The 56,366-nt window shown below is 62.7% G+C and carries 53 protein-coding genes, 1 tRNA gene and 1 riboswitch (1 of these 55 running past the window's edge); of the genes, 27 read left to right on the top strand and 27 right to left on the bottom strand.

Annotated elements, in window-relative coordinates; translation table 11 throughout:
• The 4 genes from A3AU_RS0120115 to A3AU_RS0120100 form a co-directional block, all read left to right on the top strand.
• Positions 1–1,963, top strand: partial view of a 3-hydroxyacyl-CoA dehydrogenase NAD-binding domain-containing protein gene (locus tag A3AU_RS0120115; RefSeq protein WP_027054472.1) — the 3' portion only. Its footprint begins 257 nt before the window's first position; the window shows 1,963 of its 2,220 coding nt (coding positions 258–2,220); its start codon lies off the left edge, out of view; it ends in the stop codon at positions 1,961–1,963.
• A 12-nt stretch (positions 1,964–1,975) separates the two neighbouring features.
• The gene (locus A3AU_RS0120110; RefSeq protein ID WP_027054471.1) at positions 1,976–2,521 is read left to right on the top strand and encodes a thioesterase family protein; all 546 of its coding nucleotides are present in this window, start codon (positions 1,976–1,978) and stop codon (positions 2,519–2,521) included.
• Between the two features lie 124 nt (positions 2,522–2,645).
• On the top strand, positions 2,646–3,284 hold the full coding sequence (locus A3AU_RS0120105) for a S24 family peptidase (RefSeq protein WP_027054470.1): 639 nt from the start codon (positions 2,646–2,648) through the stop codon (positions 3,282–3,284).
• A gap of 9 nt (positions 3,285–3,293) precedes the next feature.
• Positions 3,294–4,175, top strand: coding sequence for a thermonuclease family protein (locus A3AU_RS0120100; protein WP_027054469.1), 882 nt, complete (start codon positions 3,294–3,296; stop codon positions 4,173–4,175).
• Here the strand turns inward: A3AU_RS0120100 and A3AU_RS0120095 are convergent.
• Complete coding sequence (locus A3AU_RS0120095) at positions 4,141–5,787, bottom strand: lysine--tRNA ligase (RefSeq protein ID WP_027054468.1); 1,647 nt, start codon at positions 5,785–5,787, stop codon at positions 4,141–4,143. The genes A3AU_RS0120100 and A3AU_RS0120095 overlap by 35 nt on opposite strands.
• 174 nt (positions 5,788–5,961) lie before the next feature.
• Between A3AU_RS0120095 and A3AU_RS0120090 the strand changes: the two genes are divergently transcribed.
• Complete coding sequence (locus A3AU_RS0120090; RefSeq protein WP_027054467.1) at positions 5,962–6,375, top strand: tellurite resistance TerB family protein; 414 nt, start codon at positions 5,962–5,964, stop codon at positions 6,373–6,375.
• Between the two features lie 13 nt (positions 6,376–6,388).
• Here the strand turns inward: A3AU_RS0120090 and A3AU_RS0120085 are convergent, their stop codons facing one another.
• Complete coding sequence (locus tag A3AU_RS0120085) at positions 6,389–7,240, bottom strand: transporter substrate-binding domain-containing protein (protein WP_027054466.1); 852 nt, start codon at positions 7,238–7,240, stop codon at positions 6,389–6,391.
• Positions 7,241–7,501: 261 nt separating this feature from the next.
• On the opposite strand from A3AU_RS0120085, the gene A3AU_RS0120080 reads away from it, so the two are divergent.
• The 3 genes from A3AU_RS0120080 to A3AU_RS0120070 all read left to right on the top strand — a co-directional run bounded on the left by A3AU_RS0120080 (position 7,502) and on the right by A3AU_RS0120070 (position 9,725).
• Positions 7,502–8,233: a helix-turn-helix transcriptional regulator gene (locus A3AU_RS0120080; protein ID WP_027054465.1), complete on the top strand. Its 732-nt coding sequence runs from the start codon at positions 7,502–7,504 to the stop codon at positions 8,231–8,233.
• 98 nt (positions 8,234–8,331) lie between these two features.
• Positions 8,332–8,970, top strand: a complete 639-nt coding sequence (locus tag A3AU_RS0120075) for an acyl-homoserine-lactone synthase (RefSeq protein WP_013897277.1) — start codon at positions 8,332–8,334, stop codon at positions 8,968–8,970.
• Positions 8,971–8,978: 8 nt separating this feature from the next.
• A complete protein-coding gene (locus A3AU_RS0120070) occupies positions 8,979–9,725 on the top strand; it encodes an enoyl-CoA hydratase-related protein (RefSeq protein WP_081294198.1) in 747 nt (248 codons plus the stop codon).
• Between the two features lie 179 nt (positions 9,726–9,904).
• Here A3AU_RS0120070 and ppk2 read toward each other — a convergent pair whose 3' ends face one another.
• The gene (gene ppk2 / locus A3AU_RS0120065; RefSeq protein ID WP_027054463.1) at positions 9,905–10,813 is read right to left on the bottom strand and encodes a polyphosphate kinase 2; all 909 of its coding nucleotides are present in this window, start codon (positions 10,811–10,813) and stop codon (positions 9,905–9,907) included.
• Between the two features lie 217 nt (positions 10,814–11,030).
• On the opposite strand from ppk2, the gene A3AU_RS0120060 reads away from it, so the two are divergent.
• From A3AU_RS0120060 to A3AU_RS0120050, 3 genes are all read left to right on the top strand, one after another.
• Positions 11,031–12,296: an ATP-binding protein gene (locus A3AU_RS0120060; RefSeq protein ID WP_027054462.1), complete on the top strand. Its 1,266-nt coding sequence runs from the start codon at positions 11,031–11,033 to the stop codon at positions 12,294–12,296.
• A 115-nt stretch (positions 12,297–12,411) separates the two neighbouring features.
• Positions 12,412–13,137 carry a phosphate signaling complex protein PhoU gene (gene phoU / locus A3AU_RS0120055; protein ID WP_027054461.1) on the top strand — a complete coding sequence of 242 codons (726 nt, stop codon included), beginning with the start codon at positions 12,412–12,414 and terminating at the stop codon, positions 13,135–13,137.
• 96 nt (positions 13,138–13,233) lie between these two features.
• Entirely contained in the window at positions 13,234–14,241 is a 1,008-nt protein-coding gene (locus A3AU_RS0120050; protein WP_027054460.1) for a magnesium and cobalt transport protein CorA, read from the top strand.
• A gap of 89 nt (positions 14,242–14,330) precedes the next feature.
• On the opposite strand, the gene A3AU_RS0120045 is transcribed toward A3AU_RS0120050, so the two are convergent.
• Positions 14,331–14,849 (bottom strand): GcrA family cell cycle regulator, encoded by a 519-nt coding sequence (locus tag A3AU_RS0120045; protein WP_027054459.1) that lies wholly within the window; start codon positions 14,847–14,849, stop codon positions 14,331–14,333.
• A 358-nt stretch (positions 14,850–15,207) separates the two neighbouring features.
• Between A3AU_RS0120045 and A3AU_RS0120040 the strand changes: the two genes are divergently transcribed.
• From A3AU_RS0120040 to A3AU_RS0120030, 3 genes are all read left to right on the top strand, one after another.
• Positions 15,208–16,407 (top strand): aspartate aminotransferase family protein, encoded by a 1,200-nt coding sequence (locus A3AU_RS0120040; protein ID WP_027054458.1) that lies wholly within the window; start codon positions 15,208–15,210, stop codon positions 16,405–16,407.
• A 16-nt stretch (positions 16,408–16,423) separates the two neighbouring features.
• Positions 16,424–17,335, top strand: a complete 912-nt coding sequence (argF, locus tag A3AU_RS0120035; protein WP_027054457.1) for an ornithine carbamoyltransferase — start codon at positions 16,424–16,426, stop codon at positions 17,333–17,335.
• Between the two features lie 113 nt (positions 17,336–17,448).
• Positions 17,449–18,480: an Hsp33 family molecular chaperone gene (locus A3AU_RS0120030; protein ID WP_027054456.1), complete on the top strand. Its 1,032-nt coding sequence runs from the start codon at positions 17,449–17,451 to the stop codon at positions 18,478–18,480.
• A 234-nt stretch (positions 18,481–18,714) separates the two neighbouring features.
• On the opposite strand, the gene apaG is transcribed toward A3AU_RS0120030, so the two are convergent.
• Positions 18,715–19,107 (bottom strand): Co2+/Mg2+ efflux protein ApaG, encoded by a 393-nt coding sequence (gene apaG / locus A3AU_RS0120025; protein WP_013897267.1) that lies wholly within the window; start codon positions 19,105–19,107, stop codon positions 18,715–18,717.
• 217 nt (positions 19,108–19,324) lie between these two features.
• Between apaG and A3AU_RS0120020 the strand changes: the two genes are divergently transcribed.
• Positions 19,325–20,476 (top strand): ceramide glucosyltransferase, encoded by a 1,152-nt coding sequence (locus A3AU_RS0120020; protein WP_027054455.1) that lies wholly within the window; start codon positions 19,325–19,327, stop codon positions 20,474–20,476.
• Between the two features lie 27 nt (positions 20,477–20,503).
• Here the strand turns inward: A3AU_RS0120020 and A3AU_RS0120015 are convergent, their stop codons facing one another.
• Positions 20,504–21,694 carry an O-succinylhomoserine sulfhydrylase gene (locus A3AU_RS0120015; RefSeq protein ID WP_027054454.1) on the bottom strand — a complete coding sequence of 397 codons (1,191 nt, stop codon included), beginning with the start codon at positions 21,692–21,694 and terminating at the stop codon, positions 20,504–20,506.
• A gap of 56 nt (positions 21,695–21,750) precedes the next feature.
• A riboswitch (SAM riboswitch) is annotated at positions 21,751–21,828 on the bottom strand.
• A gap of 139 nt (positions 21,829–21,967) precedes the next feature.
• Here A3AU_RS0120015 and A3AU_RS0120010 point away from each other — a divergent pair.
• Positions 21,968–23,062, top strand: a complete 1,095-nt coding sequence (locus A3AU_RS0120010; protein WP_027054453.1) for a 2'-deoxycytidine 5'-triphosphate deaminase — start codon at positions 21,968–21,970, stop codon at positions 23,060–23,062.
• Between the two features lie 66 nt (positions 23,063–23,128).
• On the opposite strand, the gene A3AU_RS0120005 is transcribed toward A3AU_RS0120010, so the two are convergent.
• From A3AU_RS0120005 to chvE, 5 genes are all read right to left on the bottom strand, one after another.
• Positions 23,129–23,581 carry a hypothetical protein gene (locus tag A3AU_RS0120005; RefSeq protein WP_154674620.1) on the bottom strand — a complete coding sequence of 151 codons (453 nt, stop codon included), beginning with the start codon at positions 23,579–23,581 and terminating at the stop codon, positions 23,129–23,131.
• A 53-nt stretch (positions 23,582–23,634) separates the two neighbouring features.
• Positions 23,635–24,627 carry an AraD1 family protein gene (gene araD1, locus A3AU_RS0120000; protein WP_027054451.1) on the bottom strand — a complete coding sequence of 331 codons (993 nt, stop codon included), beginning with the start codon at positions 24,625–24,627 and terminating at the stop codon, positions 23,635–23,637.
• A gap of 288 nt (positions 24,628–24,915) precedes the next feature.
• Complete coding sequence (gene mmsB, locus A3AU_RS0119995; protein WP_027054450.1) at positions 24,916–26,202, bottom strand: multiple monosaccharide ABC transporter permease; 1,287 nt, start codon at positions 26,200–26,202, stop codon at positions 24,916–24,918.
• A complete protein-coding gene (gene mmsA / locus A3AU_RS0119990; protein WP_027054449.1) occupies positions 26,199–27,731 on the bottom strand; it encodes a multiple monosaccharide ABC transporter ATP-binding protein in 1,533 nt (510 codons plus the stop codon). Before mmsA ends, mmsB begins: the two co-directional genes overlap by 4 nt.
• 203 nt (positions 27,732–27,934) lie before the next feature.
• Positions 27,935–29,005 (bottom strand): multiple monosaccharide ABC transporter substrate-binding protein, encoded by a 1,071-nt coding sequence (gene chvE, locus A3AU_RS0119985; protein WP_027054448.1) that lies wholly within the window; start codon positions 29,003–29,005, stop codon positions 27,935–27,937.
• Positions 29,006–29,318: 313 nt separating this feature from the next.
• On the opposite strand from chvE, the gene A3AU_RS0119980 reads away from it, so the two are divergent.
• Positions 29,319–30,308, top strand: coding sequence for a LysR family transcriptional regulator (locus A3AU_RS0119980; protein ID WP_027054447.1), 990 nt, complete (start codon positions 29,319–29,321; stop codon positions 30,306–30,308).
• 87 nt (positions 30,309–30,395) lie between these two features.
• Here A3AU_RS0119980 and A3AU_RS1000000139005 read toward each other — a convergent pair whose 3' ends face one another.
• A complete protein-coding gene (locus tag A3AU_RS1000000139005) occupies positions 30,396–30,806 on the bottom strand; it encodes a hypothetical protein (protein WP_027054446.1) in 411 nt (136 codons plus the stop codon).
• Between the two features lie 221 nt (positions 30,807–31,027).
• Here A3AU_RS1000000139005 and A3AU_RS0119970 point away from each other — a divergent pair, with 221 nt between their 5' ends.
• On the top strand, positions 31,028–31,771 hold the full coding sequence (locus A3AU_RS0119970; protein ID WP_245235527.1) for a Stf0 family sulfotransferase: 744 nt from the start codon (positions 31,028–31,030) through the stop codon (positions 31,769–31,771).
• Here the strand turns inward: A3AU_RS0119970 and A3AU_RS1000000139000 are convergent.
• Positions 31,768–31,986: a hypothetical protein gene (locus A3AU_RS1000000139000; RefSeq protein WP_154674619.1), complete on the bottom strand. Its 219-nt coding sequence runs from the start codon at positions 31,984–31,986 to the stop codon at positions 31,768–31,770. The genes A3AU_RS0119970 and A3AU_RS1000000139000 overlap by 4 nt on opposite strands.
• 127 nt (positions 31,987–32,113) lie before the next feature.
• Here A3AU_RS1000000139000 and A3AU_RS0119965 point away from each other — a divergent pair, with 127 nt between their 5' ends.
• Complete coding sequence (locus A3AU_RS0119965) at positions 32,114–32,653, top strand: inorganic diphosphatase (RefSeq protein WP_027054444.1); 540 nt, start codon at positions 32,114–32,116, stop codon at positions 32,651–32,653.
• A gap of 138 nt (positions 32,654–32,791) precedes the next feature.
• Here A3AU_RS0119965 and A3AU_RS0119960 read toward each other — a convergent pair.
• The 9 genes from A3AU_RS0119960 to A3AU_RS0119915 form a co-directional block, all read right to left on the bottom strand.
• Positions 32,792–32,865: transfer RNA gene (locus tag A3AU_RS0119960), tRNA-Gly, on the bottom strand.
• A gap of 97 nt (positions 32,866–32,962) precedes the next feature.
• The gene (locus A3AU_RS0119955) at positions 32,963–34,849 is read right to left on the bottom strand and encodes an acyltransferase family protein (protein ID WP_027054443.1); all 1,887 of its coding nucleotides are present in this window, start codon (positions 34,847–34,849) and stop codon (positions 32,963–32,965) included.
• A 209-nt stretch (positions 34,850–35,058) separates the two neighbouring features.
• A complete protein-coding gene (locus A3AU_RS0119950) occupies positions 35,059–36,549 on the bottom strand; it encodes a hypothetical protein (protein WP_027054442.1) in 1,491 nt (496 codons plus the stop codon).
• Positions 36,546–36,998: a GtrA family protein gene (locus A3AU_RS0119945; RefSeq protein WP_027054441.1), complete on the bottom strand. Its 453-nt coding sequence runs from the start codon at positions 36,996–36,998 to the stop codon at positions 36,546–36,548. The genes A3AU_RS0119950 and A3AU_RS0119945 overlap by 4 nt, the downstream gene beginning before the upstream one ends.
• Positions 36,999–37,033: 35 nt before the next feature.
• Complete coding sequence (locus tag A3AU_RS0119940; RefSeq protein WP_027054440.1) at positions 37,034–38,059, bottom strand: glycosyltransferase family 2 protein; 1,026 nt, start codon at positions 38,057–38,059, stop codon at positions 37,034–37,036.
• Positions 38,060–38,171: 112 nt separating this feature from the next.
• Positions 38,172–39,602, bottom strand: a complete 1,431-nt coding sequence (locus A3AU_RS0119935) for a sensor histidine kinase (RefSeq protein WP_027054439.1) — start codon at positions 39,600–39,602, stop codon at positions 38,172–38,174.
• Positions 39,599–40,273 (bottom strand): response regulator transcription factor, encoded by a 675-nt coding sequence (locus tag A3AU_RS0119930; protein ID WP_027054438.1) that lies wholly within the window; start codon positions 40,271–40,273, stop codon positions 39,599–39,601. The genes A3AU_RS0119935 and A3AU_RS0119930 overlap by 4 nt, the downstream gene beginning before the upstream one ends.
• A gap of 49 nt (positions 40,274–40,322) precedes the next feature.
• Positions 40,323–40,715, bottom strand: a complete 393-nt coding sequence (locus A3AU_RS0119925; RefSeq protein ID WP_027054437.1) for a hypothetical protein — start codon at positions 40,713–40,715, stop codon at positions 40,323–40,325.
• Positions 40,716–40,897: 182 nt separating this feature from the next.
• Complete coding sequence (locus A3AU_RS0119915) at positions 40,898–41,515, bottom strand: outer membrane protein (protein WP_027054436.1); 618 nt, start codon at positions 41,513–41,515, stop codon at positions 40,898–40,900.
• Positions 41,516–41,967: 452 nt separating this feature from the next.
• Here A3AU_RS0119915 and A3AU_RS0119910 point away from each other — a divergent pair, with 452 nt between their 5' ends.
• The 3 genes from A3AU_RS0119910 to A3AU_RS0119900 all read left to right on the top strand — a co-directional run bounded on the left by A3AU_RS0119910 (position 41,968) and on the right by A3AU_RS0119900 (position 44,132).
• Positions 41,968–42,906, top strand: coding sequence for a hypothetical protein (locus A3AU_RS0119910; RefSeq protein ID WP_027054435.1), 939 nt, complete (start codon positions 41,968–41,970; stop codon positions 42,904–42,906).
• Positions 42,903–43,745 (top strand): glycosyltransferase family 32 protein, encoded by an 843-nt coding sequence (locus A3AU_RS01000000135705; RefSeq protein WP_154674618.1) that lies wholly within the window; start codon positions 42,903–42,905, stop codon positions 43,743–43,745. Before A3AU_RS0119910 ends, A3AU_RS01000000135705 begins: the two co-directional genes overlap by 4 nt.
• A 123-nt stretch (positions 43,746–43,868) precedes the next feature.
• Entirely contained in the window at positions 43,869–44,132 is a 264-nt protein-coding gene (locus A3AU_RS0119900; RefSeq protein ID WP_027054434.1) for a DUF6460 domain-containing protein, read from the top strand.
• Positions 44,133–44,214: 82 nt separating this feature from the next.
• On the opposite strand, the gene A3AU_RS0119895 is transcribed toward A3AU_RS0119900, so the two are convergent.
• Positions 44,215–45,117, bottom strand: coding sequence for a histone deacetylase family protein (locus A3AU_RS0119895; RefSeq protein ID WP_027054433.1), 903 nt, complete (start codon positions 45,115–45,117; stop codon positions 44,215–44,217).
• Between the two features lie 132 nt (positions 45,118–45,249).
• Here A3AU_RS0119895 and A3AU_RS0119890 point away from each other — a divergent pair, with 132 nt between their 5' ends.
• On the top strand, positions 45,250–46,590 hold the full coding sequence (locus A3AU_RS0119890) for an MATE family efflux transporter (protein WP_027054432.1): 1,341 nt from the start codon (positions 45,250–45,252) through the stop codon (positions 46,588–46,590).
• Here the strand turns inward: A3AU_RS0119890 and A3AU_RS0119885 are convergent.
• Positions 46,583–47,662 (bottom strand): quinone-dependent dihydroorotate dehydrogenase, encoded by a 1,080-nt coding sequence (locus A3AU_RS0119885; protein WP_027054431.1) that lies wholly within the window; start codon positions 47,660–47,662, stop codon positions 46,583–46,585. The genes A3AU_RS0119890 and A3AU_RS0119885 overlap by 8 nt on opposite strands.
• A complete protein-coding gene (locus A3AU_RS0119880; protein ID WP_027054430.1) occupies positions 47,659–48,009 on the bottom strand; it encodes a DUF952 domain-containing protein in 351 nt (116 codons plus the stop codon). Before A3AU_RS0119880 ends, A3AU_RS0119885 begins: the two co-directional genes overlap by 4 nt.
• 163 nt (positions 48,010–48,172) lie before the next feature.
• On the opposite strand from A3AU_RS0119880, the gene A3AU_RS0119875 reads away from it, so the two are divergent.
• Both A3AU_RS0119875 and A3AU_RS0119870 read left to right on the top strand, forming a co-directional pair.
• The gene (locus tag A3AU_RS0119875) at positions 48,173–48,607 is read left to right on the top strand and encodes a hypothetical protein (protein ID WP_027054429.1); all 435 of its coding nucleotides are present in this window, start codon (positions 48,173–48,175) and stop codon (positions 48,605–48,607) included.
• Between the two features lie 121 nt (positions 48,608–48,728).
• Positions 48,729–49,388, top strand: coding sequence for a response regulator transcription factor (locus tag A3AU_RS0119870; protein ID WP_027054428.1), 660 nt, complete (start codon positions 48,729–48,731; stop codon positions 49,386–49,388).
• Between the two features lie 23 nt (positions 49,389–49,411).
• Here the strand turns inward: A3AU_RS0119870 and A3AU_RS0119865 are convergent, their stop codons facing one another.
• On the bottom strand, positions 49,412–52,900 hold the full coding sequence (locus tag A3AU_RS0119865) for a PAS domain-containing hybrid sensor histidine kinase/response regulator (RefSeq protein WP_027054427.1): 3,489 nt from the start codon (positions 52,898–52,900) through the stop codon (positions 49,412–49,414).
• 287 nt (positions 52,901–53,187) lie between these two features.
• On the opposite strand from A3AU_RS0119865, the gene mscL reads away from it, so the two are divergent.
• Positions 53,188–53,610, top strand: a complete 423-nt coding sequence (gene mscL, locus A3AU_RS0119860; protein ID WP_027054426.1) for a large conductance mechanosensitive channel protein MscL — start codon at positions 53,188–53,190, stop codon at positions 53,608–53,610.
• 119 nt (positions 53,611–53,729) lie between these two features.
• Positions 53,730–54,896 carry a pyridoxal phosphate-dependent aminotransferase gene (locus A3AU_RS0119855; protein WP_027054425.1) on the top strand — a complete coding sequence of 389 codons (1,167 nt, stop codon included), beginning with the start codon at positions 53,730–53,732 and terminating at the stop codon, positions 54,894–54,896.
• 190 nt (positions 54,897–55,086) lie between these two features.
• Here the strand turns inward: A3AU_RS0119855 and hemA are convergent, their stop codons facing one another.
• Entirely contained in the window at positions 55,087–56,364 is a 1,278-nt protein-coding gene (gene hemA / locus A3AU_RS0119850; protein ID WP_027054424.1) for a 5-aminolevulinate synthase, read from the bottom strand.
• Between the last annotated feature and the right edge of the window lie 2 nt (positions 56,365–56,366).

Below are 56,366 nucleotides of genomic sequence, written 5' to 3'. Positions count from 1 at the left end.
CGCGGACAAGGCGATCAAGGCGCTGTTCGCCAATGCCGGCACCATGACCGGCCTCTTCCGCAAGCTGGAAACCTGCGGAAAGCCGTGGGTCTCGGCAATCAACGGCACCTGCATGGGCGGCGCTTTCGAGCTGTCACTCGCCTGCCATGGCCGGGTCGCCGCCGACAGCGACAAGGTCAAGATGGCGCTCCCCGAAGTGAAAATCGGCATTTTCCCCGGTGCCGGCGGCACGCAGCGCGTGCCGCGGCTGACCGACCAGCAGCAGGCGCTGCAGATGTTGACCTCGGGCCAGAACCTGTCGCCGCAGAAGGCCAAGTCGATGGGCCTGATCCACGAAATCGCCGAGCCGGCCAAACTGATCGAGACAGCCAAGGCGATGATCAGGAACGGCCTCAAGCCGGTGGCGCCGTGGGACGAGAAGGGTTTCAAGCTGCCTGGTGGCCAGATCTATTCGCCGGCCGGCTTCAATCTCTGGCCGCCGGCCATCGCCATCCTGCGTCGTGAAACCCATGGCAATTACCCGGCCGCCGCGGCGATCCTGAAATGTGTCTACGAGGGCCTGCTGGTGCCTTTCGACACGGCGCTCAGGATCGAACAGCGCTACTTCACCGAGATCATGCAGACCAAGGAAGCGGCGGCGATGATCCGCTCGCTGTTCGTCTCGCTGCAGGAGTTGAACAAGGGCGCGCGCCGCCCGGCTGGCGTGCCGGAAACCAAATTCAAGAAGATCGGCATTCTCGGCGCCGGCTTCATGGGCGCTGGCATCGCCTATGTCACCGCCAAGGCCGGCATCCCGGTGGTGCTGCTCGACCGCGATATCGAGTCCGCCACCAAGGGCAAGGCGCATTCGGACAGCCTGGTCGCGGATCAGGTCAAGAAGGGCCGCGCCAAGCCCGAGGAGCGCGACAGGCTCCTGTCGTTGATCACGCCGACGGCAGACTATGCCGACCTCGCCGGCTGCGACCTCGTCGTCGAGGCGGTGTTCGAGGATTCGGCCGTCAAGAAGGCCGCCACCGAACAGGCGGAAGCCGTGCTGAAGTCGTCGGCGATCTTCGCGTCCAACACCTCGACCATTCCGATCACCTCGCTGGCGAAGAATTCGGCGCGGCCGAAGAATTTCGTCGGCATCCACTTCTTCTCGCCGGTCGACAAGATGATGCTGGTCGAGATCATCTTGGGCAAGAAGACCGGCGACAAGGCGCTGGCCACCGCGATCGACTTCGTGCGCGCCATCAAGAAGACGCCGATCGTCGTCAACGATACGCGCGGTTTCTACGTCAACCGCTGCGTGCTGCGCTACATGTCGGAAGCCTACAAGATGCTGATCGAAGGCGTGCCCGCCCCGATGATCGAGAATGCGGCCAAGGCCGCCGGCATGCCTGTCGGCCCCCTGGCGCTGACCGACGAGACGGCCATCGACCTCGCCCAGAAGATCATGAAGCAGACCATCAGGGATCTCGGCGATAAGGCGGTCGACCCCAAACAGATGGCGCTGATCAACACCATGGTCGACGATCATGGCCGCTTCGGCCGCAAGAACGGCAAGGGCTTTTACGACTATCCGGCCAAGCCGGCCAAGAAGAAGCTGTGGCCGGGCTTGAAGGACCTCTATCCGCAGCTCGCGCCCGAGAAGGTCGATTACGAGGAGCTGCAGCAGCGCCTGCTGGTCACCATTGCGCTGGAAGCGGCGAGGGTGATGGAAGAGGGCATCGTCACCGATCCGCGCGAGGCCGATGTCGGCTCGATCCTGGCCTTCGGTTTCGCGCCCTACACCGGCGGTGCGCTGTCCTACATCGACGGCATCGGCGCCAAGCGCTTCGTCAAGATCGCCAAGGATCTGCAGAAGAAGTACGGCGCCGAATTCAAGGCGCCCAAGCTGCTCATCGACATGGCCGAGAAGGGCGAAACCTTCTACCAGCGCTTCGATCCTTATGCGAAAGGCGACGTGAAGCAGGCCGCCTGACGGGCGAAGGAAATGTATGTCTGGGCGCGCATGGCGCGCATGCTGGTCACGGCGCGCAGCCGTGGCCCCTATAGGATGGGCGGTGAAAGCCGGCTGGCCTTTCGCTGCCTGCCGACCGATATCGATTTCAACATTCATCTCAACAATGCCCGCTACATGATGCTGGCGGATCTCGGCCGCATCGATCTGTTCGTTCGTGCGGGCCTGATTTCGCTGGCGCGCAGGAACGGCTGGGCGCCGATGATGGGTGGCTTGCAGGCGGTCTACGCACGCGAGATCAGGCTGTGGCGCCGCTTCGAAGTGGTGTCGTCGATCGAAACCTGGGAAGGCAGCCAGGTCATCGGCAAGCATCGCTTTGTCCTCGACAATGGCGAAACGGCTGCCTTGATCCTGACGACTGCTGGTGTCTACGACCGCAAGGCGCGCCGTTTTCTCGACATCGACGAGGTTGTCATGGCGCTCGGCCGAGCTGTGAACCCGCGACCGCCGACGCAGGAGGAACGAATTTTCATGACATCGCATCAGGGTTTGCGCAGCCTCGCCAAGGCGGGCGACTGATCTCGGCAATCGGTCTTCCTCAGCCGGGAAGAATATGCGCCGCTGGCGCACCACCGGTGGACAAACCGGCGATCGCAGACTAGAAGGAAAAGGCATTTTTTCCTGTCTCGAAGGAGAGCACGTCATGCTCTCGCACGACCGCGTCTGGGCCGCCATCGATGCTCTTGCCGAGCGTTACTCGCTTTCGGCGTCAGGCCTGGCAAGGCGCGCGGGCTTGGATTCGACCGCCTTCAACAAGTCGAAACGTCTGTCCTCGGATGGCCGGCCGCGCTGGCCTTCGACCGAATCGCTGGCCAAGATCATCGAGGCGACGGGTGCCTCACTCGACGAGTTCACCGGCTTGATCGAAGGCCGCATGGCCGCCGCTCCCGCGCATAGACGATCCGTGCCTTTGCTCGGCTTTGCCCAAGCCGGCGCCGGCGGCTTCTTCGACGATGCGGGTTTTCCGGCGGGGCAGGGCTGGGATCTGGTCGAACTGCCGGCGCAATCGACCGAAAGCTCCTATGCGTTGCAGGTGCAGGGCGATTCCATGCTGCCGCTCTATCGCAATGGTGACGTCCTGATCGTCGAGCCGGGTGCCGTCACCCGCAAGGGCGACCGCGTCGTCGTCAAGACGACATCAGGCGAGGTGATGGCCAAGGTGCTCGAGCGCCAGACCGTCAAGTCGATCGCGCTGGTCTCGCTCAATCCCGATCATCCTGACCGCGACATCGCGATGCGCGACGTCGAATGGGTGGCGCGGATTGTCTGGGCAAGCCAGTAGGTAGGGCTGGTGCGGTTTCCTCATCTTGCCCTGGCGGTTGTGATGGTCCCGGTGATGGCGGCCCTGGTCGTCGCCGGCAGCCGCACGCTGAAAGGAAGCGAGAGCACCGTTGCGGTGGATCAGATCGATCCTGGCGCGGACAAGACCTCGCAAGCCGGCACCACTGATACCGGGGCTGAAGAGCCGGTCACGTCAGCCATACCAGCGCCCGCCGCTGCGGTGCCGTCAACGCCGGCGGTGCATTCGCGGGCGATCGATCCCGACGTTGTCGCGCCACCGGAGCTGCCCACCGGGGAGCTGGAACGAGTCGAGCCGCGCGAACCGCTGAGCAAGCTGGCGCTGGCCATGCCGCCCAAGCCGAAGATGCCCGACGACTGGAACGGCACGAAGCTATTCCAGCCGGTCGCGACGGCCGCCGGCCTGATCGAGGCGAAAGGCTATTCAGTTGCGGTTTCCGGCATAGATGTCGTGCCGCAGGACGAGACCTGCACCACGGACGGCAAGTCCTGGCCGTGCGGCATCCGCGCGCGCACGGCGTTCCGTGCCCTCCTGCGTGGCCGCGCCGTGGTCTGCACGGTGCCACCCGAAGGCGGCCGAGAACGGATCGCGGCGGAATGCCGGATCGGCAAGCAGAATGTTGGTCAATGGCTGGTCGAAAACGGCTGGGCCCGCGCCGCCAAGGGCGGGCCTTACGTCGAGGCCGGCGAAAAGGCACAAAGCGCCAAGAAGGGCATCTTCGGATCGGCGCCGAACCTCGCGGGCATCTCGGCGGCGCCGGCGGCAACCGCCCCGGCGCCTCAGGCCCCGAGCTCGATCCTGGAAGGGGGCTCGATCCTGGAAGAGGAGGGCGGCGCCCTCAAACCAGCTGACCAGCCAGCGCCTGCTGAATGAGCGCGCGGGTCTCGGCGACGCCGTAAAGCGCGGCGAACGAGCCGAAGCGCGGGCCGCGTTCCTGGCCGATGAGCACCTGGTAGATCATCTGGAAGAAGGCACCCGAAACGCCCGGGCCGCCTTCCGGGCTCTGCTTGGAGTGATCCTGGTAGCGCTCGATCTTGCGCGCCACGTTGAGCGAAGCGTTCTGGATCGCCTCGCCGCCGGCGTCCGCCGGCAGCGCGCCAAGGGCTGCGTCCAGGGCCCGCAGCGCTTCGCGCTCAACCTCGTCGGCCGGACGGAAGGTCTTCGTCGGTTTCACGAAGTCGTCGAAATAGCGGATCGCATAGCCCGTCAGCCTGTCGAGTTCGGGATGGGTCGCCGGCGTCACGCCCGTGGCGTGGCGCGAGATGAAGCCCCACAGCACATCCTTGTTCTGTGCATTGGATGCGCTGACCAGGTTGAGCAGCAGCGAGAACGGCACCGGCATGTCGATGGCGGGCGGGTTGCCGTCATGCATATGCCAGACCGGGTTGCCCAGCCGCTCCTTCCAGTCCTGCCTGGGGTAGGCGGCCAGGAACGTGTAATACTCGTCCACCGCCCTCGGAATGACATCGAAATACAGCTTCTTGGCCTGCCGCGGCCGCTGGTACATGTAGAGCCCGAGGCTCTCGGTCGGCGCGTAGGTCAGCCATTCGTCGATGGTCAGGCCATTGCCCTTCGACTTCGAGATCTTCTGGCCGTTTTCGTCCAGGAACAGCTCGTAGACGAAATGCTCGGGCGCGCGGCCACCCAGGATGTTGCAGATCCGGTCGTAGACCACCGCATTGGTCTGGTGGTCCTTGCCGAACATCTCGAAGTCGACGCCAAGCGCTGCCCAGCGCATGCCGAAATCCGGCTTCCACTGCAGCTTCACCTTGCCGCCGGTGATCGACAGCGTGGTCTCGGTGCCTTCGTCGTCGAACGTGATGGTGCCGGCCTTGGCGTCGACATGCTTCATCGGCACGTAGAGCACGCGGCCGCTCTTCGGCGAAATCGGCAGGAACGGGCTGTAGGTTGCCTGCCGCTCCGGCCCAAGCGTCGGCAGCATCACCGCCATGATCTTCTCATAGCGTTCGGCGGCGCGCATGAGCATCGCGTCGAAACGGCCCGACTTGTAATACTGCGTCGCGCTGGCGAATTCGTAGTCGAAGCCGAACGTGTCGAGGAAGCGGCAGAGCATCGCATTGTTGTGGTCGGCGAAACTCGCATAGTCGCCGCCGAACGGATTGGGAACCGAAGACAGCGGCATATGCAGATACGGTTCGAGCGCTGCCCGATCCGGCACGCTGTCGGGAATCTTGCGCATGCCGTCCATGTCATCGGAGAAACACAAGAGCTTGGTCGCGACCTTGTCCTGCGTCAGCACGCGGAACGCATGGCGCACCATCGAGGTGCGCGCCACCTCGCCGAACGTGCCGATGTGCGGCAGGCCGGACGGCCCGTAGCCGGTCTCGAACAGGATCGTTTCGGGAAAGTCGGCGCCCTTGTAGCGCTCGATGATTTTTTTGGCTTCCTCGAACGGCCACGCCTTGCTCTCGGCCGCTGCCGCCAGCAGTTCGGGGTTGAGATCGAGGATGTTTGATCCCGCCATGGCACGGTTTTCCAAATTATTGCCGGCCCAGATCATTCGAAGACGTGGCCGGAGCAGGGTTTTTTCAAACCGGTCTCTAGGCGCGCCTGCCTTGGGCGTCAACGATTGCAGCGCTTTTTCCTTGCGGGCCTGGAGCCCTGTTCCTACCTTCGAAGCCCGTTCAAGGAGCAAACAATGCCGTCGCCGACCCCGCATGAGGCCCTGATCTATCTGATGGTCATCACCTCGGCCTCCGATCGTGACATGACCGATGTCGAATTGGCCCGGATTGGCGACGTTGTCCGCTCATGGCCGGTGTTCGAGGATTTCAGGCAGGACCGGCTGGTTTCTGTCGCCCAGGCTTGTCAGAAGCACTTGCATGAGAAGGATGGTCTGGAGGGTGTCCTGGCCCAGATTGCCGAAGCTTTGCCGGAGCGCCTGCGCGACACCGCCTATGCCGCCGCCTTCGAGGTGGCCGCCGTCGATCTCGAAATGCGCATGGAGGAAGTGCGGGTGCTGCAGCTGATCCGCCGCCAGCTCGATCTCGACACGCTGACCGTCGCCGCCATCGGCCGTGCCGCCAAGGCGCGGCTGCGCACGCTGACCTGAATATCGGCAGCCCCTAGAAAAAGCTGACCGGGAAATAGCGCAGATAGAACTCGGCGAAGGTGCCTTTCATCGAAACCTCCTGCAGCGCGTAGTCGAGTGCGGCGGCCAGCGCCGGATTGTCCGCCCTGGTGGCTATGGCCATGCCCGTGCCCAGATATTCAGGCGCCAGGTAAGGACCGCCTGCAAAACGGCAGCAGCCGGCCGCATCGGAGCCGCCGAGCCAGAACGCGAAGCGCATGCCGTCGCCGAAGGCGGCGTCGATCTTGCCTGCCTTGAGATCGCGGTAGAGGGCTTCCGGCCCGTCAAAGGAGACGATCTGAACCGTGCTGAAATAGTCGCGCAGCATCCGTTCATGCGCCGAGCCGGCGAGCACGCCGACGCGCTTGCTGCGGAGCTTGTCGAAAATCGGTTCCGCGAACGCCGTGCTCTTCGGCATGATGAAGCGCGCTGGAAACTGCAGATAGGAGCGCGAGAAGGCGTATGTCTGTCGCGACTGCGGGGTTGCCGCGATGCCGGCGATGATGGCTTCGCCTTCGCCCTTCTCGAGTGCCCCTTCGAGCTCGCCCCACGGCAATGCCTGGATCTGGCACTTGTCGACAATGCCGAGTTCGGCGCAGATGGCGCGCGCCAGGTCGATATGGAAGCCGGACAACTTTCCCGCGCCATCGAGGAAATTGAAGGGCGGAAAATCCGTGGTCGTCAGGAAGCGCAGCCGTGGCAGTGCTGAAAGGTCGGGCTTCGGCAATCGTTCCTTGGCGTCCCACAACACCGGCACCTGTGGTTCGGCCGAGCGCGCCCCGGAAGCCATTGGCAGCGCCGCGATCAGCAGCGACGCCAGCACCAGGGACCTCCATTGGAACGCCACGATAGAACTCCCCTGCACTCGTCTTCGCACCGGTTTTGGTACGAAAATGGTGCAGGCACAATGGTTTTTGATTTCAACGCGCCGATTTCAGGATATGCTTTGGCGCGTTTGCAAAACAGCGGTGGCTGCCCTGGTGGGGGTACCAGGGTCGAGAACCACAACCGAAAATATGCTTATTGCAATCCGTGGTCGGTGGCCAAATGCAGACAACGCATGGACCATTGATATCAATGCACAAGGCAACATGGGGTTGATGTTGCGATGGGTCAATTCGATCGTACGCTGGAATACATAGATCAACTGCAGCACGCCGGAACGGCGGCGGTGGTCTGCGAGAAACTGTTGGGCATAACGTCGGATTTCGGTCTGACCGCGCTGATGGCCGGGACGGTTCCGCAGCCGGGCACGCCGGCCGGGCAGCAGAAGCAGCATGTGCTGCTTTGCGACTGGCCCGTCGAATGGCTGGAGCGCTACGTGGCGCGCAACTATGTCGACCACGATCCCGTGGTCAGCCACATGAAGCAGTTGCAGGCGCCGTTCCAGTGGCGCGAAGCTGCCCAGGGCGTTCGCATCGACAAGAGCAGCGGCGAAGTGATGGGCGACGCCGGCGCTTTCAAGCTGCGCGACGGGCTGGCCTTCCCGCTGATCACGCTCGATGGCCAGATCGTCATGGTGTCGCTGGGTGGCGAGGCCGTGGAGCTGTCGGCCGCCGAGTTCGGCCTGGTGTCGCTGGTCTCGACCTATGCCGTTGGCCGCGCCATGCAACTCCACACCGCGGCGACCACGACAATCGACCATATCGAGTTGACGCCGCGCGAGCGCGAATGCCTGAAATGGGCCGCCGTCGGCAAATCGGAATGGGAGATTTCGCAAATCCTCGGCATCTCCGAGCACACGTCGGAGAAACATCTTCTTAACGCCAAAAGCAAACTCGGTGCCGTCAACCGGGTCCAGGCCGTCGCCGAGGCGATAAGGCGCGGCTACATTAGTTAGGTCGGCCGTGCCGACCTAGAACTTCTTGCCTACGCGATCACGCAATTTTCTCACTGAAGCACGGCCGTATCTTCCTCTTAAACCCAGGAGACGACGGAATGCTTTTTTGTCTTACAACTCAAGAATTGATGGAACGCCCCGACCTTTGGGAGGCCGTTCATCGTCTGCGCTACCAGATATTTGTCGAGGAGATGGGGTGGGAGGACCTGAGGCGCCCGGACGGATTCGAGGTCGATCAGTTCGATCATGACGAGGCGGTGCATCAGATCGTCATCAGAGGCAACGAAGTCGCGGGCTATCAACGGATGTTGCCGACCACGCGGCCCCACCTTTTGACCGAGGTCTTGACCGACCTTTCCGAAGGGACGCCGCCGTCGGGCCCCAACATCTGGGAATTGACCCGTTATGCGGTGGCGCCCGGTTTTCGCGACGGCCGTCGCGGCGTTTCGACCGTCGGCACCGAATTGATCGCCGGCTTCGTCGAATGGGGGCTGAAGCGCGGCGTCGACAAGGTCATCATCGAATTCGAGCCGATGTGGGTGTTGCGCGCCTTGCAATTGCATTTCCTGGCGACCCCGCTGGGCTATCAGCGCACCTACGGCAACCAGCAGGTCGTGGCGACCCTGCTCTCCTTCAACGAGCACACGCTGGACGTGGTGCGTTCGCGCCGCAATCATCATGCTCCGGTTATGGCCAGGGGATACCCCGACATGTTCGGCCAAAGGAGGGCGTCATGACCTCGCCGATGGGCGCGCACCCGCAACCCGAATTGCGCAACCACACGCTGATCGTCACCGTGTCGTCGACTGACGGCCGCCCGGTGCTCGACAGAAGGGCCTATGAGAGCCTTGCCCGGACGTTCCATGAAGCCGCCGAGAATGACGAAGTGCGTGTCGTCGTGCTTCGTGGCCTGGCGGGCTGCTTCTGCCTTGGCGGAGATTTTTCCGAATTCCTCGACGCCACCAAGCATCAGAGGCTAATCGCCGCCGTCACCGACATGTTCCGCACGCTGGCAACGTTCCCCAAGCCCATCCTCGCCTGCGTTGACGGCGATGCCGTCGGCGTCGGCTGCACCATCCTGTTCCACTGCGACATGGTGATCGCCTCCAATGGAAGCACCTTCCGGGTGCCGTTCGTCGATTTCGGCCTTGTGCCGGACGCGGCGACCAGCATCCTGGCGCCGCAGAAGCTCGGCTATGCCGGCGCTTTCCGCTTCTTCTGCCTCGGCGACACGCTTCATGCCGAGGACGCCAGGGCGCTCGGCCTCGTCGCCGAGATCGTGCATGACGGCGTGGAGGAGGCGACGCTCGGCCGGGCCAGGCAGCTCGCCAAGAAGCCGGTTGCCGCCTTGCTGCAGACCCGTGGCCTGCTCAAGGGAAATACCGGCCCGCTGTGCGATCGCATCGACCAGGAGATATCGCTGTTCCAGCAGGCACTGCAGGACGACACCACGCTGCGGCGCCTGCAGCGGATCGCCAGGCTGGCGGCCTGAGCGACTGTGAAGATACCGCGCCGCGCCGCCCAACGGCCGCGCGGCGCAGTAGAGCAATTCCAGGAAAGTGTGAAACAGTTTTCCCGGGAGAAGCGCATAGCGCTTCCCCTTGGGAATTGCGTTAAGACAACGAGATAGAGCGGTTCGGCGTTTCCGTGAAACGATGAACCGCTCTAGCGTCAACCTTCCTTGCCGAGGAATGACGGCCCTTCGCCGATGATCTTGTTGTCCTCCTTGCCGACGATATCGAGATCGCGTCCCTCATAGGGCAGCGACAACAGGATGCGCCGCATCACCGCCAGCCGGGAACGTCGCTTGTCATTGGCCCGCACGATGATCCACGGCGCGAACGCCTTGTGGGTGCGTTCGAACATGGTGTCGCGCGCCTTGGTGTAGTCATCCCATTTGGTAATGCCGGCGACGTCGATCGGCGAGAACTTCCAGCTCTTCAACGGGCTGTAGCGGCGATCGTGAAAACGCTCGAGCTGTGTCTCCTGGCCGATGTTCAGCCAGAACTTGAAGAAGTAGATATCGTCGTTGACGATCATCCGTTCGAAATGCGGCGTCTCGTCGAGAAACTTCTCATGCTGCTCGGGCGTGCAGAAACCCATCACCGGCTCGACGCCGGCGCGGTTGTACCAGGAGCGGTCGAAGGTGACGAATTCGCCCGATGTCGGGAAATGGTCGACATAGCGCTGGTAGTACCATTGCCCCACTTCGGTCGGGGTCGGCTTGGTCAGCGCCACGTTGCGCGCCGTGCGCGGGTTGAGGTACTGGCGCAGCACGAAAATCGTGCCGCCCTTGCCGGCGGCATCACGGCCCTCGAACAGCGCCATCACCCGCTTGCCGCTCGCCTGCAGCCACGCCTGCGCCTTGACCAGCTCGATCTGCAATTTTTCGAGCGTCTCGTCATACTCGTCGCTCTTCATCTTCTTGTCGTAGGGGTAGCCGCCCGCCGTCAGCTTGTTCCCCTCGACCCAGTCCGGAAGCTCGGGATTCTCGATGTCGAACTCGCGTTCCTTGCCGTCAATTTTGATCTTCAATGGCCCGGACGCCGGTGTTACGGGATTTTCCTTGGCTTTTTTCATCGAGACGAACCCTTTTAAGCTTATGGACTCATGCTATTGGGAGCCACTACAGCGCCGCGCGTCCGTTTGGAGGCGCATAGGACGCTATAGCACTTTGGATTTTGCGCATGATCCCTTCCGAAAATCGATTCCCGATTTTCCGGGTCATGCGCGCACCGGTCCAGCGGAAGTCTCCGCCGTGTGACGGATCGGGCATGGGACGCGGGCGCGCAAGCGAATGACCGAGCTGGACGCAGAACAGAAAGGCATGGCGCACGCCATTGCTGTCAGGCTGTGGCAGAGCCGCTGGCTGCTTGCGGCTGGCGTCTTGGCAGTCCTGATCGCCTTTGCCTTCGCCAGTGTTTCCGCCTACGTCCTGGTGCTGGCGCTGTTTCTCTTGCTGGCAGCCGCGATGCTCCCGGCCGGCGGCCTGCGCCAGTCCGCCGAGGATGCTTCCGCGATCGAGGCAATAGGCCTGCAGCGCCTGTCGGGCGAATATCTGGCCGCGGCCGTCGCCGACCCGCTCATCATTTTCGACCATGCTGCCACCATCGTCCACGCCAATGCCGCCGCCTTTGCCGCCTTTGGCGGCATTGCGCCGGGCATATCGCTGCCGCTGAAGTTCCGGGCTCCGGAAATGCAGGCTCTGCTTGACAGCGTGCTGTCGGGAACGGTCGCCTCGGATGTCGTCGACTATACCGAGAAGCTGCCGGTCGAGCGGGCCTATCGGGTCAGCGCGTCCTCGGTCGGGCACGGGACCGACCTCTATGTGTTGGTGTTCAAGGACCAGAGCGAGGCGCGGCGTATCGACCGCATGCGCGCCGACTTCATCGCCAACGCCAGTCACGAATTGCGCACCCCGCTCGCCTCGATCGCCGGGTTCATCGAGACGCTGCGTGGACCGGCCCGCAACGATCCGGCGGCGCGCGAGCAATTCCTGCAGATCATGCAGAACCAGACCGGCCGCATGGCGCGCCTGATCGACGATCTGTTGTCGCTGTCGCGGCTCGAGATGAAGCCTTATCTCAAGCCGGGAACCGAGGTCGATCTGCGCCAGACCGTCGACAGCGTCATCGACTCATTGGCCCCGCTTGCCCGCGAAAACGGCCTTGTCATCGAGCGCGATTTCGCCAAGGGCCCTCTCGACGTGCCGGGCGATCGCGACGAGCTGTTCCAGGTCTTCGAGAATCTTCTGGAAAACGCCTGCAAATATGGCCAATCGGGAGGTCGCGTCCTGGTGACGATCGCGCACGCCGATGACGGTTCAGAACCCGGCATCGAGGTGACCATCAGGGATTTCGGCCCGGGCATTCCCGAGGAGCACATTCCGCGCATCACCGAGCGCTTCTACCGCGTCGACGTCGAGACCAGCCGGACCCAGAAAGGTACGGGCCTAGGCTTGTCGATCGTCAAGCACATCCTGACGCGTCACAACGCCAGGCTGTCGATCAAGTCAGAGGTCGGCCAGGGCGCCGCCTTCTCGGTTTATTTGCCGGCGCACTGATATTGCCCTAGTTTTCCACGGGACCGTTTCTTTTTTCTGTCATCCGGCTAGCGTATCAGCGGGGATTCGAGGAAACGACTCAAAGTTCAAGAACACGTGGGAAGGCATTTCATCCATGCAGTCCGTGCACATAATGAGCGCCTATGACGAGGAGCTGAAATACCTGTCGAAGCGCATCGCCGCGATGGGCGGCCATGCCGAGCGCATGGTCGAGCAGGCGGTCGCCGCTCTCGTCAATGCCGATCCGGGACTAGCCCAGAAGGTCATTCGTGACGACGCGGTGCTGGACGAAGGACAGCGGGAAATCGACGACAAGGCGATCATCATCATCGCCAAACGCCAGCCGATGGCGACGGACCTGCGCGAGATCGTCGGCGCCATCCGGATTTCCGCCGATCTCGAACGGGTCGGCGACCTCGGCAAGAACGTTGCCAAACGCGTGGTGGCCGTCATCGACGGCCGCCAGCCGACCAGCCTGTTCCGCGGCCTGGAGGCGCTGGCCAATCTGGCGTTGACCCAGCTCAAGGAAGTTCTCGACGTCTATGCCTCGCGCTCGGTCGAAAAGATCGGCTTCGTGCGCGACCGCGACGACCAGATCGACGCCATGTACACGTCGCTGTTTCGCGAATTGCTGACCTATATGATGGAGGATCCGCGCAACATCACGTCCTGCACACATCTGCTGTTTTGCGCCAAGAACATCGAGCGCATCGGCGATCATGCCACCAACATCGCCGAGACCATCTATTATATCGTCACCGGCGACCAGATGCCGGCCGAGCGGCCGAAGGGCGACAAGACGGACAAGATCAGCCTGTCCGCGGCGCTTCCGGCGAAATGACGTTCGTCCTCTCGAACGCTGGATCATATTGCGCTAAACTACCCCGGCGTTAAGCTTCTCAGGCCTTGATGGAGGTCCTGCGTTCAGGAGGCTGCGATGGAATATGTCCGAGAGTTCAAGCCCGCGGCGTCGACATCAGGCATCATCGCCTCCAGTGTCTATACGGCTGGGCGGCGCATTGCCGACATTCCGATCGAGGAAGCCGGCGAATGGGCCAAGAAATCGGGACATGTCGTCTGGATCGGGCTGCTCGAACCAGATCGCGAACTGCTGTTGCGCGTCAAGGCGCAGTTCCATCTGCATGAGCTGGCTATCGAGGATGCCGAGCATCCGCACCAGCGGCCGAAGATCGAGCAGTATGGCGATGCGCTGTTCATCGTCGCCCGCACCGCGCAGTTGATAGAAGGACGGGTGACTTTTGGCGAGACGCATCTGTTCGTCGGCTCGGGCTACATCGTCAGCGTCAGGCATGGCCCGTCGACCTCCTACGCAGCTGTTCGCCAGCACTGGGAAAGCTGCCCGCATTCGCTGGCCAAGGGCGAGGATTTCGTCCTCTATGCCATTCTGGATTTCATCGTCGACAATTACATGCCCGTGCTCGAGCAGATCGAGGACGAGGTCGAGGCGATCGAGGACAAGGTCCTTCTGAAGCCGATGACCGGTCCCGACATCGAACGGCTCTACATGCTGCGCCGCGATCTCCTGCGTCTGCGCAATGCGGCACTGCCGCTGGTGGAAGTCTGCCGCCGGCTGACCAGCGCCGAGCTGCCGCAGATCCATTCGGCCATGCACCCGCTGTTCCGTGACGTGACCGACCACATCCGCACCGTCCAGGAAAAGATCGACAGTTTGCGCGAGGTGCTGGCATTCGCGTTCGAAGCCAGTCTGCTGGTCGGTCAAAGCCAGGAAACGGCGATTTCGAAGAAACTCGCCTCCTGGGCGGCCATCCTGGCGGTGCCGACGGCATTAGCCGGCATCTACGGCATGAACTTCACCGACATGCCGGAACTGAAGATGGAATATGGCTACCCTATCGTGCTGACCACCATCGCGCTGATCTGCGCGTTTCTCTACTGGCGGTTCCGCAAGAATGGGTGGCTGTGAAGACAGGGCGGTAAGGCGGTAGGTTAACATAAGGCGCTCTTCAGCGCGACTCGAACATATTGCCCTACTGCCTGACTGCCCTATTCCCCTCAGCGATTGCGTCTGCGCTCCGCCGCCGGCTGGAAGGCGACGCGGGCGTGATACTTGCAGTAGGGGCCGGTTTCGGCGGCCTCGTTGCCGCAGAAGTTGAAGTCCTCCGACAGCGGATCGCCGTTCGGCCATTTGCAGGTGCGCTCGGTCAGCTCGACGAGCTGCAGATGCCGTGAGATCGGTACCACGACGTTCTCGACCGGGCGGATATAGTGCCGTGTCACCGGTTCGGCGTCGAATTGCGTCTGCAGCGCCGTCGCGCCGATCGATGTCGTCACGTGGCGTGGCGTGCTTGCGGCGCGCGCCACCGATTTCTGAACGGTCGATCCCTGTGCCGTCTTCTTCTGGCGCGCAGGCGTCGCCGTTGCGCGGCCGCGGCCCGACAGCTTAAGCCGGTGCACCTTGCCGATGACGGCATTGCGGCTCACCCCTCCAAGCTGGGCGGCAATCTGGCTTGCGCTCAGACCCTCCGACCACAATTTTCTGAGAAGTTCGACCCGCTCGTCAGTCCAGTTCATGAGACCGCGCTCCTGCTAAGCGTGCGGCAGTCAGAATCCATTCCCGACCCAGCACCACTGCTGGGGCAGACACCACATATACCTGGTGATTAGGTCCGCCGCACGAAATCTAGTTATTTCTCGACTACAATTACCTTATGCGCTGACTCGGTGACAAGAGTCCCAAGTGCAACACGAATCGGTTTTTTCGGTTTTCCCCAACTTGCCCGGTCGCTGATGAGCCGGCGTCTTGTGGGAGTGCTTGCCGCGCGCCACTACGCGACGTTTTCGTTGACTTCATGGCCGAAAAACACGATAAGCCGCACAAGGCCGCCGCTTTGGCGGCTTTTTTGATTTTCCGGTACCGGAGACGCATATAATGAGCGGTTCGGCGCTTTACGAGACCTTTGCTCGCGCACCCCTGGCTTTCGACCATGGGGAAGGCACCTGGCTGGTTACCGACAAGGGCGAGCGATATCTGGATTTTGCCGGCGGCATCGCGGTCAATTCGCTCGGCCACAGCCATCCGCATCTGGTCGCGGCTCTCACCGAACAGGCGGGAAAGCTCTGGCATGTCTCCAATCTCTATGAGATTCCCGGGCAGAGCCGGCTTGCCGAGCGCCTGGCCGATGCCACTTTCGCCGACAAGGTGTTCTTCACCAATTCCGGTGCCGAGGCGCTGGAATGCGCGATCAAGACGGCGCGGCGCTACCAGTTCGTCAAGGGCCATCCCGAGCGCTTCCGCGTCATCACCTTCGAAGGCGCCTTCCATGGCCGTACGCTAGCGACCATCGCGGCCGGCGGCCAATTCAAATACCTCGAAGGTTTCGGTCCCAAGGTTGAAGGTTTCGACCAGGTTGGCTTCGACGACATCGATGCGGCCGAAAAGGCGATCACGGCGGAAACCGCCGCGATCCTGATCGAACCGGTGCAGGGCGAGGGCGGCATCCGCCCGGTGCCGACGCAATCGTTGAAACGGCTGCGCCAGCTCTGCGATCAGCACGGCCTGCTCTTGATCTTCGACGAGGTCCAGTGCGGCATCGGCCGCACCGGAAAGCTGTTCGCGCATGAGTGGACGGGCGTGACGCCTGACATCATGGCGATCGCCAAGGGCATTGGCGGTGGCTTCCCGATGGGCGCGTGCCTGGCCACCGACGAGGCCGTGGTCGGCATGACGCCGGGCGTGCACGGCACGACGTTCGGCGGCAATCCGCTGGCCATGGCGGTCGGCAATGCCGTGCTCGATGTGGTGCTGGAAGATGGCTTCCTCGAAGACGTCCAGCGCAAGGCGCTGCTGATGAAGCAGGGCCTTGCGGCAATCGCCGACGAGTTTCCCGATGTCATCGAAGACATCAGGGGCACTGGCCTGATGCTGGGTCTCAAATGCGCCATGCCCAACGCCAAGGTGAACATGGCGCTGCGCGACCAGCATTTGCTGGCGGTTCCGGCCGGGGACAACGTCATCCGCCTGTTGCCGCCGCTCACCGTCACCGACGCCGAGATCCACGAAGCGCTCAATCGCATCCGCGCCGGTGCCAAAGGCCTGGCGGATGCCATCGCCGTGGCCGCCGCGAAGTAATTCCGGATTATTGCTGATGTCTGTTCGCCATTTCACCGATCTTTCCACCGTTTCCGAGGGTGACCTGCGCTTCATGCTGGACGACGCGGTGGTGCGAAAGGCACGCCTCAAGGCCGGTGAGCGCACCCGGCCGCTCGAAGGCAAGGTGCTGGCGATGATCTTCGACAAGCCGTCGACGCGCACGCGCGTCTCCTTCGACGTCGGCATGCGCCAGCTGGGCGGCGAAACCATCATGCTGACCGGCACCGAGATGCAGCTCGGCCGCTCCGAAACCATCGCCGATACCGCCAAGGTGCTGTCGCGCTATGTCGACGCGATCATGATCCGCACCACCTCGCACGATCGGTTGCTGGAGCTGACCGAGAATGCCACGGTTCCGGTGATCAACGGACTGACCGACGACACCCATCCATGCCAACTGATGGCCGACATCATGACCTTCGAGGAGCATCGTGGTCCGGTGGCAGGCAAGACCATCGCCTGGACCGGCGACGGCAACAATGTGCTGCACTCGCTGATCGAGGCCTCGGCGCGTTTCCGCTTCAACCTCAACGTCGCCGTGCCCGAAGGCAGCGAGCCGGCGCAGAAGCATGTCGACTGGTCCAAGTCGCATGGCGGCAAGCTGCATTTCACCCGCTCGCCCGAGGAGGCAGTCGACCAGGCCGACTGCATCGTCACCGATTGCTGGGTGTCGATGGGCCAGGAGCATCGCGCCCGCGGGCACAATGTGTTCTCGCCCTACCAGGTCAATGCCAAGCTGATGGCGCATGCCAAACCGGACGCGCTGTTCATGCACTGCCTGCCGGCGCATCGCGGCGAGGAGGTGACCGACGAGGTCATCGACGGGCCGCATTCGGTGGTCTTCGACGAAGCCGAGAACCGTCTCCACGCCCAGAAGGCGGTGCTCGCCTGGTGTCTTGGTGCTTGACGTGTCTTGGTGCTTGAAGTGCACGGGCGCTTGATCTGCGGGGGCGCGATGCCTATCTGCGCCGCATCACGCAAATCAAGCGCGTTTGTACGCATGCACCCCAGGAGGGCGGCATGGCCGCGCCCTGGAGTATTGTCATGTTGGAAACGCATCAAGTGACTGAACATCACCCCAAACTCGGCGAATTCGGCTATGCCGGCGACGATCACGTCGTGCCTTTTGAGGTCGGCCCGCTCGACGTGCGCGGCCGCACGGTCCAGCTCGGACCGATGCTCGACGCCATCCTTGGCCGCCACGACTATCCCGAGCCGGTGGCCCGCCTGCTGGCGGAAGCCTGTGTGTTGACGGTGCTGCTCGGCACCTCGCTCAAATTCGAAGGCAAGTTCATCCTGCAGACCCGCACCGACGGGCCGGTCGACATGCTGGTGGCGGATTTCACTACGCCCTCGGCCCTGCGTGCCTATGCGCGCTTCGACGCCGATCGGCTCGAGGCATTGGTTGCGGCGGGCGAGACGTCGCAGCAGACGCTACTCGGCAGCGGCGTGCTGGCGCTGACCATCGACCAGGGCGCTCACACCCAGCGCTATCAGGGCATCGTCCAGCTTGACGGCGAAACGCTGGAAGACGCGGCGCGCACCTATTTCCGCCAGTCGGAGCAGATCCCGACGGATATCAGGCTCTCGGTCGCCAAACTGTTGACGCCCGCCCACGGCGGTGCGCGTGAGCAGTGGCGTGCCGGCGGCATCCTGGCGCAGTTCCTGCCCCAGTCGCCCGAGCGCATGCGCGTTCCAGACATTTCGGGCGGCGACGGCGATCCGCGCGACGTGACGAACGATCCGGCCGACAATTCCTGGCAGGAATTGCTGGCACTTCTCGGCACCATCGAGCCGACCGAACTGATCGACCCGACGGTCGGCGCCGAACGGCTGCTTTATCGCTTGTTCCACGAGCATGGCGTGCGCGTCTTCGGCGGCGTCCCCGTCGCTGACCAATGCTCATGCTCGCGCGACAAGATCCGCGGTATCCTCGAGGGTTTTTCCGCGCAGGAGATCAAGGACTCGACCGAGGACGGCGGTATTCACGTCGCCTGCGAGTTCTGCTCGACGCAGTATGACTTCGACCCGGCGGAGTTTGCGAGGCAGTGAGCCTTTTCCTTCTCCCCGTTTCACGGGGAGAAGGTGCCCGAAGGGCGGATGACGGGCAGCACCGACTTTCGCTAGATGGCAGCAGTGTGCATCGAGCCGGAAGACGAGTCTCTCAAGTCGGCGCCGCCCCTGATTGTCCTGCCGGAGGTTCGTTACTCGAAAAGCCAAGCAATTGGCTTTTCGTCCGCTACGCGGACCGTTTCCTCAATTCCCCGTGAAACGGGGAGAAAGAGGCTAATTCACCGTGCGCCGCGTCCCCGGAAGGTCGAGCGAAAACGCCGGGATGGCGATATCGAATGTCTCGCCACGCTTGTTGCGCATCGTGTAGCGCCCGACCATGATGCCTGACGGCGTCGAGAGCGGGCAGCCGGATGTGTATTGATAGCTGTCGCCCGGATTGAGTTCGGGCTGGTCGCCGACGACGCCCGGGCCGCTTACTTCCTCGACCCGGCCGGTACCGTCGGTGATGTGCCAATAGCGCGACAGAAGTTGCACGAATTCGTCCGACTGGTTGTCGATCGTTATCTGATATCCCCAGACATAACGGTTCTCGGAAGGATCGGAACGGTCCTCAAGGTAGAACGGCCTGACCTGCACTTCGATGTTGCGCGTGACGGCGCGGTACATAAGCGGCTCCAAAACAATCCGATACCTTTCGGTGCTCCCGACGGGCAGGTCAACATGCGCGTCTTGTCGCGCCCTGTCTTGAAAGGCACGTGCCGGCAAACAATGTCATTTGAGTGACACATGACAATGGTGGTGTGCGCGGACGGGCGACTCAGGCGCCCTGTCTGTTGAAAGCGGCCACGATGCGGGCCGTCTCTTCTGGAGTGACCAAGTCTCGATGGAACTCACTCTCATAGCCGCCTCGCTTTCGACTGCTCTTGTCCTTTCAAACTCAGCCAGCATTTTGCTTGCCGCTTCGCAGCTGAAACGGCGCGCCACAATCGCGCGGCCAACCGGTAAATCGCCGCCGGTGTCGATTATCGTACCTGTGCGTGGCGTCGAGCCGTTCATGCAGGAGACGCTGGAACGCGCCTTCTCGCTCGACTGGCCGCGCTACGAGTTGATCTTCTGCGTCGCCCATGCCGACGACCCGGTGGTCAAATTGATCCGCGCCGCCATTGGCCGCTCTCCAAAAGTGCCGGCCCGGCTGTTGATCGGTGACGACCGTGTCAGCGCCAATCCCAAGCTCAACAACTGCGTCAAGGGCTGGGAAGCCGCGCGGCACAATTGGGTCGTTCTGGCCGACTCCAACGTGCTGATGCCGAGGGACTACATCCAGCATCTGATGGCGGCGTGGCGGCCAGGCACCGGCCTTGTCTGTTCGACACCGATCGGCTCGCGGCCGGATGGCTTCTGGGCCGAGGTCGAATGCGCCTTCCTCAACACGCTGCAGGCGCGATGGCAGTATGCCGGCGAGGCGCTCGGCCTCGGCTTTGCCCAGGGAAAGAGCATGCTGTGGAACAAGCCGATGCTGGATGCCAATGGCGGTATCCGCGCGCTGGCCGCCGAAATCGCCGAGGACGCGGCCGCGACCAAGCTGGTCAATGGGCTTGGCTTGCGCGTCAATCTCGTCGCCGCGCCCTTCGAGCAGCCGCTTGGCCGGCGTAGGTTTGGCGAGATCTGGTCGCGCCAGGCCCGCTGGGCGCGCCTGCGCCGGGTCACCTTCCCACTGTTCTTCGCCCCCGAAATCCTCACCGGCGCGGTTGTGCCGCTGGTGCTTGCGTTGGTTGCGGCGGCAAGCGCCGGCCTCAGCCTGCCGTTCACGGCCATCGCCGTGCTGGTGGCCTTCTACCTTCCGGAATGCGCGCTGGCCTGGTCCAAGGGCTGGTACCTGTCGCCGCGCATGGTCGCGGCGATCATGGTACGCGACCTGATCTTGCCGGCGATGTGGGCACGCGGCTGGCTCGGCGGTGCCGTCGACTGGCGCGGCAATGCGATGACCATAGGCACCAAGGCCGCCGAACTGGAAGAGACGCCATCGCGCGCTTGATTGGCGCGCGGCGCTGCCTGGCAAACCCTACTTGGCGGCCTGCAATGCCTGCGCGATGTCCTCCAGAAGGTCGTCGGTATCCTCCAGGCCGACCGACAGCCTGAGCGTCCCAGGCCCGATGCCGAGCTCGGCGCGCGCCTCGTCGCTCAAATTCTTGTGCGTCGTCGTCGCCGGATGGGTGATCAGGCTCTTGGCATCGCCGAGATTGTTGGAGATCAGCACGATGTCGAGCGCGTTCTGCACGGCGAAGGCCGCCTGCTTGCCGCCCTTGACGTCCAGGCAGATCAGCGTCGAGCCGCCGGACATCTGCTTCTTGACGATATCGGCCTGCGGATGGTCGGCGCGGCCGGGATAGATGACGCGGGCGATCTGCGGCTGCCCGGCGAGGAAGTCGGCGATCTTAGCCGCGCTCTCCGTTTGCTGGCGCACGCGCACCGGCAGCGTCTCCAAGCCCTTCAGCAGCGTCCAGGCATTGAACGGCGACAGGCTGGGGCCGGTGTGGCGGAAATAGTCGTGCAGGTTCTCGTCGATCCACTTCTTGTCCGACAAGATGACGCCACCGAGGCAACGGCCCTGGCCATCGATGTGCTTGGTCGCCGAATAGACGACGATGTGGGCGCCAAGCTGCAACGGCTTCTGCTGCAGCGGGGTGGCGAAGACATTGTCGACGACAAGCCGCGCGCCGATCGAATTGGCGAGCGATGCGACAGCGGCGATGTCGACCACTTCCAGCGTCGGGTTGGTCGGGCTTTCCAGGAAGAACAGCTTGGTGTTCGGCCTGACCGCCTTTTCCCAATTGGCGATATCGGTGCCATCGACCAAGGTCGCCTCGATGCCGTAGCGCGGCGCCAGCGTCTCCACCACCCAGCGGCAGGAGCCGAACAACGCGCGCGCCGCCACGATATGGTCGCCGGCCTTGACGCTGCACAGAAGCGCCGCAGTCACCGCCGCCATGCCCGATGCCGTGGCGCGTGCGTCCTCCGCGCCTTCCAGCGCGCACATGCGCTTCTCGAACATGTCGACGGTCGGATTGGCGTAGCGTGAATAGATGAAGCCAGGTTCCTCGCCTTTGAAACGGGCTTCGGCCGCCTGCGCCGTCTCATAGACATAGCCCTGGGTCAGATACATCGCCTCGGAGGTCTCGCCGAATTGGGAACGCAGGGTTCCGCCATGCACGAGGGCTGTTTGAGGCTTCCAGTTGCGCTTCTTGCTGCTCATCGCTTTTGTTCCAGACACAAAAAAACCGGCCGCGAAAGTCGCAACCGGTCCATACGGCCTCGCGGCCAACGGTCCTTTAGCGACTTGTTTAACGTGGCTGCAAGCCGACCGGCCAAATCACCACGGGATAACGACCCTTTAGACCCGTACCACGCTTGCGTCAATTGCCGGCTTCATTAAGAGGTTTGTACCAGGCAGGTTCCGCAAGAGTATCCAGCGGTTTTGCGGCAAGAACCTGCCACAAAGAGACCGGCCTTCGAGCGGAGCCAGACTTTGCGGCAGACAGGCATTCTTCCCGATCAGGACATTTCGGCGCTGTTCCAGTCCGGCGCGCTGAAGTCGCCTCGCGCGCTCGATGCCGACCAGATCCAGCCAGCGAGCCTGGATCTCAGGCTCGGCGACACGGCCTTCCGCGTACGCGCCTCCTTTCTGCCCGGCCCCGATCATCGGGTTGTCGACAAACTCGACCGGCTGAAGCTGCATGAGTTCAGCCTCGCCGATGGCGCCGTGCTGGAAACGGGTTGTGTCTACATCGTGCCGCTGCTGGAAAGCCTTGCGCTGCCGTCGACCGTGTCCGCTTCCGCCAATCCGAAGAGCTCGACCGGACGGCTCGATATCTTTACCCGTGTCATGACCGACCGTGGCCACGAGTTCGACAAGATCGCCGCCGGCTACAACGGTCCCCTCTACCTCGAAGTCAGCCCGCGCACGTTCCCGATCGTCGTGCGCACCGGCTCGCGCCTGTCGCAGATCCGCTTCCGCACCGGCAACGCCCTGCTCTCGGAAGCCGAACTGCATGAGTTGCATAGCGCGCAGATGCTGGTCGCGACCGAGCCGCCGAATATTTCGGGCGATGGCATCGCGCTGTCGATCGACCTCAAGGGCGACAGTGACGGGCTGGTCGGCTATCGCGGCAAGCATCACACCGGCCTTGTCGATGTCGACAAGCGCGCGGCGCAGGATGTCGTCGATTTCTGGGAGCCGATCCACAAGAGCGGCGCCGGCGAACTGGTGCTCGATCCCGACGAATTCTACATCCTCGTCAGCCAGGAAGCGGTGCATGTGCCGCCGCTCTACGCCGCCGAGATGACACCCTTCGATCCGCTGGTCGGCGAATTCCGCGTCCACTATGCCGGTTTCTTCGATCCGGGCTTCGGCCATTCGGCGTCAGGCGGCACCGGCAGCCGGGCCGTGCTCGAAGTGCGCAGCCATGAAGTGCCGTTTATCCTCGACCATGGCCAGATCGTCGGACGGCTGGTCTACGAGCATATGCTCAAGCGGCCGCAGGCGCTCTACGGCACCGATCTCGGCTCCAACTACCAGGCGCAGGGCCTGAAGCTCTCCAAGCATTTCCGCGCGGCTCGGTGACTTTCGGGCTATCCAGTCGCGGCAACCGTTCGACTTCGACATATACCGAGGGCACGGATGCACTGGTCAGCGGTGAAACATGCGCTTTTTCGCGGTCTCCAGACACGCATTAAAGCTGCCGATGAAAAGCAGTTCGCGCCGCGCCAATTGCGTCTTTCCCCACGCGGCGGATTGTCTTGTCGAGTCAAGCGATGCTTTCGAGCCTTCCAAAGGGAACAGCACTTTGTCCAAGCAGCCAAGGACATGGGCACGGGCCGAGTTTATGCCGCATTGCTTGGCCGCATTGTTGAGTTTGGCGGCGGTCAGCATGGAGATCCGCTGGTCGGCATTGTTCATCAGGAAATCGGCCTGGGAAATTGAGTAGCCGGATGTCAGAAGGCGGGCTTTCATCTGGCCGAGTGCCTCTCCATAGGATTTGGAGCTGCATTGCGCGGCGCCATGGGCTACGGACGACGGACCGGTGAGCAATAACGCAAGGCAAAGGGCTCGAAACCAGTCTGGCATATAGATGGTACGCATGTGCCGAAGCCTGTTGTCAGGGACTGCTGAGCGTACTTGAGTCGACCGGCGCCTCACAGAGCCTTCACCACCACCTTCACCGGCTTTTCGATCTCTAGCGGATTGCGCAGTGGCAGGCCGAAATCCCCGGCCTCTATCTCGAACACATCGCCGGCCTCGGTCTTGATGCCGTCGGCGAACGACAGCGTCGCCGTGCCGAACATGTGTACGTGCACGTCACCCGGCTGGCGGAAGGCCGAATACTTGAAATGATGATGTTCGAGATTGGCGATGGTGTGTGACATGTTGGCTTCGCCCGACAGGAACGGCTTTTCCCACAGCGTGTTGCCGTCACGCACGATGCGTGAGGTGCCCCTGATATCGGAAGGCAGGTCGCCAATCAGGATCTCCGGTCCGAACGAGGCGTTGCGCAGCTTGGAATGGGCAAGGAACAGATAGTTCACGCGCTCGGTCACATGGTCGGAAAATTCGTTCGACAGCGTAAATCCGACACGAAAAGGCGCGCCGTCATCGCCGATGACATAAATGCCGGCGATCTCGGGTTCTTCGCCGGCGTCCTTGGCGAAGGCCGGGGACAGGAGTGCGGCACCCGGCGCCACGGCCATGGTGCCGTTGCCCTTGTAGAACCACTCCGGCTGCACGCCGATCTGGCCCTTGGCGGGCTTGCCGCCCTCCAGTCCCATGCGGAACATCTTCATGGAATCAGTGAGCTGCTCCTCGCCATCGGTGCTGAGCTTCTTGTGCATGGAATCGCGCGTCGCCGCCGAGCCGAGATGCGTCAGTCCGGTGCCGGTGAGATGCAGGTGGGCCGGATCGGGGTGATTGATCGGCGACAACAGTCGCCCCTTTTTGTAGGCGGCATCGAGATCGATCGTCTCGCCTAGCCCCTTGCGCTCGATCAGGGTGGCAAGGCCGACGCCCGTGCGGGCGGCCTCCATCGCCAGCGAATAGACGCTGCGGGCGCCGTTGATGATCCGGGTCTTGCCGCCACTGCGGGCAACGACACGGATCGTCTCGGCGTCGTCGAGAATCTGCGAGATCAGCATGATCAATCCTCTCTCATGTGCCTTGGCATGGCTGCCGCTGCGGCAAACCTTCCCAAGCGCGGCCGGGTCGTCGCCCATGCCACGGGTGTAATTCTCCGTTCGGATTGCGATCGTGGGGCTTGGTTCCTTGAGGGAACTTCTTGGTGCCGGACGGTTGCCGGCAGCGCCGCGATGTGACCCGTATGCCTTCCTTGTTGCCTCGTCGGAGCGGTTCGGCCGCTCCAGTATTTTGTTTCTGCGCAATGCCTGCGGGAAAACCGCGATACGCTTTTCCTGGAACTGCTCCTGTCAGGCCTTGTTCTTGTTGTAGACGTCGAAGATCACGGCGCCGAGCAACACCAGGCCTTTGACCACCTGCTGCCAGTCGACATTGACGCCCATGATCGACATGCCGTTGTTCATCACGCCCATGATAAAGCCGCCGACCACGGCGCCGATGACCTGGCCGACGCCGCCCATTGCCGAGGCGCCGCCGATGAACACGGCGGCGATGACGTCGAGTTCCGAACCGAGACCCGCCGCCGGCACGGCCTGGCCGAGCCGCGCCGCGATGATCAGACCGCCTAGCGCCGACAGCACGCCCATGTTGATGAACACCAGCAGCGTGAGCCGCTCGGTATTGATGCCCGACAACTGCGCCGCCTTGGGGTTGCCGCCCATCGCGTAGATACGGCGGCCGATTGTCATGCGCTTGGTTACGAAGACGAACAACGTGATCAGCACGCCCATAACGAGCAGCACCACCGGCAACCCGCGATAGCTGGCGAACTCATAGACCAGGAACAGAGCCAGCGCGCTGGCAACCAGCGTCTTGATGACGAACAGGGCAAAGGGCTCGGCCTCATAGCCATGGCGTTCGCGCTTGCGCCGAGTGCGGAGCCCGAAATAAGCATAGGCCACCACGGCGATCAGGCCAAGCACGACCGTCGTCATGTGCAGCGTCAGGCCACTGCCCAGGATGGTCTTTCCGGCGGCGTTCACCGTCGGCGGGATCAGCGTCAGCGGGCCGATCACATCCGGAATGAAGCCGGAGCTCAGTGCCTTGAAGTCGTCCGGAAGTGGCCCGACCGAGGATCCGCCGCCCAGCAGCGCCTGGCAGATGCCGCGGAAGATCAGCATGCCGGCCAGCGTGACGATGAAGCTCGGTATGCGGTGATAGGCGATCCAATAGCCTTGCGCCGCGCCGATCAGGCCGCCGACGACCAGGCAGACGATCGAAACCACCAGCGGATTGCTGAGCGGTCCGAGCTGCCAGATGACCATCATGTTCGCCGCCAGCGCGCCGATGAAGCCAGCGACCGATCCGACGCTGAGGTCGATGTAGCCGGAAACGATGACCAGCAGCATGCCCAGCGCCATCACGATGATGAACGAGTTCTGCTGCACCAGATTGCTGAGGTTGACCGGCTTGAACAACGTTCCCGACGTGGTGAACTGGAAGAACAGCATGATGACGATCAGCGCGATGATCAGACCGTATTCGCGCAGGTTCGTCGTGAGCGCCGAGACGGCAATGCGTGGGCGCTGGTCTTCGGCGATGTTGCCCTGCGGGGCGGGGGCGCTTTCGGTGCTCATGCTGCTTTTCCTTCTCCGCGAACGATGGCGCGCATTATTTTTTCCTGGCTTGCGTCCGCCGCGGCCATTTCGCCGACGATGCGGCCTTCGTTCATGACGTAGATGCGGTCGGTGATGCCGAGCAATTCCGGCATCTCCGACGAGATGACCACGATCGCCTTACCTTCCGAGGCAAGCCGCGCGATGATCGTGTAGATTTCGTACTTGGCGCCGACGTCGATACCGCGTGTCGGCTCGTCGAGGATCAGCACGTCCGGGTCGGCGAACAGCCATTTCGACAGCACCACCTTCTGCTGGTTCCCGCCGGAAAGATTGCCGGTCAACTGATAGACGCTGGAAGCGCGGATATTGGTCTTCTTGCGATAGTCGTTGGCAACGGCCAGTTCGCGCAAATCGTCGATCACGCTGTGGCGCGACACGCCGCTGAGATTGGCGAGCGTTATATTGTGCTTGATATGGTCGATGAGGTTGAGACCATAGGTCTTGCGATCCTCGGTCACGTAGGCGATGCCGTGTTGGACCGCCTTGCTCACCGATGAGACGTCGACCGGCTTGCCCTTGAGGAGCACCTCGCCGGTGATGCGACGGCCGTAGGAACGGCCGAACAGGCTCATGGCGAATTCGGTGCGGCCGGCACCCATCAGCCCGGCTATGCCGACCACCTCGCCCTTGCGCACATTGATGTCGATGCCCTTGATCACCTGCCGCTCGGCATGCAGCGGATGATAGACCGACCAGTTCTTCACCTCGAACACAACTTCGCCGATGTTAGGCTCGCGCGGCGGATAGCGGTCGTCGAGCGAGCGGCCGACCATCGACGTGATGATGCGGTCTTCGGAGATGTCCTTCTTGGCCAGCGTCTCGATGGTGCGCCCGTCACGGATGACGGTGACTTTGTCGGCGACCCGGTTGATTTCGTTCAGCTTGTGCGAGATCAGGATCGAGGTCATGCCTTGCCGCTTGAATTCGAGCAAAAGGTCGAGCAGCGCCTGGCTGTCCTTCTCGCTGAGCGACGCGGTCGGCTCGTCGAGGATCAGGAGCTTGACGTCCTTGCTCAGTGCCTTGGCGATCTCGACCAACTGCTGCTTGCCGACGCCGATATTGGTGATCAGTGTCTTGGGGTCCTCCTTGAGGCCCACCTTCTTCAACAGGGCGGCGGTGCGCGCCTCGTTGGCATCCCAGTCGATGACGCCGTAGCGGGCGTTCTCGTTGCCGAGGAAGATGTTTTCGGTGATTGACAGCATCGGCACCAGGGCAAGCTCTTGGTGGATGATGACAATGCCCTTGTGTTCGCTGTCATGGATGCCCTTGAACTGGCATTCCTGACCCTGAAAGACGATCTGGCCGTCATAGGTGCCCGCAGGGTAGACGCCTGACAGCACCTTCATCAGCGTCGACTTGCCGGCGCCGTTCTCGCCGACCACGGCGTGGATCTCGCCTTCCTCGACGCTGAGGTTGACGTTCGACAGCGCCTTCACGCCCGGGAACGTCTTGGTGATGTCGCGCATCTCCAAAATCGTCGAAGTCATAAGGCCAGGCTCCTCCTGTCGCATGTCGCTCAAAAGTGCCAGCGGTTCGAGACAACGACATGCAGGGAAACAAATACTTAAAGCGCATCGCATGGATCGGATCGCAACCGACGCGCTTTAAGTCCGGCTGAAACAATACCGGGGTCGCTTGCGAACGGAAAGGGGCCCTGCGTTGGGCAGGACCCCTATCTTTGTAATCGAGATTACTTCAGGTCTTCGGCCTTGATGTAGCCGGAGTCGACGACCAGCTTCTGGTAGTTCGACTTGTCGACCTCATGCGGCGTCAGCAGGATCGAGGGAACGACCTTGACGTCGTTGTTGTAGGTCTTTTCGTCGAGGCCGTCAGGCTTGCCGCCCGACAGCACCTTGTCAACCAGACCGACGGTGGCCTTGGCGAGGTCGCGGGTGTCCTTGAACACGGTCGAGTACTGCTCGCCCGTGATGATCAGCTTGACCGACGCGGTCTCGGCGTCCTGGCCGGTCACGATCGGCCAGGGCTGAGCGGCCGTGCCGTAGCCGACGGCGCGCAGCGAGGCGGTGATGCCGCGCGACAGGCCATCATAGGGCGACAGAACACCATCGACGCGGCTGCCGTCCGAGTAGTTGGCCGACAGCAGGTTGTCCATGCGGGCCTGGGCGGTCGCCGCCAGCCAGCGCAGCGTACCGACCTTGTCCATACCCATCTGGCCGGACTTGATCTTGATCGAGCCGTTGTCGATCAGCGGCTGCAGGACGGAAATCGCACCATTGTAGAAGAAGAAGGCGTTGTTGTCGTCGGGCGAGCCGCCGAACAGTTCGACGTTCCACGGCTTGGTGTTCGGGAAGCGCTCTTTGAGGCCCTTGACCAGTGAATTGGCCTGGATCACGCCGACGCCGAAATTGTCGAAGGTGGTGTAGTAGTCGACATTCTTGGTCTTCTTGATCAGGCGGTCATAGGCAACGACGACGACGCCCGCATCAGCGGCCTTCTGCAGCGCATCCGAAAGGGTAGTGCCATCGATCGAGGCGATGATCAGCGCCTTCGGGCCCTTGGTGATTTCGTTTTCCAGCTGGCTGAGCTGGTTGGGGATGTCGTCCTGCGCATACTGCAGGTCGACCGTGTAGCCGAGAGCCTCGAGCTGGGACTTGACGGCGTCGCCGTCATTGATCCAGCGCTGCGAAGTCTTGGTCGGCATCAGCACGCCGACAAGACCTTTGTCGGCTGCATGCGCCGAATAGGTCATGGCAGCGATGCCAAGCGCCGCGACTGCGGCCAGTGTCTTGATGATTTTCACTTAAACTCTCCCTGGTTGATGGACGCGGCACCCCGGGGGTCGCGGGCCGCGCAATCGTGCAGAAGCGCCAAGGCGCCACTGCCGTCATATCGATCTCCGGTATCCTCCCATGGTCCCGAGCTGCCGATTTCAATCGATACGATTTTCATCGTCGGCGACCGTTGCGTCCCGGAACACGCTGACGTTGTGACCCTTTTGCCATAACTGTCAAATGCGATCTTTGATGGTTGCTATATCACAAGTGGTATATGCTATGGGGGACGACAGCTTGCCGGCACATGCCAGGGGTTGCAAGCGGAGGTAGGGAGAAACCATGGCGGCGTTACGGAATCCGGCTGCGGTCTCAAATAGTTATAATGATACCCCGGGTGATGGCGAAACCCTACTGCGCAGCGGCCTCAGCCTGCGGCACATGCGCATGATCGTCGCGCTCGACGACCACGGCCGGGTGAGCGCGGCGGCGCAGGTCATGAACATTTCGCAGCCGGCGGCGTCGCGCATGATCGGCGAGATGGAGGCGGTGCTCGAGGTCAAGCTGTGCGAGAGGCTGCCGCGCGGCATCACGCTGACGCCCTACGGCAAGGCGCTGGCAAGGCGTGCGCGTTCGATCCTGCTGGAGATGCGAGAGGTCGATCGCGAGATTTCCGAGCTCAAGGCGGGCAAGGGCGGCTCCGTGTTTCTCGGTGCCGTGACGGCGCCGGCGATCGAGCTGGCGGTGCCGGCGATCCGAGAAATCCGCCGCATCTATCCACGCATCGAGATCACCATGCAGGTCGAGACCTCCAATGTGCTGGCGCGCGAACTGATCGCTACGCGCCATGATTTCATCATCGCGCGCATCCCCGACGATCTCAATCCGCGGCTGTTCGAATCGCGTGTCATCGGCGTCGAGAAAGCCTGTCTCATCGTGCGCCGTGGTCACCCGCTCAACAGGGGCGGCGTGGTGCGGCTGGAAGACACCGCCGCCTATGACTGGGTCTTCCAGTCGGGCGGCTCGCCGCTGCGCCAGGCGATGGAGAGCAATTTCCTCAACCGCAACATCGCGCTGCCGGACCGGATCCTCAACACCAGCTCGTTGCTCTTGACGCTGGTCATGGTCGCCCAGTCCGACGCCATCGCGCCGGTTTCGGTGCAGGTGGCGAAGTTCATCCAGAACCCCGAGGGGCTCGCCGGCGCCATCGATGTCGTCCAGACCGAATTCGACATCGAGGTCAGGCCCTACAGCCTGATCACTGTCAGGAACCGCGCGCTTTCGCCGGCCGCCAAGATGCTGCACGATTTCATCCTGCGCGAAGTGGGGTGATGGAACCGGAGCCGCACTGGCGCGTTCAGGCCAATCGGCATGCTCGCTGGAGTCCGTTTTGGGCGAGAGGGAATGAGCTGCCGGTGGTCAACAACTCGGGAGGTTTTGATGGAACGTCGGTTGTTTCTCACAGGACTGCTGGGCGTTGCGGGGGCCGTGGCATTCGCGGGCGTAGCCGGACCCGGCCGCGCCGTCGCAGGTGTTCCCCAGGGCAACGGAATTCTCGATCAACTGGACAAGCCGGATCCGGCTGTCTTCGAAGGCGATGACGACGTCGAGGTGGAGCAGGTCTCCCATCGCCGCTGGCATCATGGCCACCACGGCCGGTGGCGCCGTCGTCACGGGCGCCGTCGCGGCTGGAGACGGGTTTGCCGTCGCTATTGGCGCCATGGGCGCCGTCATGTCCGTTGCTGGCGCGAGCGTGTATGGCTCGGCGTTTGGCTGTAACGGCTCGTTGGCGAGACCGGCCACGGCAGCGTGGCCGGTGTCGTCACGCACGGATGTCCGAGTTCAAGGTTTGCGTCGTGCAATCGGTCCCCGACAACCAACAGTGACGAAACGGTCCACCAGCCCAAGATTGATTTGACCGAATCACATTAGATGTTTCTAATTGAATTGCTGTCGGGCAGGGGGCCAGCAGAAGGAACAGAACCATATCCTGGACCGGCCATACATTTACAGGTCAGCGGCAACCCCCACGCATGAGAGGCGTTGCGATAGTGACCGAAGCCCGCAGTGGCTCCGAATGGCTGGGCAGCCTGGCAAACAGTACCGGAAAACTGGGCCAGTCGGCTGAATGGCTCGATACGGATAATTTGGGCTTCAGGCCGAAATCCTTCGACGAACTCCTGTCGGCCGTGATTGATCGCGGCGGGACCGCCAATGGCAGGTTCGCTGTCAAACTGTTTCCACGACACCTCGACTGGTCGCAGGCGAAGTACGGCACCGACTTCCTCGCCGAATGCGTCCGGCGTCATGCCATGGGCGTGGTCCTGCTGGAGCGGCGGGACCGTCTTCGCCAAGCGATCTCCTACTGCCGGGCGAAGGCGTCAGGTCGTTGGAGAAGCACGATGGACGGCGCGGATATGGCTCCGCAATACGACTTCGCCGGTATCTGCCAGGCCTACTTCCTGATCGGGCAGAGCTATGCCTTCTGGGAGGCCTATTTGCGCATGGCCGACCTGCCTTACGATCATCTGTTTTACGAAGATCTCTTGGAGGATCCTCGTCCCTACATCGCATCCGTGGCTCGGCAGCTATCGGTTGAAATGCCGAACGGCGAGTTCAGGACGAATTTGCGGCTGCAGCGCGACAACCGCACCGAAGAGTGGGCCGAGCGGTTCCAGAGCGACGCGAAATCCAGGGGCCTGCTGGCGCATCTGCCCAAGAAGGTGGCGCCACGGAATATCGAGAACCTTGCCCGGTTCCTTCTCAAGAAGCAGATGCGCATCGGCCAGGCTTAGATCCCGTGCCGGTTCCGCCTGCGCTTTTCGACCGCATAGGAAGCCCAGCGGCAGCACATGCCCGCTATCGACGTTGCCGCACCGCCGAGAAGGCATGAGGCAAGCATCGGATCTTGTGAGGCACTTTTCCAGCTAACCACCGCCAGCAATATGACGCTTATGGTCGAAATCACGTAGCCAACACCTTTCAGCGCATGGGGCGAAACCTTAGCCATCGAACTCTCCCTTTCGGTTACGGTGTGAACAACCGGCGTCCAAAGCAGTTCCCGCGTCGCTGGCAGAACGGGAACCTTTTGCCTCTTCGCGCGTGCTACTGCGAAAGAGAACTCGGATGGATGAGCCATGGCAAACTTCTTGAACCTTCCGACGAAGTCCGGAGGCCTGTTTCGCGTCGTTGTCGAAACGCCGAGGGGGGCAGCGGCAAAACTCGCTTACGAGCCAAAAACGGGCGTCTTCCAATATTCGCGACCACTGCCGGTCGGCAACACATACCCCTATGACTGGGGATTTGTGCCATCAACCCTGGGCGATGACGGGGATCCGCTCGACGGCATGGTGATCCATCAGGCGGCCACCGCGCCTGGCGTCGTCATTCAGTGCGACTTGCTCGGCGCACTGCGGGTGAAGCAGAAGGATTCCGATGGAAACGCAATCCGGAACGATCGCTACATTTTCTGTCCGCGCAAAGAGGATGCCCCAGACAAGCCCTTGGCCGCGGACCACGTGTCGCAAGATTTGCGCCGGGAGATCGAACAATTCTTCTTGTCCTCCGTGCTGGGCACGGGCAAGACCATCAAGCTGAAGGGTTGGCAGGATGCAGCCGATGCCGCCAAATCGCTCAGCAAGGGTGCCAAGGCTTTTCGGCGCAGACACCAGCGTTAGCCTTGCCGGTACAAGGTGGAACCGCAGGCCTTTTCGCGGGCTAGATCAGCTCAGCCCAAGCGGAAAGCAGATCATGGACCACTCGAACCACACCCGCCTCATTGGCCCGTTGCGGTTGTGCACGGCACGGGACTGGTATGGAGCGGGTAGCGGGAATCGAACCCGCGCGTTCAGCTTGGGAAGCTGACAAGCTACCATTACATCATACCCGCATCCGCCCTCGTTACCATGAGGTTCGGGCTTCGGGCAATCGCAAAGCGATCTTCAAACTGATGCTTTCGCAGTTCCCTCGGCGCTGGTCCGCGATTTCTATTTTGCCTTCGCGACTTTGTTGCTGGCGGCAAAGCTTGGCCAGTATTTCGAGACGGCGAGCGTCGCGCCGGCGGAAGAGAAATGACCGTAGTCGAAGTAGAGAAACTGCCTGGTGCCGGCGTCGGCGTAGGAACAGCCGCCCGCGTCGCACAGATAGGCCAGCGGGTCGATGAAATCTGCCCCTTTGACGAACGGCTGCACCTGTTTGTTGATGTCCGGATCCATCGCCATCGGCCAGGACGTGTTTGCGACATGCTCCCGCTTGGCGAAGAAGGCGATCTTCTGGACGTCGGCGATGAATTCCGGAGATTGGCCGATGACATAGACCTTGACGCCCATGTCGCGCAGCCGGTCGACCGTCGTCTGCAGGCCGTCGAAGCCTCTGGCCTGGTAGTCGGTCCATCGGCCGCTGAGGATCACTGCCTGGATGTTGGCCTCGCGGATGATCGACAGCGCCCGTTCGTTGAAGCGCGTGCAGGCTGGCCGGGCATAGGAGAAGTAGGTCAGGTTGGGCGGGCAGCCGGCGTAGGTGTACTGGATGACATTGGCCTGGATTTTCTCGGCATTGGCCTCCAGCCCCGATACATAGTGCGCGGCGAAGGAATCGCCCCACAGCAGTACATTGGTTGCAAAGCCATGCGTGCGGGTGCAGTCGGCGAGGTTCCAGTTCTCGATGCGGCTCGCGCCCTCGTTGAAACAGACGCCGTTGCGCCAGTCGCCCACCAGCACCCGTTCCGTGGAGAAGTCCGGGAACCTTTGTGGAAAACCCTTGCCCAGCGCACCGGCCGCGCCGGCGGCGCACAGCAAGGCGATCGCCGTCGCCGAGAAGGCGAAGATCGGCAATGGACCGGTGAAGGCGCCCTTCCGCCGGAAGGGCTGCTCGACATACTTCCACGAGAATGTCGCCAGGGCGACGCTGGCCACCGTCATCGCCATGATCGTCGGCACGCCGATGGCTTTCAGCGAGAGATAGTGGACGAACGAATTGATCGGCCAGTGAACGAGGTAGAGCGAATAGGAGATGAGGCCGACCCAGACCAGCGGGGCGAGCTGAAGCAACTGCGTGGCGACAGGCACGGGCCTGTCGGCGTGAGGGGTGCCCGCATAGATGAGCAGCGCCGTTCCGATGCATGGGAACAGGGCGTTGTAGCCGGGAAACGGGTCGCTCTCCGAAATCGTCAGGAAGCCGAAGCCGATCAGGCCAAAACCGGCCACACCGATCAGTTCCGTCAGCGGACGGCTGGCAAGCGCCGGCGGCTTTTTCAGCATCAGAATGGCGCCAAGCGCCAGTTCCCAGATGCGCGTCGGCAGCAGGTAGAAGCCGGCGGTAGGCGCCAGCGTGGTTGCCATGACCGCCAGCGCAAAGCTGCCGATGGCAATCGGCAGCAATATCGTCAGCCAGCGCTTCGAGGCGTATCGGTAGATCAGATACACGAGGATCGGCGCGAAGATGTAATACTGCTCCTCGACCGAAAGCGACCATGTGTGCAGCAGTGGCCGCAGTTCCGCGTCGATGGAGAAATAGTTGGTCGTCTTCCAGAAATAGATGTTCGACCAGAAGGTCGAGGCCGCGATCACGCTGAGGCTGTACTCGTGAAGGTCGGACGGCAATAGGATGAACCAGGCGGTGATGCTCGCAAGCACGATGACGAAGGTCAGCGCCGGCAGGATGCGCCGCGCGCGGCGCCAGTAGAAGCGGCCGATAGAGAACTGGCCGCGCTCGAGATCGTCGAGCAGACTGCCGCTGATCAGATAACCCGATATGACGAAGAAGATGTCGACGCCGGTGAAGCCGCCGGGAATGGCGGACACCCCGAAATGGAAGAGCACGACGGGCAGCACCGCCACCGCCCGCAGGCCATCGATGTCGCGCCTGTAGTTCATCTGGCCGCTCCGCATGATGTGCTCGGCGGTATTCGCATGGCGCAGCTTGGAGCACTGCTCATGCGGCGATGTGCCGATGCTGTGAAAAATGCCGGTTCATTGGTCACACAGGCCCATCCTCTGTTGCGCAACTTTGCTGCACTGCAACATAGGTGTCAAGGCAAACCGGCATTCGATTGGCGAACCCGATTTGCGCAGGCGCCGAAAAATCAGGCGCCGGGCAGGTAGATCACGGCATCGTCATCCGCATAGGCCCGCTTCCAGCCCAGCTCGGCGAAGAAGGGGATCCGGGTGTCGTCGGCTGTAAGAAGTGCCCAGCCGATCGCGTATGTCTTCAGTTGGGCCTCGAGCAGCGTTTTTCCGTCGCTGTGCCCCGTCGCCTCGTCGGTTTTCGTGAACCCGCCCAGGAACAACTGGTCCGTCCTGCCGTCGATGTAGGTCCTGATGCCGTGGAAAATCAGCGTGCCGCCGAAATTGTAGGAATTCAGCACGTTGCCGGACAAATGATGATCCCGGGCGAATGCGAGGGCGCCGCTGGCGGATGTCTTCGGGCTCGGCGCCACCTGGTAGGCACCGCCGAGGATCAGGACCGCGCCGACCAGCAAGACAGCCATGGCGCCGCAGATCGCGTAGAACCGGCTGGCGAAGAGTTTTTCCAGCCCGTCACGCTTTTCCGCCATCCAGGTCGTGGTCGAGAGTGACGGATATTGCAGTGCGACCTCGGCCGCGATCACCACGGGGATCAACAGGAAGGGCAGATACACAAATCGCAGATGGGTGAGATAGACATGCAAGGCGAAGACGATGAACAACGCCTTGGCCCAGCCGATCCGCGGCCTCGAGACCAAAAGCCCGAAAAGCGCCAGCAGAATCGCCGCTTCCTGGAAGAGTTGCTCCTGCGCATTGAACGGTCGCCATTCCAGGATAAGCGGCACCGCCTCGTTGCCATAGGCCACGGTGAACGTCGCCAGGATGGCTTTCACGCCATAGGGATGGATCAGGCTGACCAGCGGGCAGAGCAGGCCGAAGGCGACCCATTTTGCCAGGAGTCCAGGTTTCGACAGGCCGATCCGCGACAGTAGTTCCAGCCCGGCGAAGCCGGCGATGACGAAGCTCAGGGTGAACGTGGCATGCAGATTGGCCCACAGGACGACAAGTGCGAGCAGCCACAGAGGCGGGCCTCTCTCTTCACGCGCGGCCCGAAACAGCATTGCTGTCCAGACGACGATGATCGGCAAGGTGAAGACGTGGGGGCGCGCCGTATAGATCGGGGCAACCAGGAAAGCCGCGGCAAAAGCCAGCGCTATCGCCAGTATTGGCTTCAGCCAGGCGCTGAGAAACCATCCCGTCAGGAAGACGGTCAGGCCGACCGTGGCGATGATCAATGTGACGACGCCATTCCAACCGCCCGCCCGGTAGGCAAGGGCCAGAAACACCTGCCCCAGCCATTCCTTGGCGATCCAGGGTTGGCCGGCAAACGTATAGGAATAGGGATCGACGACCGGAAACGTCCGGTTTTCCAGGAAGTCCAGTCCGACCTTCACCTGCCACCAATTGTCGGGATCCTGCAGGATCGCACCGGCAAAGGCGGTGAGGACAGCAGCGACGACGTAGGCGCAGACAAGGCAGAATATCAGCCTGATGCGTTGCGCGTCCCCGAGCGACGGCGTCGCCGTCGCGATTGCAGCGGCCTGGTTCATGTTTGCGGCTCCGGCCCACTTGCGTTCGTTGCCGCCAGCGCGTCGGCGTGATCAGCGCCGCCGACGAAGACGAACCGGGCCGAGCCGAGATAGAAGATGACCGAGTAGAGGCAATTTCCTGCCAGATGCACAAACGGGTTCTCGATGAAGCCGGCGGACATGCCGGCGATCACGACGCTGAGATTGGCGCCATAGGCGACGATGAAGGTGATCGCGTATCGCGCGACCGCGCCGGAGCGAAAGCCGCCGGCACGTGCGAACGTCCACTGGCGGTTGAGGAAGAAGCCAAGGGTGAGGCCCGCGGCGTAGCCTGCCGCGTTGGAGACGATATCGCCGAGGCCCAGCGTCAGCCCGGCCAGGATCAGCGAATATCCAAGTGCCGTGTTGAGAAGCCCGACGGCGCCAAAACGCAGCATCCGCGAGACATCAGACGGAAGAGCCGACCGCATCCTGCCGTTCCCGTTGCATCCGGTCGACCTTCGCCTCAGCCACGCGCGGCTCTTTTCGCCATCTCCTGCAGGCGATGGACGGGCAGGTCGCTGTCCTTGGCCGGCCGGTCGCGCGAGACGATTTCGCTGACGAAATAGAGAGGTCGCCGCTTCGTCTCCATATACATGCGGCCGAGATACTCGCCGAAGATGCCAAGCACCAGAAGCTGGACACTGCCCAGGATCAGCATGATCGCGGCAAGGCTCGTCCAGCCGGGCACGACGTTACCCCTCGACCATTCGAGCAGCGTGTAGCCAAGCACGACCAGGCCGAGCAGGCCGAACATCATCCCCAGCAGCGAGGCAAACCGCAACGGCACGATCGAAAAGCTGGTCATCGCGTCGACCGCCAGAAGAACCATCTTCTTCAGCGGGTAGTGGGTGGTGCCGGCAAAGCGCCGATGCCTTTCATAGGGGAAGGCGACCTGCCTCAGTCCGACCCAGCTGACCATGCCACGGATGAACCTGTAGCGTTCGGGCATCGCATTCAGATGGTCGAGCGCCCGGCGGCTCATCAGCCGGAAGTCTCCGGAGTCCGGCGCGATGTCGACATCGACCATCCGGCCGAGCAAGCGGTAGAACATCGAGGCTGAAGCCAGCTTGAACCAGCTTTCGCCGTCGCGCTTCACCCTCTGGCCATAGACGACATCGAAGCCTTCATCCATCTTCGCCATCATCGCGCCGAGCAGTTCGGGCGGATCCTGGAGGTCGGCATCGAGAATGAGAATGCGCTCGCCGCGGCAGAACTCCAGCCCCGCGCTGAGCGCGATCTGGTGGCCGTAATTGCGGGCAAGGTCGATGGCGACCACATGGTCGTCCTTTTCGGCCAGTTCGAAAATGGCCTCTCGGGTGCCGTCGGTCGCCCCGTCGATGACAAGCACGATCTCGTAGGAAGGGCTGTGCTCGAGGCATACGGCACTGACGCGTCGGTGAAGCTCGGCCATGCCGTCGCGCTCGTTGTAGCATGGCACGACGACCGACAGCGTGATTGCGCGGTGCGCGCCGATTTTTCCCGATCCCACCAAAGCCTGGCTCCCGCTCTTGCAATTGCAATAGCGGCAATTGGTTAGAAAACAGATAAGCCAGGGATCGACATGGGGCTGTCGACCGGCCGGCGCCGTGGGCTCGGCACCATCACGAACGCACCGGCAACTCCATGCGGATGCGGGCGCCGGGCCATGAACCCGTCAGGATGCGGATCGTTCCGTCATGCAGCAGTGCGATCTGCCGGGCGAGGTTCAGTCCCAGCCCCGCCCCCCGCGACTGTGGCTGCAAGCGGTAGAAGGGCTCGAAGACGTTCTCGCGCTCTTCCGCGGGAATGCCCGGGCCCTCGTCACGCACTTCGATGCCGCCGCTGCCATCGATGGCGATCGTGATCGTGCCGCTGCCGCCGCCATGCTTGATGGCATTGCGCACGAGGTTGGCGAGTGCCCGCTCGATCTGCAGCACGTTGACCTCGACATGACCGTTGTCGGGCGATGGCTCGAAGGCGAGGTCGTAGCCGGCCTCGATGGCCAGCGGAGCGAAGTCGGCGGCGACCCGGCTGACGAGGTCGCGGAGGTCGACGATCTGGCGCTGGTCCGACGGGCGGTCGAGCAACTGATGGTCGAGCAGTTGCTGGGCAAGATGCGACAGGCGCTCGATATCATGCAGCAGGCGCGCGCTCTGCGGCTCCTGCTTCAACAGTTCGGCGCGCGTGCGCAGGATGGCGATCGGCGTGCGCAGTTCATGCGCCGCGTCGGTGAGGAAGCGGTTATGCCGGTCATAGCCTTGCGCGAGGCGGGCGAGCGCCTCGTTGAAGGCATGCACCAGCGGCGCGATCTCCTGCGGCACTTGCTTGACCGGCAGTTGCATGGCCCGGGTGCCGATATCGATGCGAGCCGCCTGGCGCACGGTGTCGACAAGGCCGGCGAAGGAGCGGCGCACCACGGCCGGCGTGGTCACCAGCGTCGTCGTGCCCATGACGAGGATGATGGGCAACAGCAGGATCGCGATCACGATCGCGATCGCCGGCAAGGCGCGCTCCCAGTTCCTGCTGCCGTCCGGATTGCGCACGACCTCGACGGTGGCCGAAATGTTGATCTCGAGGCCGTCGGTCTGCTGGCGCGACGACTGCGTCGCGGCGACGATCTGTACCGTTCCGGCCTTGGTCGCGGCGTTTTCGATATAGGCTTCCGGCCGCATGTCCTTGTCGGAGAATCCGATCGTGGCGTGATCGGCCTCGCCAAGCAGGTCGCCGAAATTCTTCGTATAAACGTCAGGGATGGTGCCGGAGCGCACGCTCTCGCCGCTGCGGTCGCGGACGATGTACCATACATTGGGGAACCCCTCGCGAAACGCGGCGAGTTCTTCCGTTTCGCGCACGATCAGCCTGCCCTCCTCGTCCCGGTCGACGGCATCCTTGACGGCCGCGACCGCAGCCTCATTGTCGATCAGCAGGCGCGGATTGGCGATCCACAGAGCCGCCGCGCAAAGCACGATGAAGATGAGCAACGTCGCCGCCTGCAGCAGGATCAGCCGCCGGACCAGGATCCACTGCAGCGAGCGCGTGCGCACCTTCTTCACGAGGCTGCCCGCAACAGATAGCCGAGGTTGCGGATCGCCCGGATCTCGATGCCGGCGGCGACATCGTCGAGCTTGCGGCGCAGCCGCGAAATATGCGCATCGAGCGCGTTGGAGCCGATCTCGTCGTCCAGTGCGTAGACGGCCTCCTCAAGCGCGCCGCGCATGATGGTCCGCCCCGGGCGGCGGATGAGCGTTTCGAGCACCAGCCTTTCGCGCCGCGGCAGATCGAGCGCCTGGTCTTCGACCAGCGCCTCGCGGTGGCGGAAATCATAGGTGAGGCGGCCGACTATCGTCTGGTTGGCGCGCGAGGTGAACGAGCGCCGGTGCAGGGCATGAAGCCGCGCGACGAGCTCCACCGTGGCGAAAGGCTTGACCATGTAATCGTCGGCGCCGGCGTCGAGCCCGGCGACGCGCTCGTCCAACCCGCTCATTGCCGTCAGCGCGATGACGGGCACATCCAGGTGCAAGGCACGCAAGCGCGGTATGAGGCTGAGACCGTCGCCATCCGGCAGCCGGCGGTCCAGCACCACGGCGTCATGATAGCCCAGACGCGCCACGGCCTCGGCGTCGGCCAATGTCGCGGCGTGGTCGACGATGATGTTCAGACGCTCGAGAGCGGTCTTCAGCACCGAGGCCATTTCCGGTTCGTCCTCGATCAGCAGGACGCGCATATGTATTCTCCTTTATCCGCGGCCAATGGGTGTCGGTGGCCGCGGCAATTCATTCGCATTCGAGCTTCGGCCGGCGGAAATTGGTGATGAACCAGCGGCCGCCGGAGGCGCGGGCGTAGAATGGGTAGAAGCATTCCCGACGGTCGATATAGCCGGGCGTTTCGGTCTCTTCATAGACGGTTCCGTGCTTTGTCTGGCGAACCTCGCCGCTCGATGTCCCGGAAACCGCCGACGTCGACACTTTGCGCCACTGATAGGCGCGTTCGCCCTGGCCGAGATCAACGATCGCCGTTGGCGGACCGTAATCCAGGACGACCGATTCGACCGGCTGCCCGACATAATTCTTCATGATGTCGGAGGCGCAGCCCGCGAACGTCAGCACGATTGCGATGAACGATGCCTTCGAGGCTCGAATGAGATGGTCCGCACCGTGCATGAACATGGCTGATTCCCGTCGTGAAATTCATGCGCGGGACCTAGATCGCGAAGATTACATCGACATTGCGACGACACGCTTGGACCCGGCCTGTCGCCTGAAAAGGTCGTCTGGTACATTCTGAAAACAGCGCGTCTGCGCGACGCCATTCAACAGCATCGCGCAATCGCATTTAAACAATTCCATTCCTAGAACCGGTAGTTGATGCCGGCCTTCAGCTCATGGCTGCCGATCGTCGTCTTGGACTTGCCAAGAGCCGATCTCGCCTCGACGTCGGGGGTGCGGACATAGTCGTACTCGACCTTGGCGGACAGCCCGCCGGCAAAGCCCTGTTCGATACCGGCGCCGAGGAGATAGCCGACCTTCCACCCGTCGACGCTGCCGACATTGTCGCCCTTGCCGAACTTGGTCAGGGCAACGCCGCCGGTTCCAAACAGCAGCGTCTGGTCGAAGCTCACGCCAGCCTTGGCCTTGGCGGCGCCGCGCCATTTCTCCTTGATCTTGCCGCCCCGGACGTCATGTTCGGCGCCGCCCAGATACGAACCTTCGATCTCGGCGCCCAGAACCGCCGGACCCATCTGCTGGTTGTAGCCAGCCTGGACGCCGCCACTGAGGCCATTTCGGCCTGCAAAGGGATTTGGCATCCCCGTGAATGCCGTGCCGCCATGGACGCCGACATAGGCGCCGCTCCACTGGAAGGCGGGGGGATCATTGTAGGCGGGTGAAAGGTCGGCGGCCATCGCCGGCCCGAGAAGGCCCAAAGCGAGGGTACCCGCCGTCAAGACGATCTTTGCTTGAGAGGACACGAGCATTACTCCAACACAAAACGCGCATCCGGCAATCGGTACGCAGGTTAATTCCCGGGAGCACGACCGTTGCGGCGGTCAGGCTCCGATTTGGCGTCATTCAGGGATGGCTGCGCGGTTTGGGGCCGGCTCTTTTGCCGGCTGGGGTAAGGAGGAGAGCGCCGCGCGGTCCATCACCTGAAAGACGTGGAGTGTCTCGCAGGTGAAAATTGCACGCACATTGCGCGATATTGGAGAACGACGATTTTGTTCTTTATTTTCAATAAATTAGAATTATCTTGTTTACTTCTATTTAAGAATTTTGGCCTTCGGAAGCTTGCGGTCTCGATCACTTGTTCGAGATGAACAGCCTCTCCGATTGCGCGGCTGTCTCGCGGCGACGTACAGAATCCACTAATCTCTGGCCGAACGCCAGGGTTCGCCGTGATCAGGGCAATTCGGGGGAATTTGCTTTGCGGATCGTCTATTTCCATTCGGATACGCATCCCTATGACAAGGCGATCTATCCCGGCGTGGGCCCGGCCTTCGCCAAGCCACTCTCCTGGGAGGCTCGGCCGATCAGCCAGCTAGGCCGGGGCGATTATGATTGCGCCATCGTCGACAACCGTCTCGAACCAGGCGATGTCGAGATGCTGAAAGCGCATCTGGCGGCTCCCGCGAGCCGTCGGTCGCCGCTTTTCTTCCGGGTCAGCGATCCGGACATGCCAGAGACGACCAATCCTTGTGTCAGGTTCATTTTTGATTGCGCCGACCATCCCGGCGTTCATTATGCCACGACCTATGATCCCGAGGGACCCTTCCTGGCCTTCGTGACGACGCTGAAGGTCTCCTGCGTCGTCCATCTGCCCTACCCCTACGATTCTTCGCGAGAGGTCGAGGTTCCGTTGGCCGGCCGCCGGCGCAAGATCTTCCTGTCGGGCAGCAATTCCAAAACCCTGTATCCGCTGCGCTACGCGCTTCGTCGCCGACGCTCGCGGCTGCCATGGCTGAAATTGTTCATCTTCGACCTGAAGCATCCCGGCTATCCGGAGGCCGGAAAGCCGCCGCGTCACAACATCACCCATGCGCGTTTTGTCGGCCTTGCGGCTGAGTTCACCCATTTCTTTCTCTGCGGGGCCCGTTACAATTCCGAACTGATGAAATACGCCGAATGCGCCTATGCCGGCTGTGTGCCGGTTGGCGTGCCGGCCACCTCGCTGAATGCGGCCGCAGGGCGATATTTTCGACCATACACCGCTCGCGGATTTGATCTTCTCAGGGATGTCTACCAGCCAATCCCGGCGCTCGAAGAGCGGGCGGCCGGCTACAGGGCCGCGATGCGTGACTTGAGGTCGCCTGCCAGGATCATCCGGGAGTTCACGGCCGAGGTCAGGAGCATCGAGCGCCAGTGACTGTCATGGATGCGGAATGGTCAGAGGCAGGGCCGGACGGCGCCATAGAGCCCGTCGTCAACGCCCTCTGGATCGGAGCATCGCTGGACGACCTGCATGCCGCCTGCCTGCGTTCCTTCGTGCTGGCGGGGCATCGGATGCGTCTTCATTGTTACGACGTCCCACGAAATGTTCCCCCCGGCGTCGAAACGGTCGACGCCTCGAAGCTGATGTCGAGGGACCAGGTCGTCTATTACCGGTCGAACGGAAGTCCGTCGCTCTTTTCCAACCTATACCGCTTGAAGATTCTGGAAGCCGGGTTGGGGCTCTATGTCGACTGCGATGTGTTTTGCCTCAGGCCAATCCCGAAACAGGACTATATTTTCGGTTTTCAGGCGAGTGATCAGCTCAATGGCGCGGTGCTGAAATTGCCGGTTGGCAGCCAGATACTGCTTGAGATGCTGAAGTTCGCTGACGATCCCTACTATATCGTGCCATGGCTCGTCGGCTCAAAGCGGCTCCGCTACAAGCTCCGCAAATTCATCGGCCTGCCGATCCACATCTCCAATTACGGATGGGGTAAGTTGGGGCCTGAGGCGATCACTTATTTCGCCGGCAGCACCGGCGTCATTCATCACGCGGCGCCTATCGACGTCTTCTATCCGGTCAGCCACCATCAGGTCGCGATGTTGCTCGATCCGAACCTTTCGCTTTCGCATATCGGCACGCCACGCACGCTGTGCATTCATTTGTTCGACCACACGTTGCGCCAATGGATGACGGGCCGTGCTGTCCCGGATCGTTCACCCCTCGGTCAGATGCTCGAGCGATGCGGGTTTTCAACGGCTGGCGGAAGCTAGCAGTGAATGCCGGCTTGACGCGGCAGTTTCCGCGCACGAACGGCGCTGGCTTGATGGATGGTCGCCGAGCACGTATCTCTGGGCCGTGCCCTTGAGTCTGGGCGTTTCAATCGGGAGACGGCCTTGTCCGCACTGACGCGCTTTCTCGGCGACTCGCCGCTCAGGGTGATCCTGAAACTGCTGGTGGTGTCGTTCCTCGTCGGCCTTGTCATGAATGCATTCGGCTGGTCGCCGATGGATGTGTTCTATGCCATTCAGAGGTTCTTCACCGACCTCTGGAACCTGGGCTTCCACGCTATTGACCGCTTCCTCGGCTACATCCTGCTCGGTGCCGCGATCGTCGTGCCGGCTTTCATCCTGCTCAGGATCGCCAACTACCGGAAATAGAAGCATGATCCCGAAAAGTGGGAACCGGTTTTCGCGAACAAACGGTTTCCATTTGTCCAGAGATCATGCTCAAGAAAGATCGTCAGGCATAACCCGAGGCGGCCTCGAACAGGATGGCGTGGCGCGCGGCAAGAGCGGGCACGTCAGTGGAATAGCCGCCGCCGATGACGCCGCAGACGGGAATGCCGAGCCCGCGAAAATGGCCGATGACCATCTCGTCTCGGCTGCGCAGGCCGTCATTGGAAAGTGCCAGCCTGCCGAGCCGGTCCTCGGCATGGACGTCGACGCCGGCATTGTAGAACACGAGATCCCAGTGCGCCCTGGCCGACAGCTGCGGCAGGATCGTGGCCAGCCTTTCCAGATAGGCGGTGTCGCCCGTCCCGTCGGGCAGCGCGATGTCGAGGTCGGAGGCGATCTTGCGCACGGGGTAGTTGCGGTCGCCATGCATGGAAAAGGTGAACACGCGCGGATCGCCGGTCAGGATATCGGCAGTGCCGTCGCCCTGGTGCACGTCGAGATCGACGACCAGGATGTTTTGTGCCGCGCCCTCGGCGAGCAGCACCAGCGAGGCGACGGCGACGTCGTTGAAGGTGCAGAAGCCGGCACCTTGCGCGCGCCGCGCATGATGGCTGCCGCCGGCGGTGTTGCAGGCGATGCCGTGGCGCAAGGCAAGCCGCGCCGCCAGGACCGTGCCGCCCGTGGCGAGCTGCGCGCGCAGCGAAACGCGCGGGTCGATCGGAAAGCCGATCTCTCGCTCGATTTTTTCCGGCACCGAGCAGCTGATGACTTGGTCGACATAGTCGGCCGCATGGGCAAGCTTCAGCCATGATGCCGGTGCCGGGGTCGCGGTGTTGAGCGCCTCGGGCCCGGCCATGCCGCGTGCGCGCAAGGCCTCCATAAGCAGCGGGTACTTGCTCATCGGGAAGCGATGGTTGGTGGCGAAGCCGGCGTCGTAGTCGGGATGGTGGACGATCTGCAGGGGCATGAACGGAATCCGGCGGCTTCACGCCAGACCGGGATTTCGGTCGGCCGTCGCGGCAAGAATGATTGCGCGGTGGCCGGTAAATGGGGCACATCGGCTCTTCGATCAAGCCGCAACCAGCAAGGCAGCTATCCCTTGGACAAGGGTGCAACCCCAGCCGACGCCAAATCCTTTGACGTCACCAACCGATCCGTCCTCGCCATTGCGGTGCCGATGACGCTCGCCTATCTGACCACGCCGATGCTCGGCCTGGTCGACACGGCTGTTGTCGGGCAATTCGGCGACGCGGCCCTTCTCGGCGGCCTGGCCGCGGGCGCGCTGGTCTTCGATGTCGTTTTCACCAGCTTCAATTTCCTGCGCTCCGGCACCACCGGCCTCGTTGCCCAGGCGTTCGGGCGTGGCGACCCGCTCGAGGAACAGGCGGTGTTCTGGCGCGCCGTGCTGATCGCGGTCGTTGCCGGCGTGGTGTTTGCGGCGCTTTCGCCGTTGATCGCCGCCGGCGGCCAGTGGTTCATGGATGCCGGGCCGCGAGTCAGCGAAGCGATGGGCGTCTACATCAGGATCAGGCTGCTTGCCGCACCTTTCTCGCTGATCAACTATGCCATCCTCGGCTATGTGCTGGGGCGCGGCGAGGGCGGGCTCGGTCTGCTGTTGCAGCTGGTGCTCAACGGCATCAACATCGCGCTTTGCTTCCTGCTCGGCCTGAAGCTCGGCTGGGGCGTTGCCGGCGTCGCCTGGGCGACCGTCACCGGCGAATTCGTGGCCATGCTGCTGGGTCTGGCGATCGTCGTGCGCCGGTTTCGCTCGACAGCGCCCTTGCCCCGCCATCGGCTGCTCGATCTGGCTGCATTCCTGCGCATGCTGTCGCTCAACCGCGACATCATGATCCGCTCGTTTTCGCTGCTTGCCGCCTTTGCGCTGTTTACCCGCCAGGGCGCGCAGTTCGGTACGGTGACGCTGGCCGCCAATGCGGTCTTGATGAATTTCTTCCTTGTCGCCGGCTATTTCCTCGACGGTTTCGCCACCGCCGCCGAGCAGCTCGCGGGTCGTGCGGTCGGCGCGCGCGCCGAGTTGCCCTTCCGCCGGGCGGTGCGGCTGACCCTGTTCTGGGGGTTAGGGTTGGCCGGGGCCGCGACGCTGGTTCTGCTGTCGGCCGGCGCCAATCTGGTTGCCATCGTCACCACCTCACAGGAGGTCCGCTCGGTGGCCGACATCTACCTACCGTGGGCCGCGTTTACCGCGTTGAGCGGCGTGCTGGCGTTCCAGATGGATGGCGTCTTCATCGGCGCGACCTGGTCGCGCGACATGCGCAACATGATGTTGCTGTCGTTCCTCGTCTTTGCCGTCGCGCTGCTGACGCTGGCGCCTGCTTTCGGCAATCACGGCCTGTGGGCGGCGCTGCACGTCTTCCTGCTGGCGCGTGGCTTCAGCCTGTTGACGATTTTGCGGCTGCGGGTGCGCACGGCGTTCAGCTGAGTGGCTTCGATGCCCATTGATCGAGGCGGCTATCGCGCAATTCACGAATGGATTTGAACCGCTCCCTTTCCATCAAGCCTGCCATCCCGGCGACAATACGGCCCGGCAGCGCCGGCCCGGCATAGATCATGCTGGTGTAGAGCTGGACGAGATCGGCACCCGCGCGGATCTTTTCTAGTGCCGTCTCGGTGGAATCGACGCCACCAACGCCGATGATGGCGATGTCTGGGCCGAGCAGCTTGCGCATCCTGGCCAGCACGATGGTCGAGCGTTCGAACAGCGGTTTGCCCGACAGCCCGCCAGTCTCGCGCGCGGCATCGCTGCTGCGCAAGGCCGGCCGCGAAATGGTGGTGTTGGAGACGATGACGCCGTCGATCCGTTTTTCGATAATCTCGGCGGCGATGTCCTCCAGTTCTGCCTCGACCAGATCCGGCGCGATCTTCAGGAGAACCGGCGGCTGCGCTGATGCGGCGGCGCGCGCGGCCATGACGCGTGACAGCAATTCGCCGAGCTGCTCGCGCGCCTGCATATTGCGCAGGCCGGGCGTGTTGGGCGAGGAGATGTTGACTGTCAGATAGCCGGCATGAGGCGCAAAGCGGGCGACGCCGCGCTCATAGTCGCCGATGCGGTCGGTGCTGTCCTTGTTGGCGCCGATGTTGACGCCGACGATGCCGGGGCGCCCCTTGCGCGCCGCAAGGCGCTTTTCGGCCGCGGCATGGCCTTCATTGTTGAAGCCCAGCCGGTTGATCACCGCCTCATCCGCCGTCAGCCGGAAGATGCGCGGCTTCGGGTTGCCGGCCTGCGGCAGCGGCGTCACCGTGCCGACCTCGGCAAAGCCGAAACCGAGGCCAAGCAGCGCGTCGGGCACCTCGGCGTTCTTGTCGTAGCCGGCGGCCATGCCGAGCGGATTGGGGAAATCGAGGCCGCAAAGACTGACCTTCAACCTGATGTCGCGCACCGGCCGCGCACCGACCGGCAGGCCGCAGCGCAGCGCCGCGATCGACATGCCGTGCGCGGTTTCCGGATCGAATGTGAACAGCAGTTTCTGGCCGAGCCGGTCGAGCACGCTCATTGCCCCTCCAGCTCAGGGAATTGGTGCGTGCCATCGGCGCCGAGCGGCAGCGGTCTCACCCATTTGACGGCTTTCAGTTCCAGCACGCCGTAAAGATGCGGGAACAGCGCGCCGCCGCGCGAGATCTCGTATTTCAGGGCATCGCCCAGGCTGGCGCCGTCGATGGCGACCAGCAGCAGGTCTGTCTGGCCGGAAAAATGCTTTGCCGCGGTTTCCCGGACCTGTGCTGCCGTGGAGAAGTGGATGAAGCCGTCGGCCGCATCGATCGGCGCCCCGGTGAAGCGGCCATCGGCTTCGGCCTCGCGCCAGGGCGCTTGCGGGGTTATCTTGTAGATAATCTGTGACATGGTTGCGCTATAGAGCAATTCTAGGAAAAGTGTGAAACGGTTTTCCGTCCGGAATTGCGTCAAAAAGATTCCGAACCAGTCGTGCGGGAAAGGCCATGCCAAGGGTCTTCCCCATTTCCGGCGCAAACATGCGATATTTGAGGCTTTGGCCATGGAGGACAACATGCGTCTGCAACACATCTTGATCCCCGCCGCACTCGTTTCACTGGTCGCGGTATCAGCCTATTCGGAAGAAACCGACCGTTACCGGCTGGAAAAGTCGGCCACCGGTTATATCCGCATGGACACCCAGACCGGCGCGATGTCGATCTGCGAGGAGCGCTCCGGCCAGCTCGTCTGCAAGATGGCGGCTGACGAACGCGCCGCGTTCCAGGACGAGGTCGACCGCCTGCAGACCTCGATGAAAGCGATGGACGAGCGCCTCACCAGGCTCGAGAATTCGCTCTCCGCCCGGCTCGAATCGAATTTGCCGAGCGAGGAGGATTTCAACAAGACGATGAGCTACATGGAGCGCTTCCTGAAGGGCTTCATGGGCATCGTCAAGGATATGGACAAGGACAGCGGTGGCGGCGCCCAGCTCAATTCGCAGAAGACCTGAGGGCTACAAGCAAGGGAAAACGCCGCGCGCTGGTTTTGCCGCTTGAAAACAGCGCGCCGCCCCTCATAATCGTCCAACTGATCCCGCAAAAAGCAGTAAATCAGGGTTCGGGGAGGGACATATGCCGTCAGGCTATTCTTTCGTCATCGCCGACGATCACCCGCTGTTTCGCGGTGCGCTGCGCGAGGCGCTATCCGGCATCGGCAATGTGGCCGCCATCCACGAGGCCGGCGATTTTGAAAGCGCCAAGGCATTGGTCGTGGCCAATGAGGATATCGATCTGGTGCTGCTCGACCTGTCGATGCCGGGCGCCAGCGGTCTCTCCGGCCTGATCTCGCTGCGCGGCATTCATCCCACGGTGCCGTTGATCGTGGTGTCGGCGCACGACGATCCGGCGACCATCAGGCGCGCGCTCGATCTCGGCGCTTCCGGTTTCATCTCCAAGTCGGCCAGCATGGAGGAGATCCGCGACGCCGTGCAATCGGTACTTGCCGGCGACATCGCGGCGCCTGTCGGCGTCGATCTCGGCGTCGAGCGCGATCCCGAAATATCCGACCTGATCAAGCGGCTGCAGGCGCTGACGCCGCAGCAGACCCGCGTGCTCGGCATGCTGGCGGAAGGCCTGCTCAACAAGCAGATCGCCTATGAGCTCGGTGTCTCCGAAGCGACCATCAAGGCGCATGTCTCGGCCATCCTGCAGAAGCTCGGCGTCGATAGCCGCACCCAGGCGGTCATCCTTCTATCCAAGATCGGCGGCGACCCGCTGCAACAGGCGAACTGACGCCGGAATCCGACGCCTGCGACCTATTCGGCGGCCGATGCCAGCGGCCTGACCCTGGCCATCATCGAGCGCAGCACCGCCGGTTTCAGCGGCTTGTTGATCACCGGAATGTCGAGCCCGCTTGCCGCTGCCCGGACCTCGTTGGACCGGTCGGCGGTGACCAGCACGGCCGGCAGGTCGTCGCCATGGATCGCACGCAGCCGGGCGATGATGTCGAGACCGGTTTCGCCGTCGAGATGGTAGTCGGCAAGCACGATGTCGGGGCGGTGTCGCGCGGCGTTCTCCAGGTCTCGCGAGCCGGACACCGTGTCGACATTGCATCCCCAGCCTTCGAGCAACAGCCGCATGCCTTCGAGGATGCGGGCGTCGTTGTCGACGCAGAGCACATGCAGCCCCGCCAGCGAAGCCGCGGCGCGGGCGGGAGCCTTGGTTTCGACCTCGCGCCGCGGTTGCTGCACCGCCGCCACCGGCAGGATGACGGAAAAGCGCGTGCCTTGGCCGGGATTGGAGAAGATGCGGATTTCGAGCCTGAGCACGCGGGCGATGCGGTCGACGATGGAGAGGCCGAGGCCGAGGCCTTCGGCTTCCCGCGCGCCTTCGTCCAGCCGGGTGAATTCATGGAAGACGGTGTTCAGCTTGTCGCCGGCGATGCCAATGCCGGTATCGATGACCTGGATTTCCGCCAGTTCGCCGCGCCGCCTGACGCCGACCAGGATGCGGCCCCCGCGTGTATATTTGATGGCGTTGGAAACGAGATTCTGGATCAGGCGGCGCAGCAAATTGCGGTCGGTCACCACCGTCAGGGAAGACGGCATGATCGTCAGGCCGAGCTTTTTCTCCGCCGCCATTGGCCGAAAATCATTGCCGATCTGGCGCAGCAACCCGTCGAGGTTGAAGGCGGTGTCGTCGGGCTTCATCGCGCCGGCGTCGAGGCGTGAGATGTCGAGTACGGCGCCGAGAATCGTCTCCACCGATTCCAGCGAGGATTCGATATTGATCGCCGCCTTGCCGGCGGGTCCCTTGCCGGCTTTCTCGATCAGCGAGGAGCAATAGAGCCGGGCGGCGTTCAAGGGCTGTAGAATGTCGTGGCCGGCGGCGGCGAGGAAGCGCGTCTTGCCGAGATTTGCCTCCTCGGCCAGCATCTGGGCCTGCGCCAGCTCTTCGTTGACCCGGGTCAACTCGATGGTGCGGGTCTTGACGCGTTGCTCCAGCGATTCATTGGCACGCTTCAGCGCCAGATCCTGTTCGACGCGTCCGGAGATGTCGGCATAGGTGGCGACGATGCCGCCATCGGGCATCGGGTTGGAGCGCAGTTCCAGGATGCGGCCGCTGGTCTTCAGCTCCATCTGCCAGGGGCTGACGAAGCTGGTCAGCCGGTTGAGCATCGTCACGCGCTGGTCGGCGGGGATGTCGCCGCGCTCGGCGAGATGACGCAGGATCTGGTCGAGCGAGACGCCGACCTGACCCATCTCGTCGGGCAGGTCGAACAGTGCCCGATACTGGCGGTTCCAGCAGATCAGGCGGAAATCCTTGTCGAAGACGGTGATGCCTTGTTCCATCTGGTCGAGCGCGATCTGCAGCAGGTCGCGATTGTGCTGCAGCGCTTCGGTGGCGTCGTCGAGCAGGCGGAAGGCATCCCGGGATTCGCGGTCGTGGCGCCGAAACAGCAGCGACAGGATCAGCCGCGCCGAGGAGGAGCCGACGGCGCTGGCCAGAAGCTGCTCGGAGAAGCGGATGACGTCCATGCTCGCCTGCTCCTTGCCGTGCAGCGAGGTGCCGCTGGTCTTCTCGAACGACTGGAACGAACGCTCGGTGCGCTCTACGCCGAGATAGCGTGCGATGGTGTCCTTGAGGTCATTGACGGTAATGGCGGTGCGGAAGCGGCGCAGGCTCGGCATCGGACCGGCTTCCCTGGGCACGAAGATTGACGCCTGGATCCGTTCCAGCGGCACCGATGCGCGCGACAGCGAGCCAAGCACGAAAAACAGCGTGTTGATCGACAGGCTCCACAACACGCCATGGTTCAGCGGCTCTGCCATGGTGCCGAACAGCGCCTGCGGCCGCAAGGCCTCGAAACCGAACAGCCCATGCACGAGGATATCGGTATCGGGGGCTGCAAGCGATGGAAACAGCAGCGTGTAGCCCCAGACGATGATGCCGGCGACCATGCCGAGCGCGGCACCCCTTCCGTTGGCGCCGCGCCAGATCAGCCCGCCGATCAGCGCCGGCGCGAACTGCGCGATGGCGGCGAACGACATCAGGCCGATCGACGACAGCCGTGCTGAGTTCGTGCTCTCGCGGTAATAGAGAAAGGCGATGAACAACAGGATGAAGATCGCCCCGCGCCGCACATTGAGGATCAGCGTCGACCAGTCCTCATTCTCGGAGGTGGAGGTCTTGAGCAGGCGGCGCACGAACAGCGGAATGACGAGGTCGTTGGAGATCATGATCGACAGCGCCACGCTTTCGACGATCACCATGGCGGTCGCAGCGGACAGGCCGCCGATGAAGGCCGCCATCGCCAGAACGTCATGGCCGCTGAACAGAGGCAGCGACAGCACGTAGAGATCGCTGCTGGTGCCGGTGCCGACCAGCGACAGGCCGGCGAACGCTATCGGCAGCACGAACAGGTTGATCGCCACGAGGTAGAGCGGGAACACCCAGGTCGCGGTGCGCAGTTCGGCCTCGCCGCGGTTCTCGACGATGGTGACGTAGAACTGCCGCGGCAGCATGATGATGGCAAAGCCGCTCAAGCCCGTCAGCACCAGCCAGGTGGCGAGCGAGGTGTTGTAGCCCATGGCCTGCCGCACCTGCGCATTCTCCGCCAGCTTGGCGAACATGTCGCCGGGGCCGCCGAAGATCAGGAAGGTGACCATCAGGCCGATTGCCAGGAAGGCGGCGAGCTTGACCACGGTCTCGACCGCCACCGCCAGCACCAGCCCGTCCTGATGTTCGGTGGCGTCGGCATGGCGCGTGCCGAACAGCACCGCAAACAGCGCCAAGAGCATGGCGACGACAAGCGAGATGTCGCTGACGAACGGATCAAAGGACGGTGGTGATCCCGTATAGTGCTCGACCATCAGGCTGACCGAGCCGGAGATCGCCTTCAGCTGCAGGGCGATATAGGGTACCGCACCGATGGTAGCGATCAGCGTGGCGATCGCGGCGACAGTGAAGCTTTTGCCGTAGCGCGCGCCGAGAAAGTCGGCGATCGAGGTGATCTTCTCGGTCTTGGCCAGCCGCACGATGCGATTGAGCAGTGGAAAGCCGAACACGAACACCAGCACCGGGCCGGTATAGATGCCGAGGAATTCGAGGCCGCGTTCGGAGGAGAGCCCGACCGAGCCGAAGAAAGTCCAGGAGGTGCAGTAGATGGCGAGGCTGAGCGCGTAGATGAACGGACGTGCCCGGCCTGGCCCCGAGCTGGCCGAGCGGCGGTCGCCCAGGCTGGCGATGGCGAACAGCAACGTCACATAGGCGATCGCGATGATGACGATGAACAAGCCCTGCACGCCTGGAATTTCCTCCTTTGCCGCCTTTTTATCCGGCTTGTTCGAACGCAATCACAGCTTGGGGCTGGAGTCCATTGCGGCTTTGGCAGCATGATCGGCTCTTGAGATTCAGGAGGAGAGCCCGGGCGCTTCCCAACGTGCCGCAACGGGGGTGTCGTGACGGAAGGAGAAAGCGGTTGTTTTCTCCTTTTTGCCCATGTTGCAACTTCAGGTTTTTGTTATGGTGCGTCAGGTCGATGCCGCAAGGACGGAACGGCAGCGCGGCCGGTCATTACAAGGAGGGTCGAATGCTGAAAGAATTCCAGGAGTTCATTTCCAAGGGCAATGTGATGGACCTTGCGGTCGGCGTCATCATCGGCGCGGCCTTCGGCAAGATCGTCGATTCCCTCGTCAACGACATCATCATGCCGATCGTCGGTGCGATCTTCGGCGGCCTGGATTTCAACAACTATTTCTTTGGCCTTTCCGCGGCCGTGACCGCCACTTCGCTCGCCGACGCCAAGAAACAGGGCGCGGTTTTCGCCTATGGCAGTTTCATTACGGTGGTGCTGAACTTCATTATTCTCGCCTTCATCATCTTCCTGATGGTCAAGGCGGTGAACAATCTGCGCAGGCGGCTCGAGGCCGAGAAGCCTGCCCCCGCTGCCGCACCGCCCCCCGCCGATGTCGCGCTGCTGACCGAAATACGCGATTTGCTCGCGAAGCGGTAATTCAGCCAGCCTTCGCTGGACCAAAACCCCGGTCGCTCACGGCCGGGGTTTTCTGTTGTCGTATCTGGTAAAGAGCGGCAACCCTGCGTCAAAGCAAAGAGTTAGAAAACGGATTGTCCATGAGCCTGATCGAAAGCTTTCGTGCTGAAGCCCGCGCCGCGCCAGAAAGCGGCATTGTCGCCGTCGTCAATTACGGCCGCCTGCGCGACGGCCTGATCCCGCTCTGGGCCGGCGAGGGCGACCTGCCGACACCTGCCTTCATCACCGATGCCGCGTCGAAGGCGCTGGCCGGCGGCGAGACGTTCTACACCTGGCAGAGGGGCATTCCCGACCTCAGGCAGGCCCTGGCACGCTACTACTCCAGGCATTTCGGCAAGACGTTCCCGGAAGAGCAATTCATCGTCACCGGATCTGGCATGCATGCCATCCAGATGTCGCTGACCGCTCTCGCCGGTGCCGGCGACGAGGTAATCTATCTGTCGCCGGCCTGGCCGAATTTCGACGCCGCCGCCGCCCTGTCAGGAGCCGTTCCGGTGCCGGTCACATTGGATCATTCTGGCAATGGCTGGTCCTGCGACGTCGAGAAGATCGCGGCGGCGATGACGTCGCGTACAAAAGCCCTGTTCATCAACACGCCGTCGAACCCGACCGGCTGGACCGCCGATCATGAGACCTTGCAGGCGATCCTCGATCTCGCGCGCGCCAGGAATGTCTGGATCATCGCCGACGAGATCTATTCGCTGTTTCACTATGGCCATGGCCGTGCGCCGTCCTTCCTCGACATTGCAACGGAGGAAGACCGCATCCTGTTCGTCAACTCCTTCTCCAAGAACTGGTCGATGACCGGCTGGCGTGTCGGCTGGATCAAGACGCATCCGAGTTTGCAGCAGGTGTTCGAGAACCTGATCCAGTATTCGAATTCCGGTGTTGCCCAGTTCATGCAGCGCGGTGCCGTCGCGGCCCTTGACGAGGGCGATGGTTTCGTCGCCGAACAGGTGGAGCGGGCAAGGCAGGCGCGCGACCTGGTCTGCGGCATTCTCGGCGCCACCGGCCGCGCCGGGTTTACCGTGCCGCAAGGTGCCTTCTATCTGTTCTTCACCGTCGACGGCATCACCGATTCCCGCTCCGCTGCCTTCGACATCGTCGACAAGGCTAATGTCGGCTTGGCGCCCGGCACCGCTTTCGGTCCCGGCGGCGAAGCGTTTTTGCGCCTGTGCTTCCATCGCCGCCTCGACCAGGTCGAGGAGGCGGCAAACAGGCTGGCGAAGTGGATGAAGAGCGCTTGAAGGCTGCTTGCGGGCCGTCTCAGCCAATCTCCAACATTTGTGATTATCCGCTGCCAATCATGCGTTCGTCATTCTAGGGCGCAGCAGTCGCGAAGCGACGTCGCGGAGACCCTAGAATCCATGCCGCGACCTTGGAGCGTCGCGGCGTTGGAGAAGACGGGCGCACTTCCGTAGCGCCCATGAGCGCAAATCAGCCGCCTGACTTGGGTACCAGCAGAGGCACGATCCGGTCGCTCTTGGCCACGGGCGGACGGCCGGCGGAGCCGTAGGGGATGCCGAGCGCATCCCATGTCTCGACCAGCGCGTCCTGCAATCCCGCGATCAACGCGTCGGAATGGAACGGCGTCGGCGTGATGCGCAGCCGCTCGGTGCCGCGCGGCACGGTCGGATAATTGATCGGCTGGATGTAGATGCCGTGCACGCCAAGCAGCCGGTCGCTCGCCATCTTGCAAAGCTCGGGGTCGCCGACCAGCACCGGCACGATATGGGTTGGCGACTCCATCACCGGCAGGCCGACGGCCGAAAGGATCTGCTTGGTCCGGCTCGCCTGCTGCTGCTGCGCGTCGCGCTCGGCCTGCGATTGCTTGAGATGACGGATCGAGGCGGTGGTGGCGGCGGCGATCGCCGGCGGCAGCGCCGTGGTGAAGATGAAGCCCGGCGCATAGGAGCGAACCGCGTCGATCACCGCGCTGGTGCCGGTGATGTAGCCGCCCAGCGTGCCGAACGCCTTGGCCAGCGTACCCTGGATGATGTCGATGCGGTCGGCCAGGCCCTCGCGCTCGGTGATGCCGCCACCGCGTGGGCCGTACATGCCCACGGCATGGACCTCGTCGATATAGGTCATGGCGTTGTAGCGTTCGGCGAGCTCGACGATCTCTCTGATCGGTGCGATGTCGCCGTCCATCGAATAGACGCTTTCGAAGACGACCAGCTTGGCGCGTTCGCGTCCCGCCGCCTGCAACAGGCTTTCCAGATGCGCGATGTCATTGTGGCGGAAGATCTTCTTCTCGGCGCCCGAGCGCCGCACGCCTTCTATCATCGAGGCATGGTTCAACTCGTCCGAGATGATCAGGCAGTTGGGCAAAAGCCGCGCAATGGTCGAGATCGAGGCTTCGTTGGAGACGAAGCCGGAGGTGAAGACCAGTGCCGCTTCCTTGCCGTGCAGGTCGGCAAGCTCATGCTCGAGCTCGACCAGCGGGTTGGAGGTGCCCGAAATATTGCGGGTGCCGCCGGCGCCCGAACCCATTTTGCCGGCCGCGTTCTGGAACGCGGCGATGACATCGGGGTGCTGGCCCATGCCGAGATAATCGTTGGAGCACCAGACGGTGATTTCCTCGGCGCGGCCATTGGAACGCCATATGGCGCGCGGAAACTTCCCCGCTATACGCTCGAGGTCGGCGAAGACACGATAGCGACGCTCCGCATGGAGCTGGTCGATCGCTTCTTCGAAGAACCGCTGGTAGTTCATGT

The sequence above is a fragment of the Mesorhizobium erdmanii USDA 3471 genome, from assembly GCF_000472705.1.
Lineage (GTDB): Bacteria > Pseudomonadota > Alphaproteobacteria > Rhizobiales > Rhizobiaceae > Mesorhizobium > Mesorhizobium erdmanii.
Note: the sequence above shows the minus strand (reverse complement) of the source record. Positions and strands in the feature narration are given on the sequence as shown.

Bases quoted from the DNA above. Each gene is read 5' to 3' on its own strand.
- A3AU_RS0120080 (WP_027054465.1), top strand. From the start codon at position 7,502: ATGGGTCAATTCGATCGTACGCTGGAATACATAGATCAACTGCAGCAC.
- A3AU_RS0120005 (WP_154674620.1), bottom strand. From the start codon at position 23,581: ATGCGTACCATCTATATGCCAGACTGGTTTCGAGCCCTTTGCCTTGCG.
- apaG (WP_013897267.1), bottom strand. From the start codon at position 19,107: ATGTACCGCGCCGTCACGCGCAACATCGAAGTGCAGGTCAGGCCGTTC.
- A3AU_RS0120070 (WP_081294198.1), top strand. From the start codon at position 8,979: ATGGGCGCGCACCCGCAACCCGAATTGCGCAACCACACGCTGATCGTC.
- A3AU_RS0120050 (WP_027054460.1), top strand. From the start codon at position 13,234: ATGGAATATGTCCGAGAGTTCAAGCCCGCGGCGTCGACATCAGGCATC.
- A3AU_RS0119980 (WP_027054447.1), top strand. From the start codon at position 29,319: ATGGCGGCGTTACGGAATCCGGCTGCGGTCTCAAATAGTTATAATGAT.
- argF (WP_027054457.1), top strand. From the start codon at position 16,424: ATGTCTGTTCGCCATTTCACCGATCTTTCCACCGTTTCCGAGGGTGAC.
- A3AU_RS0120030 (WP_027054456.1), top strand. From the start codon at position 17,449: ATGGCCGCGCCCTGGAGTATTGTCATGTTGGAAACGCATCAAGTGACT.
- ppk2 (WP_027054463.1), bottom strand. From the start codon at position 10,813: ATGAAAAAAGCCAAGGAAAATCCCGTAACACCGGCGTCCGGGCCATTG.
- A3AU_RS0120110 (WP_027054471.1), top strand. From the start codon at position 1,976: ATGTATGTCTGGGCGCGCATGGCGCGCATGCTGGTCACGGCGCGCAGC.
- A3AU_RS0120060 (WP_027054462.1), top strand. From the start codon at position 11,031: ATGACCGAGCTGGACGCAGAACAGAAAGGCATGGCGCACGCCATTGCT.
- mmsB (WP_027054450.1), bottom strand. From the start codon at position 26,202: ATGAGCACCGAAAGCGCCCCCGCCCCGCAGGGCAACATCGCCGAAGAC.
- mscL (WP_027054426.1), top strand. From the start codon at position 53,188: ATGCTGAAAGAATTCCAGGAGTTCATTTCCAAGGGCAATGTGATGGAC.
- phoU (WP_027054461.1), top strand. From the start codon at position 12,412: ATGCAGTCCGTGCACATAATGAGCGCCTATGACGAGGAGCTGAAATAC.
- A3AU_RS0120105 (WP_027054470.1), top strand. From the start codon at position 2,646: ATGCTCTCGCACGACCGCGTCTGGGCCGCCATCGATGCTCTTGCCGAG.
- A3AU_RS0120075 (WP_013897277.1), top strand. From the start codon at position 8,332: ATGCTTTTTTGTCTTACAACTCAAGAATTGATGGAACGCCCCGACCTT.
- A3AU_RS0119930 (WP_027054438.1), bottom strand. From the start codon at position 40,273: ATGCGCGTCCTGCTGATCGAGGACGAACCGGAAATGGCCTCGGTGCTG.
- A3AU_RS0119895 (WP_027054433.1), bottom strand. From the start codon at position 45,117: ATGCCCCTGCAGATCGTCCACCATCCCGACTACGACGCCGGCTTCGCC.
- A3AU_RS0119955 (WP_027054443.1), bottom strand. From the start codon at position 34,849: ATGAACTACAGGCGCGACATCGATGGCCTGCGGGCGGTGGCGGTGCTG.
- A3AU_RS0119945 (WP_027054441.1), bottom strand. From the start codon at position 36,998: ATGCGGTCGGCTCTTCCGTCTGATGTCTCGCGGATGCTGCGTTTTGGC.
- A3AU_RS0120045 (WP_027054459.1), bottom strand. From the start codon at position 14,849: ATGAACTGGACTGACGAGCGGGTCGAACTTCTCAGAAAATTGTGGTCG.
- hemA (WP_027054424.1), bottom strand. From the start codon at position 56,364: ATGAACTACCAGCGGTTCTTCGAAGAAGCGATCGACCAGCTCCATGCG.
- A3AU_RS0119885 (WP_027054431.1), bottom strand. From the start codon at position 47,662: ATGAGCGTGCTCGACCGGCTCGGCCAGAAACTGCTGTTCACATTCGAT.
- A3AU_RS1000000139000 (WP_154674619.1), bottom strand. From the start codon at position 31,986: ATGGCTAAGGTTTCGCCCCATGCGCTGAAAGGTGTTGGCTACGTGATT.
- A3AU_RS0119875 (WP_027054429.1), top strand. From the start codon at position 48,173: ATGCGTCTGCAACACATCTTGATCCCCGCCGCACTCGTTTCACTGGTC.
- A3AU_RS0119855 (WP_027054425.1), top strand. From the start codon at position 53,730: ATGAGCCTGATCGAAAGCTTTCGTGCTGAAGCCCGCGCCGCGCCAGAA.
- A3AU_RS0119880 (WP_027054430.1), bottom strand. From the start codon at position 48,009: ATGTCACAGATTATCTACAAGATAACCCCGCAAGCGCCCTGGCGCGAG.
- A3AU_RS0120020 (WP_027054455.1), top strand. From the start codon at position 19,325: ATGGAACTCACTCTCATAGCCGCCTCGCTTTCGACTGCTCTTGTCCTT.
- A3AU_RS0120015 (WP_027054454.1), bottom strand. From the start codon at position 21,694: ATGAGCAGCAAGAAGCGCAACTGGAAGCCTCAAACAGCCCTCGTGCAT.
- mmsA (WP_027054449.1), bottom strand. From the start codon at position 27,731: ATGACTTCGACGATTTTGGAGATGCGCGACATCACCAAGACGTTCCCG.
- araD1 (WP_027054451.1), bottom strand. From the start codon at position 24,627: ATGCTGATCTCGCAGATTCTCGACGACGCCGAGACGATCCGTGTCGTT.
- A3AU_RS0119870 (WP_027054428.1), top strand. From the start codon at position 48,729: ATGCCGTCAGGCTATTCTTTCGTCATCGCCGACGATCACCCGCTGTTT.
- A3AU_RS0120090 (WP_027054467.1), top strand. From the start codon at position 5,962: ATGCCGTCGCCGACCCCGCATGAGGCCCTGATCTATCTGATGGTCATC.
- A3AU_RS0120095 (WP_027054468.1), bottom strand. From the start codon at position 5,787: ATGGCGGGATCAAACATCCTCGATCTCAACCCCGAACTGCTGGCGGCA.
- A3AU_RS0119965 (WP_027054444.1), top strand. From the start codon at position 32,114: ATGGCAAACTTCTTGAACCTTCCGACGAAGTCCGGAGGCCTGTTTCGC.
- A3AU_RS0119950 (WP_027054442.1), bottom strand. From the start codon at position 36,549: ATGAACCAGGCCGCTGCAATCGCGACGGCGACGCCGTCGCTCGGGGAC.
- A3AU_RS0120040 (WP_027054458.1), top strand. From the start codon at position 15,208: ATGAGCGGTTCGGCGCTTTACGAGACCTTTGCTCGCGCACCCCTGGCT.
- A3AU_RS0119925 (WP_027054437.1), bottom strand. From the start codon at position 40,715: ATGTTCATGCACGGTGCGGACCATCTCATTCGAGCCTCGAAGGCATCG.